Source organism: Shewanella sp. 0m-6, from assembly GCF_052977325.1.
Window position 1 is genome coordinate 1 of sequence record NZ_JBRIMD010000009.1, and the last position, 57,671, is coordinate 57,671.

General features: G+C 44.7%; 51 protein-coding genes and 1 riboswitch (1 of these 52 running past the window's edge). Of the genes, 26 read left to right on the plus strand and 25 right to left on the minus strand.

The window, feature by feature from the left end; translation table 11 throughout:
* Positions 1-151: 151 nt before the first annotated feature.
* The 5 genes from ACVBJC_RS08925 to ACVBJC_RS08945 form a co-directional block, all read right to left on the minus strand.
* Positions 152-874 (minus strand): hypothetical protein, encoded by a 723-nt coding sequence (locus ACVBJC_RS08925; protein ID WP_447160518.1) that lies wholly within the window; start codon positions 872-874, stop codon positions 152-154.
* 156 nt (positions 875-1,030) lie between these two features.
* On the minus strand, positions 1,031-1,660 hold the full coding sequence (locus ACVBJC_RS08930) for a nucleotidyltransferase family protein (protein ID WP_447160519.1): 630 nt from the start codon (positions 1,658-1,660) through the stop codon (positions 1,031-1,033).
* A gap of 137 nt (positions 1,661-1,797) precedes the next feature.
* A complete protein-coding gene (locus tag ACVBJC_RS08935; protein ID WP_447160520.1) occupies positions 1,798-2,196 on the minus strand; it encodes a YbaY family lipoprotein in 399 nt (132 codons plus the stop codon).
* A 30-nt stretch (positions 2,197-2,226) separates the two neighbouring features.
* A complete protein-coding gene (gene tesB / locus ACVBJC_RS08940) occupies positions 2,227-3,093 on the minus strand; it encodes an acyl-CoA thioesterase II (RefSeq protein WP_447160521.1) in 867 nt (288 codons plus the stop codon).
* A gap of 212 nt (positions 3,094-3,305) precedes the next feature.
* The gene (locus ACVBJC_RS08945; protein WP_447160522.1) at positions 3,306-4,241 is read right to left on the minus strand and encodes an SDR family NAD(P)-dependent oxidoreductase; all 936 of its coding nucleotides are present in this window, start codon (positions 4,239-4,241) and stop codon (positions 3,306-3,308) included.
* A gap of 337 nt (positions 4,242-4,578) precedes the next feature.
* On the opposite strand from ACVBJC_RS08945, the gene ACVBJC_RS08950 reads away from it, so the two are divergent.
* On the plus strand, positions 4,579-5,463 hold the full coding sequence (locus ACVBJC_RS08950; RefSeq protein ID WP_447160523.1) for a 1,4-dihydroxy-2-naphthoate polyprenyltransferase: 885 nt from the start codon (positions 4,579-4,581) through the stop codon (positions 5,461-5,463).
* Between the two features lie 80 nt (positions 5,464-5,543).
* Here ACVBJC_RS08950 and gndA read toward each other — a convergent pair whose 3' ends face one another.
* Entirely contained in the window at positions 5,544-7,091 is a 1,548-nt protein-coding gene (gndA, locus tag ACVBJC_RS08955; RefSeq protein WP_447160524.1) for an NADP-dependent phosphogluconate dehydrogenase, read from the minus strand.
* A gap of 388 nt (positions 7,092-7,479) precedes the next feature.
* On the minus strand, positions 7,480-9,384 hold the full coding sequence (locus ACVBJC_RS08960) for a propionyl-CoA synthetase (protein WP_447160525.1): 1,905 nt from the start codon (positions 9,382-9,384) through the stop codon (positions 7,480-7,482).
* Between the two features lie 362 nt (positions 9,385-9,746).
* Between ACVBJC_RS08960 and ACVBJC_RS08965 the strand changes: the two genes are divergently transcribed.
* The 10 genes from ACVBJC_RS08965 to ACVBJC_RS09010 all read left to right on the plus strand — a co-directional run bounded on the left by ACVBJC_RS08965 (position 9,747) and on the right by ACVBJC_RS09010 (position 19,204).
* Positions 9,747-10,145, plus strand: a complete 399-nt coding sequence (locus ACVBJC_RS08965; protein WP_447160526.1) for a MerR family transcriptional regulator — start codon at positions 9,747-9,749, stop codon at positions 10,143-10,145.
* Between the two features lie 134 nt (positions 10,146-10,279).
* Positions 10,280-11,449, plus strand: a complete 1,170-nt coding sequence (locus ACVBJC_RS08970) for an isovaleryl-CoA dehydrogenase (protein WP_447160527.1) — start codon at positions 10,280-10,282, stop codon at positions 11,447-11,449.
* Between the two features lie 85 nt (positions 11,450-11,534).
* Positions 11,535-13,142, plus strand: coding sequence for a carboxyl transferase domain-containing protein (locus ACVBJC_RS08975; RefSeq protein ID WP_447160528.1), 1,608 nt, complete (start codon positions 11,535-11,537; stop codon positions 13,140-13,142).
* Positions 13,143-13,202: 60 nt separating this feature from the next.
* The gene (locus ACVBJC_RS08980) at positions 13,203-14,084 is read left to right on the plus strand and encodes an enoyl-CoA hydratase-related protein (protein WP_447160529.1); all 882 of its coding nucleotides are present in this window, start codon (positions 13,203-13,205) and stop codon (positions 14,082-14,084) included.
* Position 14,085: 1 nt separating this feature from the next.
* A complete protein-coding gene (locus ACVBJC_RS08985; RefSeq protein WP_447160530.1) occupies positions 14,086-16,191 on the plus strand; it encodes an ATP-binding protein in 2,106 nt (701 codons plus the stop codon).
* Positions 16,188-16,367, plus strand: coding sequence for a 3-methylcrotonyl-CoA carboxylase (locus tag ACVBJC_RS08990; RefSeq protein ID WP_447160531.1), 180 nt, complete (start codon positions 16,188-16,190; stop codon positions 16,365-16,367). Before ACVBJC_RS08985 ends, ACVBJC_RS08990 begins: the two co-directional genes overlap by 4 nt.
* Positions 16,368-17,267 (plus strand): hydroxymethylglutaryl-CoA lyase, encoded by a 900-nt coding sequence (locus ACVBJC_RS08995; protein WP_447160532.1) that lies wholly within the window; start codon positions 16,368-16,370, stop codon positions 17,265-17,267.
* A gap of 49 nt (positions 17,268-17,316) precedes the next feature.
* Entirely contained in the window at positions 17,317-18,087 is a 771-nt protein-coding gene (locus tag ACVBJC_RS09000; protein WP_447160533.1) for a CoA transferase subunit A, read from the plus strand.
* Between the two features lie 12 nt (positions 18,088-18,099).
* Entirely contained in the window at positions 18,100-18,756 is a 657-nt protein-coding gene (locus ACVBJC_RS09005) for a 3-oxoacid CoA-transferase subunit B (RefSeq protein ID WP_447160534.1), read from the plus strand.
* Positions 18,757-18,928: 172 nt separating this feature from the next.
* Positions 18,929-19,204, plus strand: a complete 276-nt coding sequence (locus ACVBJC_RS09010; protein ID WP_447160535.1) for a putative quinol monooxygenase — start codon at positions 18,929-18,931, stop codon at positions 19,202-19,204.
* A 131-nt stretch (positions 19,205-19,335) separates the two neighbouring features.
* Here ACVBJC_RS09010 and ACVBJC_RS09015 read toward each other — a convergent pair whose 3' ends face one another.
* Positions 19,336-19,767, minus strand: coding sequence for a DUF4156 domain-containing protein (locus tag ACVBJC_RS09015; RefSeq protein ID WP_447160536.1), 432 nt, complete (start codon positions 19,765-19,767; stop codon positions 19,336-19,338).
* Positions 19,768-19,888: 121 nt separating this feature from the next.
* Positions 19,889-20,923, minus strand: a complete 1,035-nt coding sequence (locus tag ACVBJC_RS09020; RefSeq protein ID WP_447160652.1) for an alpha/beta hydrolase — start codon at positions 20,921-20,923, stop codon at positions 19,889-19,891.
* Positions 20,924-21,135: 212 nt separating this feature from the next.
* Between ACVBJC_RS09020 and ACVBJC_RS09025 the strand changes: the two genes are divergently transcribed.
* Positions 21,136-21,633, plus strand: coding sequence for a prepilin-type N-terminal cleavage/methylation domain-containing protein (locus ACVBJC_RS09025; protein ID WP_447160537.1), 498 nt, complete (start codon positions 21,136-21,138; stop codon positions 21,631-21,633).
* Between the two features lie 230 nt (positions 21,634-21,863).
* Here ACVBJC_RS09025 and nrfA read toward each other — a convergent pair whose 3' ends face one another.
* Positions 21,864-23,249 carry an ammonia-forming cytochrome c nitrite reductase gene (gene nrfA, locus ACVBJC_RS09030; RefSeq protein WP_447160538.1) on the minus strand — a complete coding sequence of 462 codons (1,386 nt, stop codon included), beginning with the start codon at positions 23,247-23,249 and terminating at the stop codon, positions 21,864-21,866.
* A 367-nt stretch (positions 23,250-23,616) separates the two neighbouring features.
* On the opposite strand from nrfA, the gene ACVBJC_RS09035 reads away from it, so the two are divergent.
* The gene (locus ACVBJC_RS09035) at positions 23,617-24,054 is read left to right on the plus strand and encodes a hypothetical protein (protein ID WP_447160539.1); all 438 of its coding nucleotides are present in this window, start codon (positions 23,617-23,619) and stop codon (positions 24,052-24,054) included.
* A gap of 89 nt (positions 24,055-24,143) precedes the next feature.
* On the opposite strand, the gene ACVBJC_RS09040 is transcribed toward ACVBJC_RS09035, so the two are convergent.
* A complete protein-coding gene (locus tag ACVBJC_RS09040; RefSeq protein WP_447160540.1) occupies positions 24,144-24,491 on the minus strand; it encodes a RidA family protein in 348 nt (115 codons plus the stop codon).
* A 192-nt stretch (positions 24,492-24,683) separates the two neighbouring features.
* Here ACVBJC_RS09040 and ACVBJC_RS09045 point away from each other — a divergent pair, with 192 nt between their 5' ends.
* Entirely contained in the window at positions 24,684-25,181 is a 498-nt protein-coding gene (locus tag ACVBJC_RS09045) for a hypothetical protein (protein WP_447160541.1), read from the plus strand.
* Between the two features lie 100 nt (positions 25,182-25,281).
* Here ACVBJC_RS09045 and ACVBJC_RS09050 read toward each other — a convergent pair whose 3' ends face one another.
* The 5 genes from ACVBJC_RS09050 to ACVBJC_RS09070 form a co-directional block, all read right to left on the minus strand.
* Complete coding sequence (locus ACVBJC_RS09050) at positions 25,282-26,022, minus strand: TorD/DmsD family molecular chaperone (protein WP_447160542.1); 741 nt, start codon at positions 26,020-26,022, stop codon at positions 25,282-25,284.
* Between the two features lie 87 nt (positions 26,023-26,109).
* Entirely contained in the window at positions 26,110-26,775 is a 666-nt protein-coding gene (locus tag ACVBJC_RS09055) for a DMSO/selenate family reductase complex B subunit (protein ID WP_447160543.1), read from the minus strand.
* 14 nt (positions 26,776-26,789) lie between these two features.
* Positions 26,790-29,321 carry a DMSO/selenate family reductase complex A subunit gene (locus ACVBJC_RS09060; RefSeq protein WP_447160544.1) on the minus strand — a complete coding sequence of 844 codons (2,532 nt, stop codon included), beginning with the start codon at positions 29,319-29,321 and terminating at the stop codon, positions 26,790-26,792.
* A gap of 39 nt (positions 29,322-29,360) precedes the next feature.
* Positions 29,361-31,385 carry an MtrB/PioB family decaheme-associated outer membrane protein gene (locus ACVBJC_RS09065; protein ID WP_447160545.1) on the minus strand — a complete coding sequence of 675 codons (2,025 nt, stop codon included), beginning with the start codon at positions 31,383-31,385 and terminating at the stop codon, positions 29,361-29,363.
* 17 nt (positions 31,386-31,402) lie between these two features.
* Positions 31,403-32,329 carry a DmsE family decaheme c-type cytochrome gene (locus ACVBJC_RS09070; protein ID WP_447160546.1) on the minus strand — a complete coding sequence of 309 codons (927 nt, stop codon included), beginning with the start codon at positions 32,327-32,329 and terminating at the stop codon, positions 31,403-31,405.
* A 739-nt stretch (positions 32,330-33,068) separates the two neighbouring features.
* Here ACVBJC_RS09070 and ACVBJC_RS09075 point away from each other — a divergent pair.
* Positions 33,069-33,482, plus strand: a complete 414-nt coding sequence (locus ACVBJC_RS09075; RefSeq protein WP_447160653.1) for a methyltransferase family protein — start codon at positions 33,069-33,071, stop codon at positions 33,480-33,482.
* Positions 33,483-33,712: 230 nt separating this feature from the next.
* Here the strand turns inward: ACVBJC_RS09075 and ACVBJC_RS09080 are convergent, their stop codons facing one another.
* Positions 33,713-35,131, minus strand: coding sequence for a DUF1176 domain-containing protein (locus ACVBJC_RS09080; protein WP_447160547.1), 1,419 nt, complete (start codon positions 35,129-35,131; stop codon positions 33,713-33,715).
* A gap of 255 nt (positions 35,132-35,386) precedes the next feature.
* Between ACVBJC_RS09080 and ACVBJC_RS09085 the strand changes: the two genes are divergently transcribed.
* The 9 genes from ACVBJC_RS09085 (at position 35,387) to ACVBJC_RS09125 (ending at position 45,152) form a co-directional block, all read left to right on the plus strand.
* Positions 35,387-35,782, plus strand: a complete 396-nt coding sequence (locus ACVBJC_RS09085; RefSeq protein WP_447160548.1) for a ribosomal maturation YjgA family protein — start codon at positions 35,387-35,389, stop codon at positions 35,780-35,782.
* Positions 35,783-36,343: 561 nt separating this feature from the next.
* Positions 36,344-37,027: a hypothetical protein gene (locus ACVBJC_RS09090; RefSeq protein WP_447160549.1), complete on the plus strand. Its 684-nt coding sequence runs from the start codon at positions 36,344-36,346 to the stop codon at positions 37,025-37,027.
* Positions 37,028-37,082: 55 nt separating this feature from the next.
* On the plus strand, positions 37,083-39,185 hold the full coding sequence (locus ACVBJC_RS09095) for a BRCT domain-containing protein (protein ID WP_447160550.1): 2,103 nt from the start codon (positions 37,083-37,085) through the stop codon (positions 39,183-39,185).
* 114 nt (positions 39,186-39,299) lie between these two features.
* Positions 39,300-39,623 carry a YceK/YidQ family lipoprotein gene (locus ACVBJC_RS09100; RefSeq protein WP_447160551.1) on the plus strand — a complete coding sequence of 108 codons (324 nt, stop codon included), beginning with the start codon at positions 39,300-39,302 and terminating at the stop codon, positions 39,621-39,623.
* Between the two features lie 45 nt (positions 39,624-39,668).
* On the plus strand, positions 39,669-40,547 hold the full coding sequence (locus tag ACVBJC_RS09105; RefSeq protein ID WP_447160552.1) for a hypothetical protein: 879 nt from the start codon (positions 39,669-39,671) through the stop codon (positions 40,545-40,547).
* A 30-nt stretch (positions 40,548-40,577) separates the two neighbouring features.
* Positions 40,578-41,615 carry a PA3715 family protein gene (locus tag ACVBJC_RS09110; RefSeq protein WP_447160553.1) on the plus strand — a complete coding sequence of 346 codons (1,038 nt, stop codon included), beginning with the start codon at positions 40,578-40,580 and terminating at the stop codon, positions 41,613-41,615.
* A 73-nt stretch (positions 41,616-41,688) separates the two neighbouring features.
* On the plus strand, positions 41,689-42,534 hold the full coding sequence (locus tag ACVBJC_RS09115) for a PA3715 family protein (protein WP_447160554.1): 846 nt from the start codon (positions 41,689-41,691) through the stop codon (positions 42,532-42,534).
* A 418-nt stretch (positions 42,535-42,952) separates the two neighbouring features.
* Positions 42,953-43,987, plus strand: coding sequence for a tetratricopeptide repeat protein (locus ACVBJC_RS09120; RefSeq protein ID WP_447160555.1), 1,035 nt, complete (start codon positions 42,953-42,955; stop codon positions 43,985-43,987).
* Positions 43,988-44,753: 766 nt separating this feature from the next.
* A complete protein-coding gene (locus ACVBJC_RS09125) occupies positions 44,754-45,152 on the plus strand; it encodes a hypothetical protein (RefSeq protein WP_447160556.1) in 399 nt (132 codons plus the stop codon).
* A 346-nt stretch (positions 45,153-45,498) separates the two neighbouring features.
* On the opposite strand, the gene ACVBJC_RS09130 is transcribed toward ACVBJC_RS09125, so the two are convergent.
* The 5 genes from ACVBJC_RS09130 to ACVBJC_RS09150 all read right to left on the minus strand — a co-directional run bounded on the left by ACVBJC_RS09130 (position 45,499) and on the right by ACVBJC_RS09150 (position 50,825).
* Entirely contained in the window at positions 45,499-46,476 is a 978-nt protein-coding gene (locus ACVBJC_RS09130; protein ID WP_447160557.1) for a transposase, read from the minus strand.
* A gap of 179 nt (positions 46,477-46,655) precedes the next feature.
* Positions 46,656-47,222, minus strand: coding sequence for a LemA family protein (locus ACVBJC_RS09135; RefSeq protein WP_447160558.1), 567 nt, complete (start codon positions 47,220-47,222; stop codon positions 46,656-46,658).
* 147 nt (positions 47,223-47,369) lie between these two features.
* The gene (locus tag ACVBJC_RS09140) at positions 47,370-48,632 is read right to left on the minus strand and encodes a DUF3137 domain-containing protein (RefSeq protein ID WP_447160559.1); all 1,263 of its coding nucleotides are present in this window, start codon (positions 48,630-48,632) and stop codon (positions 47,370-47,372) included.
* Positions 48,619-49,998 carry a DUF3137 domain-containing protein gene (locus ACVBJC_RS09145; RefSeq protein WP_447160560.1) on the minus strand — a complete coding sequence of 460 codons (1,380 nt, stop codon included), beginning with the start codon at positions 49,996-49,998 and terminating at the stop codon, positions 48,619-48,621. Before ACVBJC_RS09145 ends, ACVBJC_RS09140 begins: the two co-directional genes overlap by 14 nt.
* A 248-nt stretch (positions 49,999-50,246) precedes the next feature.
* Positions 50,247-50,825 carry a thymidine kinase gene (locus tag ACVBJC_RS09150; protein WP_447160561.1) on the minus strand — a complete coding sequence of 193 codons (579 nt, stop codon included), beginning with the start codon at positions 50,823-50,825 and terminating at the stop codon, positions 50,247-50,249.
* Positions 50,826-51,204: 379 nt separating this feature from the next.
* Here ACVBJC_RS09150 and ACVBJC_RS09155 point away from each other — a divergent pair, with 379 nt between their 5' ends.
* Complete coding sequence (locus ACVBJC_RS09155; protein ID WP_447160562.1) at positions 51,205-53,337, plus strand: M3 family metallopeptidase; 2,133 nt, start codon at positions 51,205-51,207, stop codon at positions 53,335-53,337.
* Positions 53,338-53,481: 144 nt separating this feature from the next.
* On the opposite strand, the gene ACVBJC_RS09160 is transcribed toward ACVBJC_RS09155, so the two are convergent.
* The 3 genes from ACVBJC_RS09160 to ACVBJC_RS09170 all read right to left on the minus strand — a co-directional run bounded on the left by ACVBJC_RS09160 (position 53,482) and on the right by ACVBJC_RS09170 (position 57,231).
* Entirely contained in the window at positions 53,482-55,062 is a 1,581-nt protein-coding gene (locus ACVBJC_RS09160; RefSeq protein WP_447160563.1) for a Na+/H+ antiporter NhaC family protein, read from the minus strand.
* Between the two features lie 78 nt (positions 55,063-55,140).
* A riboswitch (Lysine riboswitch) is annotated at positions 55,141-55,362 on the minus strand.
* Positions 55,363-55,558: 196 nt separating this feature from the next.
* Positions 55,559-56,482: an electron transfer flavoprotein subunit alpha/FixB family protein gene (locus ACVBJC_RS09165; RefSeq protein WP_447160564.1), complete on the minus strand. Its 924-nt coding sequence runs from the start codon at positions 56,480-56,482 to the stop codon at positions 55,559-55,561.
* Positions 56,482-57,231: an electron transfer flavoprotein subunit beta/FixA family protein gene (locus ACVBJC_RS09170; RefSeq protein ID WP_447160565.1), complete on the minus strand. Its 750-nt coding sequence runs from the start codon at positions 57,229-57,231 to the stop codon at positions 56,482-56,484. The genes ACVBJC_RS09165 and ACVBJC_RS09170 overlap by 1 nt, the downstream gene beginning before the upstream one ends.
* A 343-nt stretch (positions 57,232-57,574) precedes the next feature.
* On the opposite strand from ACVBJC_RS09170, the gene ACVBJC_RS09175 reads away from it, so the two are divergent.
* Positions 57,575-57,671 carry the 5' end (the start) of an H-NS histone family protein gene (locus ACVBJC_RS09175; RefSeq protein WP_447160566.1) on the plus strand. 296 nt of this gene lie beyond the right edge of the window, so the window shows 97 of its 393 coding nt (coding positions 1-97); its start codon is at positions 57,575-57,577; the stop codon falls past the right edge of the window.

Below are 57,671 nucleotides of genomic sequence, written 5' to 3' on the forward strand. Positions count from 1 at the left end.
AGAGGGGCGCAGAGAAAGAACTTTCCCCAGAACAGTAAAACCAAGGCCTCAACGGTATGCCAAAAATAAAAATGCCGTTCACCTTAAGTGAACGGCATTACTTTATAATCAGCCCTTTTTTGTTATTAATTCAATCACTCATTAATCTCTATCAACTCGCATATTTGTGAGAAATGGGATCGGTAATCACAATGGTGTCACCTCGTAGCATGTAGTTGCCTCCATGCAAGTCCATTACCCCATGGTCATCAATAAAGCTTAGCACCTCAAACAAGGTTTTCAGTAGCTCTTCATATTCGTCAATGATGTTATCTTCAATCACCACAGGCTTGCGCTCTGCGGAATTCATATAGAAATGCGAACGTGGCTCTTGGATCTGCTCAACAAACTCATCGACGCTTTGGACCTCATCGGTAAAAGGCTTCTGTGGATCGGCAAATGGCAATGTCATTGTGCGCAAGGTGCCCCAAAGCTTGCCAAAGTCATCATCGTGAAAATGGCTGGGACGGGTAGGCTCTGTACCATCATCGGTGATGTCTTCTAGTCGCTCAAGCACATAAAAGCGCACTACGCAGCCACTGCTTAATTCAACGGTATCTTCACGATGGATGGTGGGAACATGGGGATTATCTTGATTTTCTGGGCGCATACACCAGCGAGCAAACAGGTAGTAGCCATCAATCTTACTGTTGCACAGTTTGACGACTTTGTCTGGCTCTCCAGGCACTTCGTACACCTCGGCGTAGATACCGGAGGCAATTAAATCAAGGTCAGTAAACCGCTCAAGATATATCGATATATCATCAACCCGATGGATCTCCTCTGCGGTCGCTAACGCTTTAATCTCTTTAATCGCATCAAGGTAAGGTTCCATCGGTTAAGCCACCATTTACAGCAAGAAAAATTTAGAACAACGGCAATGACTAACACGCAAACACCAGCAAGCGATACCAACATCGCCCCTAGCTATGCCCTAATGTGTCAGACAATATATCAACAAAACAAATATTGAATGCTCATAAGTTCACCACTAACCATTATCTCGCAGCTTTGGGTAGGTTTGCAACCACCGCTTATTTTTCACTCGTTGTTCAAACAAAGCACGCTTTGCTTTAGGGTTGTGTTGCAACGACAGATCAAACAGGTACTCAGGTTCAAACGGGCTATGTAAACTTATTTCTGCTTGCCCTAATGAATGTGTTGATGCTGTTGATTTTGCTGCGGATATTGATGTTGATACTAATAATGATAACGGATTTGATGTTAATTGGCAGCTCACCCCAACAGCCGTTTGCTTTTCAGGCCAATAGCTCATGGCATCAAGGCTTGATGTATATCCTTTATGCTGGTTACGCAGGTGCATTCTCGCTTGGTTTTTAACTGACCATGGGTACATAGGCGCGATTCGGCTTAGCTCAGCTTCAATTGCAGTATCCTTATCAACGGATAAGTCACTGGGATCAAAATAAATCAGGTCGATATCATTGAGCGGGCTGTGTAAGCTATGTAATTTGTCCCACACCAAATTTCGGACAAAACCTGCCGCTAGCATCCAATCGTTTAGCTTAAGCTGCTCGGCAATTAGCAAAGCATTGAGCCGGTATTCATCTTCAAGTAACCAGAGCTTTATTTGCGTTTCAACGTCTATTTTAATGGTCAAAAGTTTTTCTCAATAAAAGCTTAATAACTGTCATTTCAGTGCTTCCCCCCCATTTGGGTCAATTGGTATTATTAACCGCATCAGCCTATTTTAGGCAATAAAAAAGGAGCCTTAGCTCCTTTTTCTGTGAGGTTGATTTATGGGGCTGGCACCGCTTTCATCAACACCTCGGTGGTGTACTTATTATTGTTAATCACGGGGTAACGATCGTAAGTTTGGAAAATTACCTTCCCCTGATATTGGATCATCGCAACTACGCCATAATGAATACTGTCGTCGATGGTATCTGCTGGCAGTAAAAACTTAAATGGTACAGGTGCTCTGACAATATCAAAGCTCTTTTGCGCCACAATAACACCAGGTGTATCTAGGTCTATAATCGCAATCGTAATCGAACTACCTTGCGGTAAGGCTAACTTTTCAAGATAACCTGCAGCGCCATTGACGACCACTGGCGGCTTTTCTTGAACGGTCACGCACGCGGTTAATACCAACATACACAGCAGTACGAGACTCTTCTTCATTAATGACATCATGTTACTCATCCTATGTTACTCAAATTATGCTTAGGCTTTCTTTGTCATACGGATAAGGCCTTCTTGTGTGGCTGACGCCACCAACTCACCTTGCTGATTAAAAAATTGGCCTCTTACAAAGCCTCTACCACCACTGGCATTAGGGCTGTCAATGCTATAGAGCAACCACTGACTTAAATCAAATGGGCGGTGGAACCACATAGCGTGATCTATGGTCGCCATGCGCATACCAGGCGTCAAAAATGAGACCCCATGTGGCTGGGCTGCGGTCACTAAGAAATTAAAGTCTGATGCATAAGCGAGCAGATAATCGTGGACACAGAAATTATCAGGTACGGTGCCGTTTGCACGGATCCACACATGACGAATAGGTTCAGATGCTTTAGGCGCAATCGGGTCACTTGGGTTAACTAAGCGCATCTCAATCGGAGTGTCCGCCATAAACTTTTCAAGCACTCTCGAGGGCACTTTATCGCGCAGCGTCATCGCTAATTCTTGTTGGTTAAGCAAGCCTTCAGGGCCTGCAACATCTGGCATTATCGCTTGATGTTCATAGCCCTCTTCATGAGTTTGAAACGAACATGTCATGTAAAAGATTGGCCGACCTTTTTGAATAGCTTTGACTCTGCGTGCGCTAAAACTGCCACCATCACGCATAATTTCGACATCATAAACGATGGGGAGCTTTTCATCACCGGCACGCAAAAAATAAGAATGTAAAGAATGCACCTTACGATCTGAACACACAGTCTGTTTCGCGGCGCTTAAGGCTTGTCCCATAACTTGCCCACCAAAGACATGTCCAAAACCTAAATCTTGGCTTTGTCCACGAAACAACCCTTCTTCAATCTTCTCTAAAGAAAGTAATGCTAATAGATCATCTAATACTTGGCTCATTTCAACCTAAACACTCAGCTAATTATGGCCATAAGCTTAACTCAAGATCCCCTAACCTAGCCAGCTTTATGCAGTCGCTCAGCTAAACGTCGGCTAATTGGCAACCAGATGAATAACACAAGATGCATTCGTAAAATACCGCACCATTCATGCCATTAACCAAAGAGGGTTCAAGTCTTAGTATGCCCATACGATAGCTTGAGCTTTTTAGATTACTTTAATTGAATATGACGCTGATTAGCCGCAGCCTTTGCCCAAGCAAGCACTTGGGCTTCTCCACTTCGATGGGCTGCTACCGGTTGTGCCATATAAATATCAGACCAGCGCTCAGTGATCACCTCAGGGGTGCATTCTTCGGCATTAAAACGGCTCGGAGAAAACTCAACCAGTGCTGCATGGCTAATGCCGCCCGCAGCAGCCAACAAGTGCTGACCAGATGGACACTTAGAGCTACACAAGTACAACATGGTTGCTGTAACTGTAGTTTTTGAAAATAGGGGCCTTACTGTGGGCGCTAGGTGAGCCGCTGTCATTGATGTGACCGCATGGGGAATAATACTATTGACTGCGATACCGTGCTCTGCGCCCTCTAGGTGAAGGCTATTAACCAAACCCATCACCGCCATTTTGCTCGCGCTGAAACTGGTTTCATACATATCACCATATACAGCACTGGCACTACTCATGACCACACGGCCATAACTTTGGCGCTTCATCAGAGGCCAAACGGCTTTAGTCATGTAGAAGGTACCGTTAAGATCGACATCGAGCTGGTGCTTCCAGTTAGACTGACTCATCTGCTCAAAAGCACAAGGTTGATGTATACCGGCATTATTAATTAAAATATCGACTCGACCCCAGCTTTGCACCACATCATTAAGCATTGTGTCTATGTCGTCGGTACGAGTCACATCCAATATAAACGATTTAAACTCTCCACCTAGGGCTGTAATGGCTTCGCCACAGATTTTAAGCCCCGAATCAGGCTCCAAGTTTAACATCTCGCTGGAGCTAACATCCCTTGTTTGACTCGTTTCGTTATCAACCAAAACGACTCGTGCTCCTCGCTCAGCTAGGGCTATCGCATAGGCTCTTCCTAAGCCTGATGCCGCGCCAGTCACTATCGCGACTTGTCCCTCAAAACGCATAGTTTTCGACCTCTAAACAAATTTGTTCATTACAAATGTAGTCGTTGACTGCTAAGACAGCAGTATCATCTCTACAGCGAGGATTAAAGCGATAATTCTTGAGTTCACTCTAGGGATATAATATTGCATACACTCCTGCCTAACAGATGTGCGCTAGTTCAAAATTATTCAATCCTCCAAACTGAAAAAGGATAATGCTGAGCAATTTGTTAAGCTGACCACTTTTAGGCTCATAAAATCCACTTTTTACAACTTGTTAAATTTGCTATGCTATGCCAACTTTTTTTACCTTTATGTCAACTTTCTTTGACGTAAACCTCTGTAAGTAAATATAACCATGAATCCTTGGATACTTGCCATCCGCCCTCGCACCTTGCCTGCGGCGATTGGACCACTGCTGGTTGGTAACGTACTCGCATTGCAACTTGAGCAATTCAGCTTTTTCATTGCTGTTATTTCAATGCTCTGTGCTCTGCTATTACAAATTGCTGTCAACTTGGCTAATGACTATTTTGACTTTAAAAGTGGCGTCGATACTGAAGAACGTGTGGGCCCAGTTCGTGTCACCCAAAGTGGCATGTTAAGCCCAAAGGCTGTGCGCAATGCGATGACCTTATGTTTGGTACTGGCGTTACTTGTTGGCTCTGTGCTTATCTACCATGGCGGTCTACCGATTGCTTTCTTAGCGGCAGCTGCGATACTTGGCGCCCTTGGCTATAGCGGCGGCCCCTACCCACTGGCTTCCCATGGTTTAGGTGAAGTTGCCGCATTTGTATTTTTCGGCCTTGTTGCAGTTGTCGGCAGTTACTTTCTGCAAGCCGGTGAAACGGCAACCAGCGCATGGCTACTTGGCAGTGCCATCGGCTTTCTAAATGCAGCGATTATGCTAGTGAATAATACTCGCGATATGGAAACTGATCTCAAAGCAGGTAAAAAGACCCTCGCGGTTCGTATGGGTCTAGAACAATCTCGCATCTTCTACCAAAGCTTCTTGTATCTGCCATTTGCGATCATTATTGCAGGCTTCTTTATGGGAGCGCTGCCAGGTTTACCCGTACTGTTAGCTGGACTGGCATTTATTATGGCAAGAACCTTAACGCGTGACTTTAATGACGTCACTGGCGCTGCGTTAAATCCATTACTTGGGCGCACTGCTAAGCTCACTATGATTTTCAGCGCATTATTCAGTCTCGGTCTTCTGGCCGATATTTGGATGGCTTAGCTTAAAGCGTTATCGCCACAGCTAGAAACTAAAAAGCCTATCGATTGATAGGCTTTTTAGTTTCAGCGACACAGAAGCGGTTACACCTTATGCAAGCTGCGATCGCCGCTCCAGTTTAAGTGGTATTTCTCACCCGCTGGCTTGTCTGTTCGTTCAAAAGTGTGAGCACCAAAATAATCTCGCTGCCCTTGCAGTAAACTCGCCGGTAAAGTTTCACTACGGTAGCTGTCGTAATAAGCAAGCGCCGAGCTGATACATGGCGCAGGAATACCACTCATCACTGCCGTCGATACAGCCAAGCGCCAATCATTTTGTTTTTCTGACAGCGCGGTTGCAAACGTCTCGGCCATTAACAGGTTCTCAAGCTCACTATCATGCTGATAGGCCTGAGTGATCGACTGCAAGAAGGTGGCACGGATAATACAGCCCGCTCGCCAAATTTTTGCAATTTCAGCAAAATCTAACTGCCAAGCTTGCTCTTTAGCCTGCATCGCCATCAACTGAAAACCTTGGGCGTAACAAGACACTTTTGCACAATAGAGCGCATTTTCAAGCTGGTCGATAAATGTCTGCTTTTCACCGCGGTTAATCGTGGCTAAAAGCACTTCGCTTGGCCCTGATAATACTTGGCTAAGTTGCTGCCTTTGCGCTTTTTGAGTACTGACTGCACGGGCATAAACCGCTTCAGCAATAGTGGGGGCTGGGCAGCCAATTTGTAAACTGCTGACCGCAGTCCAAAGACCCGTGCCTTTTTGGCCAGCCTTATCTAAAATCAAATCAACCAGTGGCGCGCCGGTTAATGGGTCTGCTTGTTTGAGCACATCGGCGCTGATCTGCATTAAGTAGCTATTTAAACTGCCTTGATCCCAGCGCTCAAACACATCCGCTACTTCACTTGGGCTTAATCCTAAACCTTGATTCAGTAATTGATATGCTTCGCAAATGAGCTGCATATCAGCATATTCAATGCCGTTATGCACCATTTTGACGTAATGACCAGAACCCGCAGGCCCAATATAAGTAGTACAAGGTTCGCCTTCTTTGACCGGGTTGCCCGGCTCAAAGCGTTCGATAGGTAAACCTGTTTTAGCATCGACTTTGGCGGCGATGGCTTGCCAAATTGGCTCTATTCTCTTCCAGGCAGTTAAACTGCCGCTTGGCATCAATGATGGACCAAAACGTGCACCGACTTCACCGCCAGAAACCGCGCAGCTAAAAAATTGAAAATCATTAGCGTAACGCTGCTCGCGCTCAACCGTATCGGTCCAAAGGCTATTGCCCGTATCGATAACGATATCATCGGCCTCAATACCAGCTTCAATTAATGACTGGCACACACCATCGACCGGAGCACCCGCAGGAACAGACAAAACGAGTACACGCGGCTTATCTAATTTAGATAACATTTCAGAAAGATTATTACAGGCTTCGATACGGGGTTCAGTTATCTGCTTGAGGTATTGTTTACGTTCGAGTTCTTCTTGCTTAACAGTGTCTTGCACCTTGATATTATCAAGGTCAAATACTGCGACGCGATATTGATTATCCGCTATATTGAGCGCAAGGTTCTTACCCATTACCCCTAAGCCAATCACACCGATATCATAGAGCTGATTTTGGTTATTCATGTCGATTAATTCCGTAGGTCACAGAGGATTGCCCATCTATTATTTTGTATAAGCAACAATCGCACCCATTGCTTATTGAGATGACAGGTTTAATTTTGTTGGCGATTATACAGACTTTGGTAACTTAATTACCAGATAAAGCCAAATGCGTTAACATTTATACATTAATCGTGAACAATGAATTTAGTTCAAAAACGAAAAAAACTGAAACCTAAGTTTCAGCTTTTTTCTGCATTTGCAGGTTAATGCCTATCAGTATAAGACCCATCAGCAAGCATCATTCCCCTGACGGCATAAATGCCGACCTACACAAGATCCAGCGATAGCGGCTCAATAGCTTTGTCTTCGCTTTCCTCGCTGCTAGGACTTGCTTTTCCTAGAACCTTCTTTATACATGCGCATCGGCATAGCCCATACGTGTCAGGGTGTTACGAACGATATCTAAGGTTGCAGGATCTTCTATGGTCGCCGGTACATTGTAACTTTGATTATCGGCAATATTACGCATGGTGCCACGCAAAATTTTACCGCTACGGGTTTTAGGCAGTTTTTGCACCGCACTCACTAGCCTAAACGAGGCCACAGGCCCTATCTCTTGACGCACTAAACTCATGAGCTGGTGATTTAAGTCATCATCATTAAGCGTTACACCTTTTTTAAGTACCACTAGTCCTAATGGCACTTGGCCTTTTAAGGGATCTTTAACCCCGATCACCGCCGCTTCAGCAACAGCATCATGCTGGCACAGAACCTCTTCAAAGCGCCCCGTTGACAGTCGATGCCCAGCCACATTAATAATGTCGTCGATGCGGCTCATTATATATAAGTAGCCCTCTTTATCTTTATAGCCCGCATCTCCCGTTAAGTAATAACCGGGGTACATTGACAGATAACTGTCTTTATAACGCTGCTCGTTTTGCCACAAGGTCGTTAACGTTCCCGGTGGCAGCGGCAGTTTAATCACCACATTACCGGATTCATTCGCCTCGACCTCATCGCCCATCACATCAACCACATCAATTTGATAACCGGGCACCGCTAATGCAGGAGAGCCCGCCTTGACCTCGACAGGCGCATATCCCATCAAGTTTGCCGCTACAGGCCAGCCAGTTTCCGTTTGCCACCAATGGTCAATCACAGGCTTTTTAAGCTTGTCTTCAGTCCAGTGCAAGGTATCTGGGTCGCAGCGCTCGCCCGCTAAGAACACATTTCTCAAGCAACTTAAGTCTATGCCCTGTAAATAGTCACCATTGGGGTCATCACGTTTAATCGCCCTAATCGCTGTCGGAGCTGTAAAGAAGCTTTTCACCTTGTATTTAGCAATCGTTCGCCAAAATGCACCAGGGTCCGGCGTACCAATGGGTTTACCTTCATACAAGATACTTGTCGCCCCGACTAATAATGGACCATAGACAATATAGGAGTGACCAACAACCCAGCCGACATCCGATGCGGCCCAAAAAGCATCACCTGCATTAATGTCATAGATGTGCTTCATCGACCAAGCAAGTGCCACCGCATGGCCGCCGTTGTCGCGTACCACGCCTTTTGGTTGGCCTGTGGTGCCTGATGTATACAAAATATAAAGCGGGTCGGTAGCGTCTAAGGGTTGGCAATCGATATTAGGCGCTGCAGCCACCGCTGCCTGCCAATCAATATCTCGATCAGGTTTCAACTCGGCTTCAAGCTGACCTCGGTTTAATATCAAGCAATGGTCGACTTTATGGCTGGCTTGATCTAACGCTGCATCGAGTAGCGGTTTATATGGGATAACCCCTGATGGCTCAATACCGCAAGATGCTGAAAGAATTAGTTTTGGTTTAGCATCATTAATACGGGTCGCAAGTTCATTAGCCGCAAAGCCACCAAACACTACTGAATGAATTGCGCCAATACGTGCGCAGGCTAGCATAGCAAATGCCGTTTCTGGCACCATTGGCATATAAATCACCACTCGGTCGCCCTTTTTCACACCAATAGAGTCCATGTAACCTGCGAGTCGACTCACTTGCGCCTGTAACTCTCTATAAGAGATCCCATATTCAGTGTCAGTTACAGGGCTCACATATTGCAGCGCAATTTGTGAACCTCGACCCGCTGCAACATGTCTATCTACTGCGTTATAACAAGTGTTGAGTTTGCCGCCTTTAAACCAGTGGTAAAATGGCGCCTCACTGTCATCTAGTACGCTATCCCAAGGGGAAAACCAATCGATTTGGCTGGCAGCTTCTGCCCAAAATATCTCTGGTTGGTTAATTGATTTAGCATGTAATTGCTTATTCTTATCTTTCACAATACTGACTCCAGTTTGCTAGATCTCGGTAACATATTGCGTCGCTAGCGAGCGTTTTTCGTCCATTTATTACTTAACCGCATTATGCTCTGACGATTAAAAAATCCCCATTAGACCTTAGAATGAGTAGGTGAAATACGCAAAAACACTGCTAACAAAAACCACGAGAATGGCACAACTCACTGTTTAAAAGGAATAAATATACAACTCCACGCGTAAAGCAATAAGCCCTATAGCGGTAAATTTAACCTAGTGGCAACCCCGATTGACATTAAAACAAGGGTATCTGACAGGTGTAAACTTTACCTTTACGTAAACTTCATATATCGTGCAATTAATGTAAACAATTATGGTGTTATTTGATGGTAGAGAAGCAGCTCCCACAAACGACATACTCAATCAGTGATCTCTCTAAAGAGTTTGATATCACGACTCGTAGTATTCGTTTTTATGAAGACCAAGGTCTTTTAAAACCAAAGCGCCGTGGTCAAACACGGATCTACAGCCTTAAAGATAGAGTGAGATTGAAGCTTATCTTACGCGGTAAACGGTTAGGCTTTTCATTGGCTGAAACCAGACGTTTATTTGAACTGTACGATGCCGACAAGAATAGCAGTAGTCAGCTACATACCATGCTAGAGCTCGTTGAAGATAAAAAGGTTTCACTTCAACAACAGATGGACGACATCAAAGTCGTACTGATGGAGCTTAATTCGGCTGAACAACAATGCCGCGATGCACTCGAACACAACGCCCAGTAATGGGCTTTTATTTTGCAATGACATTATCTGCAATTGCCATTAATAGAGTAACCCAATAATTATATTAAAATTTCCAAGTATCACGGCATAGATCAGTGAACTTGACTAAACAACATTTGACAGGACACAAGCACATGACTCAACTCTACTCATCTCTAAATTTTGGCCTAGGTGAAGAAGTCGATATGCTGCGCGACGCAGTGCAAAGCTTCGCAGCCAACGAAATCGCACCAATCGCCGCCAAAACAGATCTCGATAACGCTTTTCCTAATGAGCTTTGGCCTGTACTTGGCGATATGGGGCTGCTCGGCGTGACGGTATCTGAAGAGTATGGGGGAGCTGAAATGGGCTACTTGGCCCACGTGGTCGCTATGGAGGAGATCTCGCGCGCTTCAGCATCTATTGGTCTTAGCTACGGCGCGCACTCCAACCTATGTGTTAACCAAATTAACCGCAACGGTAATAGCGAACAAAAAGCCAAGTACTTACCCAAGCTCATCACAGGCGAACACATTGGCGCCCTTGCGATGAGTGAGCCCAATGCGGGATCTGATGTTGTATCAATGAAACTACACGCCCGCAAAGAGGGTGACAGATACATACTCAACGGCAACAAAATGTGGATCACCAACGGTCCTGATGCTCATACCTATGTTATCTATGCCAAAACCGATCTCGATAAAGGTGCCCACGGCATTACGGCATTTATTGTTGAGCGCGGCTCTAAAGGCTTTAGCACGGCGCAGAAGCTAGACAAACTCGGTATGCGCGGCTCAAACACCTGTGAGTTGGTATTTGAAGATTGTGAAGTACCAGAAGAGAACATTCTTGGTGGCCTCAACAACGGCGTTAAAGTCTTGATGAGCGGACTTGATTACGAACGCGTGGTGCTGTCTGGTGGCCCGCTTGGGATCATGACAGCCTGTATGGATATCGTCGTGCCTTATATTCACGAGCGTGAGCAATTTGGTAAATCGATTGGTCAATTCCAGCTAGTACAGGGCAAGCTTGCCGATATGTACACCGGCATGAACGCTGCCAAATCTTATATCTACAACGTCGCTAAATCTTGTGATCGCGGCGAAACCACCCGTAAAGATGCAGCAGGTGCAATCCTTTATTCTGCAGAACTTGCCACCAAGATGGCCCTAGATGCCATTCAACTGCTTGGCGGTAACGGTTATGTCAATGAATACGCCACTGGTCGCTTATTGCGTGATGCCAAGCTTTATGAAATTGGGGCTGGCACCTCAGAAATTCGCCGCATGCTGATAGGCCGCGAGCTATTTAACGAATCAAAGTAATGCTTATGCTCGATATCACGGGTTTATAGCAAAGCATAAGGGCGGTTAGCCGCCTCACTCTTCCAGCTTCAAAAGGATTGAAATTGTGACGCAACTTAGCAGTCGTATTAATACACGTAGCGATGAGTTTAAAGCTAAATTTGATGACATGGCTACAGTGGTTCAAGACTTAAAACTAAAACTACATCAGATTGAGCAAGGCGGCGGAGAAGTCGCCCGTAGCCGTCACCTTTCTCGTGGCAAACTGCTTCCGCGTCAGCGGGTAGAAAAACTGCTGGATCCGGGCTCTCCTTTTCTAGAAATTTCTCAATTTGCCGCCTTTGAGCTTTATGAAGATGTAGTGCCTGCAGCGGGTGTCATCGCAGGTATTGGCCGCGTAAGTGGCGTTGAATGCATGATTATCGCCAACGATGCCACAGTAAAGGGTGGCACCTATTACCCCGTTACCGTTAAAAAGCATCTACGCGCCCAAGATATTGCCAGTCGTTGCCACCTACCTTGTATTTATCTCGTGGACTCTGGCGGCGCGAACCTGCCCCGCCAAGATGAAGTCTTTCCAGATAGAGACCATTTCGGGCGAATTTTCTATAACCAAGCGCAGATGTCAGCCAAAGGCATTCCACAAATCGCTGTAGTAATGGGGCTGTGTACCGCAGGCGGCGCTTATGTACCTGCGATGGCTGATGAGTCGATTATCGTTAAAGAGCAAGGCACTATCTTTTTAGCGGGCCCGCCGTTAGTTAAAGCCGCGACCGGTGAAGAAGTGACTGCTGAAGAGCTAGGCGGCGCTGAAGTGCACACCAAAATTTCGGGCGTGGCGGATCATATGGCGCAAAACGATGAACACGCGCTAGAGCTTGCCCGTAAAGCGGTGACTCGCCTTAATCATCAAAAACAAATTACTGCTCAGCTTAGCCCAGTAAAACCACCTAAATTTGATATCAATGAGCTTTACGGCATCGTAGGCACTGATCTTAAAAAGCCGTTCGATGTAAAAGAGGTAATTGCTCGCCTTGTCGATGACTCAGACTTTGATGAGTTTAAAGCCAATTACGGCAATACCTTAGTGTGTGGCTTTGCCCGCATTCATGGCTATCCGGTAGGGATTGTGGCCAATAACGGCATCTTATTCTCGGAGTCTGCGCAAAAAGGCGCGCACTTTATTGAACTGTGTTGCCAACGCAAAATACCGCTTTTGTTCCTACAAAATATCACCGGTTTTATGGTGGGTAAAAAATACGAACATGAAGGCATAGCCAAACACGGCGCAAAAATGGTGACTGCGGTGTCTTGCGCTAACGTACCTAAATTTACCGTCATTATTGGCGGTAGCTACGGCGCGGGTAATTACGGCATGTGTGGCCGTGCATTTGAGCCCACTATGATGTGGATGTGGCCCAATGCCCGCATATCCGTAATGGGTGGAGAACAAGCCGCGGGCGTATTAGCAACGGTTAAACGTGACGGGCTGGCACGTAAGGGCCTTGAGTGGTCTGATGATGAAGAACAAGCATTCCGTAAACCCATTGTTGAGCAATACGATAAAGAAGGTCATCCTTATCATGCCAGCGCCCGCTTATGGGACGATGGGATTATCGATCCGGTTCAAACCCGTGATGTAGTTGGTTTAGCGCTTTCAGCCGCGCTAAATGCTCCAATTGAAGACACTAAGTTTGGTGTATTTCGCATGTAATGGCAGTTTGCCATTTAAGCCAAAAACCATCGACTCAGACAATAAAATGGACCAACAATAATGAATACATCAGTCACCACAGACACCGAACAACTGACCGAGCAATTAGCATATGTAAATTGCTCAGTCGATGGCGGCGTGGCGCAAATGGTGCTCGACCGCAGCGATAAGCATAACGCCTTTGATGAAGTGATGATTAAGGAAATGATCACAGTACTTGAACACTTCGCCGTCAATCCAAAGTGCCAAGTATTAGTGCTTAAAGCCAACGGTAAAAACTTCAGCGCTGGCGCCGATCTTAACTGGATGCGCAAGCAAGCCAAGATGGATTTTGAGCAGAACTTAGCTGACGCCAACGAGCTGGCAAAACTGATGTCAGTACTCGATAAATTTCCTAAACCCACGATTGCACTCGTACAAGGGGCAGCCTTTGGCGGTGCACTCGGGCTTATTTGCTGCAGCGATATCGCCATTGCCAATGAGCGCGCCAGCTTTTGCTTGAGTGAAGTCAAACTGGGTTTAATTCCTGCAGTGATTAGCCCTTATGTCACTCGCGCGATGGGCCAACGCGCTGCGCGCCGTTACATGCTCACCGCTGAGCGGTTCAATGCGCAAAAAGCACTTGAGCTACAGATCATCCATGAGATTAATGACGAACTCGATGCGGCCGCCACCCCCATCATTGAATCACTACTGAGTAACAGTCCACAGGGTATGGCCTGGGCTAAGGCGCTACTTTCCACCCTAGAAAATGGCGTTATCGATCAAACAACGTTAGATCGCACTAGCGAGCGGATCGCCCGTATTCGTGTTTCAGATGAAGGGCAAGAAGGCCTTAATGCCTTCTTTGAAAAGCGCCCGCCAAAATGGCCAACAACGACCGACTTTAACGCGGCAACAAAAAATAATAACCAAACCGCCAGCGGGCAAGGAGCCAAATAATATGTTTACTAAACTGCTAATTGCCAATCGCGGCGAAATTGCCTGCCGGATCATACAAACCGCAAAATCCATGGGTTTACGCACTGTTGCTTTGTATTCAGATGCCGATATCGACGCCCGCCACGTTGCTATGGCAGATGAGGCGTTTTATTTAGGTGGCAGCGCGCCTGCGGAGTCTTATCTTAAAGGTGAGTTGATTATTGAAATCGCCAAACGCTCTGGTGCACAAGCGATTCACCCAGGTTATGGTTTTCTATCTGAAAACGCTGAATTTGCCCTAAAATGCGAGCAAGCCAATATCGCCTTTGTTGGCCCCAGTGCAGCGGCAATTGACTCCATGGGCAGTAAAAGCGCCGCCAAAGAGATCATGGGCGCAGCCAATGTACCGCTGGTCCCTGGTTATCACGGTGATGCTCAAGACGATGATTTGCTCGTCATACAAGCCAATAAGATGGGCTTTCCTCTGCTGATCAAAGCCGCCTTTGGAGGCGGTGGTAAAGGCATGCGCATTGTTGAAAACAGTAGTGAAACCCTTGAGGCTATTCACTCAGCAAGACGTGAAGCCATTAGCTCTTTTGGTAACGACAAGCTCCTGATGGAGCGCTACCTGCGTCAGCCGCGCCATGTTGAAGTACAAGTCTTTGCCGACAGCCATGGTAACTGTATCTACCTGTCTGATCGTGACTGCTCAATTCAACGTCGTCATCAAAAAGTCGTCGAAGAAGCCCCCGCTCCAGGTTTAAGTGATGCGCTCAGAATCAAAATGGGCGAAGCGGCGGTTGCCGCAGCCAAAGCAATTGATTATGAAGGCGCCGGCACCGTCGAATTCCTGCTTGATACCGACGACAGTTTCTACTTTATGGAGATGAATACTCGCCTTCAAGTAGAGCATCCGGTCACAGAGTTAGTCACAGGCCAAGACTTAGTTAAATGGCAATTAATGGTTGCCAGTGGCAGTGAGTTGCCACTTAAACAAGATGAAGTGCGAATTGAAGGCCATGCCTTTGAGGTGCGCATTTACGCCGAAGATCCGCACAATGACTTTCTACCCGCTAGCGGAAAACTCAATTTTTTACGCGAACCTAAGCAAAGCCAATTTGTGCGTATCGACTCCGGCGTGCGTGAAAACGATGTGATCAGTAACTTTTACGACCCGATGATCTCCAAGCTAATCACTTGGGATGAATCACGCCCTCGCGCGCTGCAACGTTTAGTACACGCCTTAGATGACTATCAAATCAGTGGCCTTAAACACAATATTGAATTTTTAGCCAATATTGCCAAGCACACGGCATTTAAGGATGCCAACTTTAGCACCGACTTTATCGAGCGCTATGGCGATTCACTGTTAACACCAGCAGCGGACTCTAATAACAGCAATGTAGCATTAAGTTTAGCGGCGCTTTATCAGTTATGTGCCCGTAAACAGCAAGCACAATTAGCAGCTAACGCTAGCCATGATCCCTACTCACCTTGGCATCAAAATAATGGCTTTAGGTTAAATAGTGCCAGTCAGCATCAAGTGGCGTTGTTAGATGATAACCATGAGATTAACCACCTTGATTTAATCGAGACCCAAATCGCAGGTCAGTCGCAATATCAGCTACAGCTTGATGACTGCCTAATCACCCTTACTGGCGCATTAGTCGCTGAGACGCTGCATGCTGAGATCAGCCTGCAAAAACTCGATAATGAAAACACAGAGCAAACGTTTAGTAAGAGTCGTTGCGATAAAGCTAACGGACATAAAATCAGCCTTCCAGTGAGCCAAGTAGGCGATGACTTTACCCTGTTTATCGACTCAAAAAGCTATCATTACCGCGCACTACAATCTGAAGTCATTGAAGAGCAAGACAACTTAGAAGATAAGCTTAAAGCACCAATGAACGGCACCATAGTGACTCAACTAGTGGCTGTGGGTGATAGCGTCAAAGCCGGCCAAGGCATTATGGTGATGGAAGCCATGAAGATGGAGTACACAATAGAAAGCCCATTTGACGGCATCGTCAGTGCATTTTTCTTCGAAGCAGGTGAACTGGTCAGCGATGGCATGTTACTCGCCGAAGTTGAAGCAGAAGTAAACCCTGAAAAGGAAGAAGTCGGATGAAGATGACTAATGTAATAAACGCCATTGAATCCCCGTTTGACGTTATCGTCAGTGCGTTTTTCTTTGAGGCCGGAGAGTTAGTTAGTGACGGTATGTTATTAGCGGAAGTTGAGGCGAAAGCAGAGAAGGAAGAAGCTGCCGAAGTTGAATCAGCTAAAACTGAGGAAAGTGCATAAATGGCGATTTCTTACCCTCAACAAGTCAGCATCTTCGAAGTCGGTGCCCGTGACGGGCTGCAAAACGAAAAGCCAGTCACCACTCAAGACAAGATTATCTTAATTGAAGACTTGGTCGCTGCGGGCGTAAAGCGTATCGAAGCGGCAAGTTTTGTGTCACCGAAATGGGTGCCTCAGATGGCCGACTCAGGTGATGTGCTTAAAGGCATAGCACGAAAGACAGGCGTTACCTACAGCGCTCTGACACCCAATTTAAAAGGCTTGGAACTTGCGCTTGACGCTGACGCCGATGAAGTTGCCATTTTTGGCGCAGCTTCAGAAAGCTTTAGCCAAAAGAACATCAACTGTTCAATTGCTGAGTCTATCGAGCGCTTCAGGCCAGTTATGGAGCTGGCTAAAGCGAGAAACGTGCCTGTTCGCGGTTACGTATCTTGCACCTTAGGCTGCCCATATGAAGGTGATATTGCGGTTAGCGAAGTCGCACGTGTGTCTGAATTACTTTACAAAATGGGCTGCTATGAGATTTCTCTTGGCGACACCATTGGTGTTGGCACACCGCTTAATGCCCGTAGAATGGTTGCAGCGGTGGCGAAAGCCGTACCTGTAGACAAACTGGCATTACATTTCCATGATACCTACGGCCAAGCGCTAGCCAACATTCTGGCCTGCTTAGAAACCGGCGTCAGTGTGATTGATTCATCGGTCGCGGGCCTTGGCGGATGCCCTTACGCTAAGGGTGCTTCAGGTAACTTAGCCACTGAAGACTTAGTATATATGCTGCATGGGCTTGGCATAGAAACCGGAATAGACCTAACTAAACTGGTTGATGCTGGTAACAAGATAAGCCTCGCCCTTGGCCGCCAGTCTGGATCGAAAGTGGCTAGAGCGATTAGCGAATAAAAAGAAGGTTCTAGGTTCTAGCATCGGACAGAATAAGGAGATAACAGTAATGGCAGGACTAAATAGAGAGCTAAATCAACAGCCAAATAAAGGGCTAAATAAAGTCGTCAGCAGTTACGAAGAAGCGCTCGCTGGCCTAAGCAATGATATGACCGTAATGGTCGGCGGCTTTGGCTTATGTGGTATTCCTGAAGGCTTAATCGCACAAATGGTGAAAATGGGTGTCACTGGACTTACCGCAATCTCAAATAATGCTGGCGTAGACGACTTTGGTTTAGGCCTACTATTAAAAAGCCGTCAAATCGATACCATGATCGCCTCATATGTGGGTGAAAACGCCACCTTCGAGCAGCAGATGTTATCCGGCGAGCTTAACGTTATCTTGACGCCACAAGGCACCTTGGCTGAAAAAATTCGCGCCGGTGGGGCTGGTATTCCAGCATTCTTTACCGCCACAGGCTACGGTACGCCCGTGGCAGAAGGTAAAGAAACCCGTGAAATAGATGGTCGTCACTATGTATTAGAGCCTGCACTAAAAGCGGATTTCGCGCTTGTTCGCGCTTGGAAAGCCGACACCATGGGTAACTTAGTTTTCCGCAAAACCGCCGCCAACTTTAACCCTATGATGGCAACTGCTGGCAAGATAACAGTGGTAGAAGCTGAGCATATTGTTGAGCCTGGTGAACTTGACCCTGACCATATCCATACCCCGGGTATTTACGTCAACCGCGTTATTCAAGGTAAGTTTGAAAAACGCATTGAGCAACGCACGGTCAAACCTGACTCGGGTTCAAAAACTGAATCAGACACCAAAGCATAAGGAGGCAACACCATGGCATTATCAAGAGAACAACTGGCGCAACGTGTTGCTAAAGAGCTGCAAGATGGCTTTTACGTCAACTTAGGTATTGGGATCCCCACCTTAGTGGCCAACTATATTCCTGAGGGCATAGACGTGATGCTGCAATCAGAAAATGGTTTATTAGGTATGGGAGAGTTCCCTACCGAAGAAACCATTGATGCTGACCTTATCAACGCTGGTAAGCAAACGGTTACCGCTGTGGATGGCGCGTCATTCTTTTCATCAAGCGAAAGCTTTGCCATGATCCGCGGAGGCCATGTGGATCTCACTGTACTGGGCGCATTTGAAGTGGACGAGCAAGGCTCTATCGCCTCTTGGATGATCCCAGGAAAACTGATTAAAGGCATGGGCGGCGCGATGGATTTGGTCGCTGGCGCTGACAATATTATCGTCACCATGATGCACGCCGATAAAAAAGGTAACTCTAAGCTACTGACTAAATGCGAGCTACCACTTACCGGCTATGGCTGCATCAAGCGGGTATTAACCGATTTAGCTTTTTTAGAAATCAAAGACGGCGCCTTTCATCTGCTAGAGCGTGCACCGGGCGTATCGGTAGAGGAAATCGTTTCTAAAACAGCAGGTAAGCTTGTGGTTCCAGAGCATGTACCAGAGATGATTTTTTAACGGCTCATTTTCTAAAAAAATGTGCTTTAAGGGCTTTTAGTCAAAAATAAGTTCGTTAAAACGGCAGCTATAACACCCATCATCAAAAAACGCAGCTCACTATAAGCTGCGTTTTTTGATGTAATGTTCAATTTAACAGTAATGGGTAAACGACAATAGATAGGGACTTGTCATGTCAAAGGTGATCTTAAAAGGGTTTATTTTAGTTCCACAGCCCGAGCTTGCAGCAATTAAAAATGAGCTCGTTAATCATAAGCGGTTGACCCTAAAGGAGGAAGGCTGCCTTCTATTTGAAGTGACACAAAGCAGGGACAACCGCTGCCGATTTGATGTCCATGAAGAGTTTGTCGATAAGTGCTCATTCGAACATCATCAAGCAAGAGTCAGGTCATCATATTGGGGTAAGCTTACGGTCAATGTAGAGCGTCATTACCAAATTTTTGAGTAAGCTATTATTAAGTAGGCTATTGTTAACCCCCCCCCTCACAGTGCCACTACGATCGTGGAAATGTTGAACAGCACGATAAATGGCTGAGAGATGAACTTGCAACGTTTACAAGTTCATATAAAGATACGTGCTTATTTGGCTTTGCCCTTCTCCGTAATAGGTTGATCAGCTTGCTTATCAGTTTGTGTATCTGTGATTGGTAACTGACTCAGGGCATTTGTCTCAGCCAGCTTTGACTCACACTGATAGGCATTAGCCATCATGGTTACAGAGCCCATAAAGCCTAACGGTTCGTAGAGATAAATAGTGTCAGCACCAAGCTTGGCAGCCTTAATACGCATTTCATTGAGTGTGCCCCACACCATATCTTTATCGGCATGTAGCCAATAATCATAAAAATGACCTTGAGAACCAATTACAGTGCCTTTATGAGCGCAGCCAAGTAACGCATCAGTGTCATCCCACAATACTTTTACAGTGTTAGATTCATCCGTTGGAAAGGTAATACAAGCGGTAAGGCTTGAGCACATCAGTGCGATGGCGGCCAGTTTTACAAGTTTCATGGTTTACAGTCAAAATTAAAAGGGAGGCGATAATATAGACTTTACTTCCTTAAGGGAATCCCCCTTCGATGACATTTTTATACAAGGTGATCTTGCTAACAAGAGCGCTTTACTCTCCGGCTTAGCGCAAGTTATCTAACCACTGCTTGATAACGGGTCTAACGGCAGGGTTAACAACGACGCCCATATGAGTCACATCATTTAGCAAGATGACTTCAGCGCGAGTGTACTTTGAGATCTCCGGCTCAAACTGCTCGGCAAAAAATGCTTCATCCGCCGTGCCAACCACTACTAATAATGGCTGCGTTATCGAACTGAGCTCTTTCTTATAGTTACCCGGTGCATAAGCGGTATTAAGGCGATGGGTGTATGACAAGGTTTCAGTTCCGTTACGGACCTCTTGTGGCATATTGAAATCAATCGCTGTTAAGTAATCCAATCCATGAATGCCGACATTATTTAACATGCTTAGCCCAGCAATTCGTAAGGTATAAGGGAGTGCCCAACCACCAGAGTTAGGCCGCATACTTGGCGCGTTATACTTAAGATAAGGAGACAGTAAAATATAGCCATCGGCTTGCTTACCATAGCGACTTCCACCAAAGCGAATCGCGAGCCCACCTCCGGATGAATGTCCTGCCACAATGAGTGTACAGTCAGGATTATCCCTCTTAATGACCTCAATCAGATCGGCTAAGTCATCTTCAAATTGACCAATGTAATCAACATCTCCCCGCCTTCTTGGGGCTTGCCCATGGCCTCGAAGATCTGGCGTGTATACCAGGGCAATGCCTTCACCACTTATAAAGTTAGCTAAGGGAAACAGATACTGACTATGCCAGCCAGAACCATGCAAAAGAATAATGATCTTGTCAGATTGAGCTCGGTAATGACGATACGGTAATCGCTCACCATCTCTTGCTTGATAGGTTTTTAGCTTTGGCGGTTCAGCCTTGGTGGTAGCCGACTTATCAAAGGATAATTGCTCGAAAGCGGGCTCATCGGAAGCTAACCCATCAAACGCTAGCTCATCGAAAGACAAGGTGCTTTTAGGCACGGCTTGCTTGATCCACTTGCCCAAAATAATGCAGAGTAAGGCGATGGCAAAATACATCACAACGGAAATGAATATGAAGTTTACAATATTTAACAACACCGCCTCCATCTATCCTCCAAGCTTCTCAGCTAATTCATCGAAATAACAATAAAACCAACTATTAGAATGTAGTACACAAAGGTAATTTTCTCCCATGGACGCTAATCTCAAAAACCAAGTTCACTTTTACGTCATATACTTAATCAAATATGGGTTTGAAACATTAAGAGCGCCTAAAAATCGAGTTTAGCACTTACAAAAGTGAGACATAGATGAAGCACAGTACCGTTAACGGATTTACCCTCATTGAATTAATTGTCGTAATCATCATTCTTGGCATACTCAGTGTCATTGCCCTTCCAAAATTTATCTCTTTTGAAGATGAATCTCGTGATACGGTGATGCAACAAGCTCTGGCCTCAGTTAAAAGCGCCATCAGTCTTGTTCGAGCCAAAGGCAGCGTAGCTTCAGCCAAGGACTGCAAATCTAGCAATAGCCAAGTGCGATCTTTTAAGTCAGTAGAAATCAATAATGTGCAAATCTGCGTCGACCCAAAACAAGGGTATCCCTATTTCGATCTATTTCGCTACGGAACAGATTCAGACCAAATCAATGCCATATTGGATTTAGATAATAACTTTGATCAGGTTTGGTGGTCTGGCGGGTTTTACTTATACCCTAAAGGGATCACTGACGATCAATCTATCAATTGCTATATTTTTTACGACTTTGAAACTAAGACAACTGAAATGGTAAACACTGATTGCTAGATATTCGAAGAAGACAATGGCCTCTCCACTCCCCTCTAAAGCTCACGTTGATTGTGTATAAGGCTTGCACAACCAAAGAGTCATACACACGCTGCAGATAAACCTGTTGACGCGATAAGTATGCCACTGTGACTTATATTAATATGGTTAATCACAACACAAAAAAATCCGGGAAGTTGGCTCCCGGATTTTTGAGACTGTAACTCATTTTGTGTAACGGCAGTTAAAGACTATTCACCGCCATTGGTTGCCTTGTATTCGGCTTCCCACTTAGGCACGACTTTCTCGATAAAGATGGCTTTGTCAGCATTCATCTTATCCATATCCATACCCAAGAAAGCCTGCGCTTTCGCTTCGGTCGAAATATCTGGAATAACAACAGCGGTCTTAACACCTTGAGCGGCTAATACTTTTGCAAGCTTACCGCGGGCTTCAGAGGTTTTAACTAATGAGGTCTCTAAGATTCGAAGACCCTCTTCAGGCGCATGAGCGGCAATACCATGAGAGGCAATAGCAAAATCCCAGCGCCACTGAGCATGACGGATATCGGTTAACGCCGCGGCCATTTGCTGCTCTGTCGCCCCCGCTTTCCAGGCTGCTTCAGCCTCAAAATGCGCTTTTACTAACTCCCCTTCAGCCTTAAGCTTAAGGGTATTAACCTTGTCTTTATTGGCCTGTACTAGCCCTTGTAATTGATCTTTGGTTTGTTCGTGACAATTTGCACAGGTAAATTCAAATTTATCAAACGGATTACCAACATTATGGTCGGTGTATTCCTTACCCTCTGCATCGGTTATCCGTGGCATATGACAATCAGTACAAGAGACGCCCATCTCACCATGAATTCCCTTTGCAGTGGTCTCATAGCCTGGATGTTGAGCTTTTAACATGGGTGCTTTAGATAGTTGATGGGTCCAGTCTTTAAATTTCAGCTTGTCATAGTAAGCTTCCATCTCTTCAACAGAGGTACCATCATCCCAAGGAAATTTTACCCAATTTGGTTGTTCGGCTGTTTTTTCAAAGTAGTACTCCACATGGCACTGGCCGCAGACCATATTTTGTTTTTCACTCTTCTCTGCCTTATCAAATGGTGTGCCTATTGCAGCGAATGCGCGTTCGGCAAAGGGTCGTGCGATTCTCAACTTAGAAGTTCCCGGCTTATGACAGTCGGCGCAACCTAATACATTAACAATTTCAGGGCCACCTTTAGCCCATTTACCCTTAAAGTACTCAGCCTCCCCCTCACCTTCAATCAATCGGGGGACATCAGGGCTTTTACAGCTCCAGCATGCCATCGGCATAGGGCCTTCATCCGCTTTCATCGGAGCTCCTGTTCTTAATGTGCTCCTGATATCTGTAATCACATACTGGTGCCCTCTAGGTGCGTTGTAATCCTTGGAGAAACCATAACCCGCCCAAAGGATAACCAAGTTAGGATCGGCAGCTAATGCATTGGTAACCTCTTTACTCTCAGCCGTTTTTTGCCAGCTTTGATATTGCTTAGGAAAGCGCTTCTCGTACTGGGCATTATCTGCAGGATTCGTTTTTGCCACCACAGCGCTGCTTAACATTCCAATGCAAACTCCTGCGATCAAGGAAACTTTGTATGCTTTCATAGGGTATCCATCCATTATGTAAGGCTATTTAGATATATAAAATGTAGTCGCTGGAACCACGTTGTCAAAAGCTACAGCAAATTAATTTCCTTTTTATTATCAACGAAGATGTTGAAAGAAGTGCGATGAACGACACTCTTAAAAATAGCGTGAATTACCACTGTTATTTTGTATTTAAATTAGCAATGTCTGTTTAGCAAAAAGTGAAGCTCAAGTTAGGCTTTATTAAAGCTGAAATTAAACCTGCTCTTTCAATGTCTTTATATAGAATTAACACAGAGTCGTTACTGAGAGTGAAGTGAGTAAAGCGGGTTAAAGTTGAGCTAAAGTTGAGTTAAGTCGATTAAATCTGCTTAAGGAGCTAGCGTTGAAAATTGATATTTCTGGCAAACAAACCATCTCCATTTTTCAGCTGACAGCGGTTTTTAGCATGTTGTTTGCTTTGGTTGGGTTTAGTTATAACGTCTGGCGCATGGAGATCACTGAGTACAATAGTAATGTGCGTTCAGCCAGTTTTGAACTGCTGCTACAGCTTTCAGAGTTGGAATCTATCGTGTATGCGGCTCATTACGATAAAGATATAACTTTAGGTAATCCGCGAAAAGGCTGGGTAAAAGTCAATTTGATTGCCGATTTAAGCATGATAACGGAGCCAGAGCTCAGTGTTGCAGCCGAGGAGCTCAAATTCAGTTGGCAAGCAAATTGGCAGCAGTTAGCCGATGATGAAGCGAGTGCCCAAGCGGTAATAACCCAAATAGACGATACGCGCGCGCGAGTACGACAACTGCTCAAACAGTTAGAATAACGGCTAGAAATAGCAACTAACCGCTTGTCTTCACAGGTTAGCCGAACAAGTTGTATCGAAAACACCCATGTAAGGCTAACGCCTGTTAACTACTTAACTGCCGCAACAAAGGCAATTTCAAGCAAGTAACTTGGATCGGCCAGTTCTACTTTTAAACATGCGCGACTCGGGGCGCAGCCTTCTGGTAACCATGCTTGCCATGCTTGATTAAAGACAGCGACATTAGCAAAATCTGTCACATAAATCGTCACTGATAACAGACGAGACTTGTCACTGCCAATACTGGCTAATGTTGCTTCAGCTTGAGCAAAGACCTGCTGAGTTTGACTCAACATATCGCCTTCGACATCGGCTGCTATCTCAACAAAATGTGCCATGTTATTGAACACGGTAGCATCAGACCAATTTGCACATGGGTTAACTCGTTGAATATCCATTTTGAACCTATAAAAACTTCAGCGTAATAGTCGGCAGATTTTAGCAGAAATAAGCCTCAAACCTAGTAAATTTACCTCCTAAAGCCGATTCTGCTGCACCAAGCACATCTGGCTATTAAGCAAAATGCTAAACTAACCACTTAGCTTGATTTCGCCTCGACTTTGAGGCTGTTGATACGAGATTTTGATTAAATGACGTTAAGACGCTCTTTGGGTCAACAATGGAGCAAATCCATTCTTGCCCACCGCTTAGCACTCACACTGCAAAAATCAGATAAAGTTGTGCAGCTATTTGGCGGCGCCACCTCTCTTAGCACTGTGACCAACACTATTTCAGCATTGGTTTTTATCGAAGGCGAACCAGTATGGTTGCCTCCAATGGAGAGCAATGAACAAAGCCCACTCGCTAATGAGCTTGCTCTGCACTGTTTGTTTACAGCCAGCCGCTTGTTATTTGTCAAAGAGATTGAGCAAAGTGAATTAAGCCAATCGGAACATTTAGTGTTAACTATCGGCTACCAATGGAGTCAGTCATTATTTAACAGTGAACCTGCTAGCCAAGATCTCGATGCACCACTGAATGATGACGCTAAGCAGCTTTGCCAGCTACTACAGACGATTAATTCTCAGCTGGAAAAAGTGCGTAATGAAAAGCGTCAGTCGAGTCGCAATATGGGCGGTTACCGCTAAGGCTTTATGCCCAGTCGCGCCCACAATAAAGCGTTATAAAGAAAAAGCCCGTAAATCAAATTTACGGGCTTTTATTATTTAAAGTGTCACACTCAATGCATTAATGAAATAGTCGCTTATCCAGTGCTAATACTTGAAAATCTTGTTGTAGTTGCAGCAAGAAGTCCGTGGTTAACAATGCAAGCCCGCGATAGAAATCGGTTTTCGCATGAGTATTCGCAAGCTCACAGCAACGAAACGCCCAAGGCAATAAGTGCTGTTGTAATAGCACCTGAGTAAAACGAATTAGTGCTTGGTTATCGGCTTCAACCTGTAAACGGCCAAAGGTTTGATCAAGTACAGCGAAGAACAAACCAATGTGATCAATTGGCTGCTTAACATCTAATTGCAGCTCAACACCATTAACACGATAAAAATCCATCAGCTCAACCGTGGTTCTATCGTTAATCAATTGCTCTTCACTCAGGTAAACTGAGCCTTGCGGCACAGCTGTCGGCTCGCCTGGTCCGAAGAATAACTGACCATAATCAAGTTGTAAGGTAATTAATGCCTTGTCTAATTCAGCCGCTTCAGCATCAGTTGACCAAGCTTGTAAAAAACCATCGACCAGTTCACGACCTGCGCGATTCTCTGTTCGATGACTAAACTCAGGCCAGCTGCCAGCCACATCGCACTCTTTTAGGCCATTGATAAAATCGGCTTCTGGGTAGCGAATAAGGCTGTGATGCAATATTCGCGCTAAACCTTGATACTCAACAAAATCAATGTTGCTTAAACATGATTGAGTAAGCGGTGATTGAGTTAGCGCTGATGGTGTTAACGGCTGCGTTTTTGAAGACATAATTTACCTTACAAGTTAAGCGGGCCTTGCAGCCCGCTCTGCTTGTGATCATTAAATACTAATGCGTGATAGCTTAAATAACTGAAATTATACTTCAGTTGGGTTAAGGATATCGCCGCTTTGTCCGCCATTCACGTTAGCCTTAATAATCAGGTTTGGTGAAGTAATAGACTCTGGTGGTAATGGAGCAATGTGGCCATCGCCGTTACCATACTTAGCGCGTAAGTTATCCATAGTGTCAAAGTCTAGTGCACGTAGCGGGCAAGACTCAACACATACAGGCTTACGGCCTTCAGCGATACGCTCGAAACAGCCATCACACTTGGTCATGACTTTACGTTCACGGTCGATTTGTGGCGCATCGTATGGACATGCACGAGCACAGCTCTCACAACCGATACATAAGTCTTGTGCAACATGTACTAGACCATCTTCACGGCGTTTATGCATCGCGCCTGTTGGGCACGCCTTAACACACACAGGTTCAGAGCAGTGGTTACAGCCAATCGACATGTAGTAAGCAAATACACTTTGCTCGAAACAGCCATTTTGGCCTTCAGTCCATTGTCCACCACCGTATTCGTACACGCGGCGCCACGTTACGCCATTTAATGCCGGTACGCCATTTTGTTCAGGGTTAGTATTGTTACGGATCTCGTTACCTTGACGGTCTTTACAAGATACATGGCACGCTTTACAGCCAGTACACTTAGTGCTGTCGACGTAAAAACCGTATTGAGTTGCTTCAGTCATAATTAACTACTCTCTTAAATCTTTTTAATGGCAACACGAATAGTGTGCTGTGGGTTACCTTTAGCGACAGGGCTAGGCTGGTAGCGAGTTAACGAGTTAATTGCGCCGCCTTCGTCAACGATATGGCCAGTGCTGCCTCTCTTGTTGCCTGGGTTGTACCAAGCACCTTGTCCTAGGGCAAATACACCTGGAGCAACACGTGGTGTGATACGTACAGTCACTTCAATTGAACCACGCTCGTTGTACATCTCAATCTTGTCGCCAGAGCTTAAACCGTGCTTAGCGCCATCCATTGGGTTAACCCAAACAGCGTCTTCTACCGCTTCACGTAACCAAGGCACGTTATGGTAGCTAGAATGTGTACGGCCCTTAGTGTGGTAACCCGCTAGCTGAATTGGGTAATCTTCTTTAGTGCCTTCATCTTCATAACCGTCCCACGTTACTGTGTACTGTGGAATAGCAGTGATGGTGTCGCCTCTTACGAAATCCTGCTGGCCTTGCTGTTCAGCTGTGCCGTTTTGATCCCAGTTAGCTGCGCGCCATGCAAGTTCGGCAGAGTAGATTTCAATCTTGCCACTTGGCGTTGAAAGCGCTTTGCCGTCTTTAATAAAGTCTTGCAGTGCAACGTGGTTGTCGTTCATGTTCTTACGGAAGAAGCCAATTTTTTGTGCTTCTTTGTAAGTTGCTGGGAACGCAGGAGAAACACCGATGTTGGTGCTGCTTGCTTTAGTCGTTTGATAAAGCTCTTCTAACCACTCATCTTCGTTTTTGCCGGCTCTAAAGCCTGCTCCAACGCCCATTTTGTCTGCGATCATCGCTGCAGCTTCGTACATAGACTTACAATCCCACATTGTCTCAACAGAAGAAGACATTGCAGTTAGGTAACCTAATGAGCCAGAAGCGTATGAATCGTTAACTAAGTCGTTTGATTCTAACCAGCTTGTATCAGGTAGGATGATGTCAGCAAACTTGGCGCCTGGCGTCATCCAGCAATCACAAGACACGATAAATAGATCTTCTGCATTACGGAAGATTTCAGCGGTATTGTTGATTTCAGCGTGCTGGTTTAATAACGAGCTATCTGATGCAGACAGGATGAACTTAATGTTCGCGCCGAGTGGCGTATCTAAACCGTCAGTACCACGGATACCATGGCTACGAGCTGTCATGGTCTCGCCGTTGTTAATCGCTTCAGACCAAGTGAAGAAAGAGATGCTTTCTTTAACTGGGTTGCTACCCGTTGGAATACCTGCACGAGACATGCTGCTCATGTATGGTAGTTCACCGTTTGATGCACCACGTGTACCTAGCTTACCGGTTAGCACAGATAGCATGTATAGAGAACGCATGCTTTGCTCGCCGTTTGCTTGGCGGTTAACGCCTGCGCCCACAACAATGTAAGGTGCTTTAGCTGTCATTAGCTTGCCAGCGATGTAGCGGATTTTCTCTGCAGAAATACCACAGATTTTTTCAGCCCATTCAGGTGTTTTAGCATCAGTATAAATACCTTGACCTAGAATGTAGTCTTGGTAGTTTTCATCTGAGTTCATCACCTTAGCGTATTCTTGGTCAGTGGCATCGCTGCTCGCTGCAAAAATCGCTTTTTGATCTTCAATTGACTGCTTGTTGAAACCAACAGAGTGCTCAAGTACAAACGGTAGAGATTGTCCCGCAAAGTTAGCGTGGTTGATCATCACATAAGCAACCGCTTCAGCGAATGCAGCGTCAGTACCTGGACGAATTGGTAACCAGCTTGACTCTTTACCTAGCATAGAGTCGGTGTAGCGAGGATCGATCATCACGACTTCTAGGCCGTTGTTCTTTTGTAGTGCTTGTAGGTAATCGTAACCTTCACCCGAACCCGACTGACGGATTTCGCTTGGGTTGTAAGCAACGCCTAGGAAAAAGTCACTGTCTTCGATAGTGATGGTTGAAGAACCGCTAGTACTACCGGTACCGAAGGTGTGCTTCGCCGCTTCCATCTGCTGCGCCCACGAATAGTTACCGTAAGCATTTAGGCAGCCACCGTTTAAGTTAAATAAACGGTTGAAACAGGCATTTGATGCAAAACCATAGTAAGCACCAGAACCGTAGCTACGAAATACTGACTTAGCGCCGTTTTCTTGTGCGTAAACTGCTGACAGTTTTTCAGCGATAATGCTAGTGGCTTCGTCCCAGCTAATAGGTACGAATTCAGCCTTACCACGCTCGCCAACACGCTTCATCGGTGTTTTTAGGCGGTCAACAGCGTAGTTTCTTTGACGTAGTGAACGACCACGAGCACAAGCGCGAACTTGATGAAGACCATATTTATCTTCAACTTCGTGGTCAGTTTCAACGCGCGTCACGATACCGTCTTTAGTAAAGACCTTAATTGGACAGTTAGAACCACAGTTAACTAGGCATGATGACCAGTTAACCACTTCATCAGTCACAGGTGGTTGTGGCGGGATCACGTTGGCATCATCAGAGCTAGAATTACAGCCGGTAACTGTTGCAGCGCAGCCCAGCGCAGCACTCATTTTTAAGAAACTTCTACGTTCCATAATCTTGTTTTCCTCAAACTTATTAATGACTGACTCGACTTATTTCAGCTTGTAGCTGAAGGTCAACATCAGTTGATGGGCGTTGTAATTGTGGTTCAGGTCACCCAAGGTCACTAAACCTGGGATGCTGCCTTGGGTAACATTGGCACTGTCGGTATCAAAATAGCGTTCAAACTGGTAAGCCAGCTTGACTGCCATCTGCTCTGAAATCAGGTATTGACCATATAAGCTCACACTGTGGTTATATGAGTAATAACTGCCATAGCTATTGATGTTAGTGCTATCTGTGTTGTAGCCATTAACACCGGTATTGCTCGATGAATTAGCAAATAGGTAGTCTGTACCTAAAATTAATCTGCCATCCATTAACCCGGTATAAGTGGCACCTAGTCCTAAGTTAATGAATTCATCATTTATCTCAGTGTGCCAAATTGATGCTTGGTCGCCGCTTTGATCTGAGTCAATCCACTGCTGTCCTGCAAATGCATACACAGATAGAGGTTGAGAGATCTGCGCATGAACGTTCATGTCATAACCGTAATCTTTAGCCTGAGTCAGGCCGATTACTGTTGCGTCATAGTCATCGTTGGCGTAGTAAGTGCTAACATCAAAAGTTAACCACTCAAGCGGCGCATAGCTTGCTCTGGCATTAACTTCGCTGCGCTTGCGATCGGCAAGGTTGTACTTGCGCATTAACGATTCAGTCTCGTCACTCGTTAACTCGTTCGCTTGGTAGTCACTACCGCCGCGTTGGCCATAGCTCACACCAAAATCAAGCGTAAGCTTGTCAATCGCACGGATGTTTAGCTTGCTCCAAAACTCGTTATCACGGGTTTCTTCACGTTCGCCATAGCTACGTTCAACCTGCTTGTAGTCATAACCGGCTTGTAATCGATAACCACTGGCAATACGGTAACTCGCATTGGTTTTGAAGGTTTGACGCTCAATATCCATTGGCACGTTTTGTTTAAACGCACCAGACATTGAATTGAACTCGTACTGAGCAAAGTCAAACACTGATGAACCGTTATCACGCTTGCTGTAGTCATAACTCGCACCAAGGCGTAAACGACTATTGATGCGCGTACTTGCCGCTAAATTACTACTCAAAGTATCGACTTGACCGTCCCAGTTTTGGATTGGGTTGCCACTCATCTGTATTAAGTCTTGGTCTTGGATCATACGACCGGTTACCACACGACCAGTGAACACGCTAGACGCTAAACGGTACTGACCTGAAAGTGATACCTGATGTGCTTGGTTGTCTGGTGTGGCGCTGTAGACGTCATAGGCATACGGTAGGCTTAAGTCACCCATATGATTGTTATAACGTGAGCCGCTGTAGCTCAGCTCTGACAACCAGTTAGCGCCATCAAGTACAACACCAGCACTGAAGTTATCTGTCGTTTCATCGACAGCTTCAGCAAAGTTTGTTGGACGTGGACTCGTTAGGCTAGCACTGCGATGACCAGTTTTATCTTCACGTTCGAAGCGTGCGTAACTGTTTAGACCTAGCCCCATGACTTCTGAGAAGTCATATTCGAAACCAATGCCGCTACGCTGTCTTTGTAACTCTAAATCCAAAACACGGGTCTGCTCACTCGGAGTCAGCATGCCGTCATTTTGCCAAAGATTAGTAGCCGCGTTGCTCGCTTGGTTAGTAGTAATGGTCTGAAAATCCACATCTAGCTTGTAATGACCGCTCTTAGCCGCCTCCATGCTAACAAAGCCGTTATCCATGCCAAGTTGATGAGCTTGAACCTTGGCCTTATAACCACCTTGCTGATAGGCAAGATCGCCGTTTACACCAGCGATAGCACCATCAGTGCCGGTACCAAACTGATTCAAAACATGGTTATCATCAGCATCGATAACACCGACGCTAACACCCACGCTACCCGTGTAACCTTGTGGTTCAACACAGCGTTTGCACTGATAGCTATTGGTTTTGATGTTTGCCGTATTCGCATTTTGAATGCCAAAGTCAGCAGCCATTGCACCACTACATGTGCCTAACAACGCCAGAGTGATCAGGTTTAATGAAAAAGGGTTAATTGAACGCATAATAGTCACTCCTAGACTTAACGGGCAAAGTTGCTGCCAGCAGGATGGTTAGAACCATGGATCTTGCTGTGGCAATTAAGACAACTCTTACCAGCACTGAATGCATCTAGACCCGCCTGACTTGTCATACGGCTCGCATGGCCATCATCGGCGTGACATTGCTGACACAGCTGAGGAGTACGAGACTTAAGTAAGTTGTCATTCACACTGCCGTGCGGTGAGTGACAGCTTGAGCAGTCTTCCATTACAGGCGCGTGCTCCCACAAGAATGGACCACGCTTATCGGCATGACATTCTGCACATGTTTCATTTAAGCTTGGTTTTATCAGGGCGCTTTCTGTCATCGAACCATGAGGGTTGTGACAATCAGTACAGGTCATCTGATCCCACTTCATTGGGTGAGATGAGCGCTTGTTCATATCAGCTTTAGCGCGGGTATGGCATGAGGTACAAGTGTCATTTACCGTTAGGCGGTCAAGTGCAGGATCTTTAGCAGCATGAATATCATGACAGTCACTACAAGCCACTTCTTCTAGGTTGTGAGTACTGTTATGCCATGACATCAACTTAGGGTCGTTATGACACCCTTCACACACACTATTTTGACTTGCTGCTGATAGTTTGCTGTCTGGGCTGAAACTAATCATTGGCTCTTTACCGCCACGATTATGCTTACCAAGTGGGCCGTGACAGGCTTCACACTGGATACCGGCCATAGGCGATTTGCTATTGCTCATGTCACCATGAACGCCATCAAAAATCTCCATGACCTTAGTGTTCTTTTTGTGACACATCAGGCAAGAATCCGCCCCTTTGGGAGAATATTTACCTTCGCTGAATTTCTCTGCTAACTTTTGTTCCAATTGTGCTGAATCAAGCTTATCCCAAGGAGTCGCTTTGGCAGGAACAAGGCTGATAAAAAGAGTGAGTAAACTTGTAGCCATTAATTTGGCCACAAAATTCACTGACTTTATGGTTTTTCTGCTAGACATTAACTTACAGGCCGGTTGTATATCGAAGGGGGTATTTTATTAGTTACAGATATCTGAATTCAAGATTGTGCATATCTACTAATTACTTGAGGCGTAAGGCTTACTTTCTTAAAAATCGTCTACTAGCTCACAGTATAAAAGCGTAATCAAAATACACCTTCAAAAACCAATTAACCAACAAATAGATAATATTCAATTGGATATGCACAAAGTGAGAATGATTACCATCACTGACTGTTATTTATTTGGGTAAGCATTGTTAACCCCCATTGTTTAGGTTAGTGTAATTTTTAGAGCTAGATCACGAAGAGTTTTGTCACGATCCAGTATTCGAGCAGGAATACCCCATAATAAGTACCCGAGTCGTGCAAAAAAACAACAAACCCTCACATGAAAACAGCCTTACTCAGCAGTATTTCATCGGTTTAACACTCAAAAAACCAAAGGTAACAAACTAAACACCTACTCATTATCGGATATAAGGCATTTTAAACTGATGCCGAATGTAACTACGCGACACGTCATTAGCGTTATCAAGACCTATTTATTGATGAGCGTTATTAGCCTATTATTTTGTTAACGTTCAGATTGACTCACAGGACAAGCTTTGCACTTTTTAAACAATCAGTTAAAAAATAAGTTGGAAAACAAGATCCCACCGCCAATCGTCACACTCGTTTTTGCATTCATTATGTGGGCTATTGCACATGTAGGCGTTAGCAGCCCATCAACTGATCCTGCGCTGTTCAACATTAAGCTTATTGCCACCAGCTCCTTGTTACTGCTAGGCCTGTTATCGGCAATTGCAGGCGTGATTAGTTTTAAACGCGCCAAAACGACGGTTAATCCCTTAAAACCGGAAACTGCATCAGCATTAGTGACATCTGGTATGTACCGCCTAAGCCGCAATCCCATGTACCTTGGAATGGTATTCGCGCTGTGCGCCTGGGCTTGTTACTTAGAATCGATTTGGAGTGTGGTGGGTATTATTGGCTATATACTTTATATGCAGCGCTTTCAAATTCGCCCAGAAGAGAGAGCGCTTAAGAGTCTCTTTGGGCAAGTATTTATCGACTATAAAAGCAGAGTCAGACCCTGGTTGTAGTCGCTATAGAGCACTCTATGTAGAGGCTCGATGTAAACACGACGTTCATCGGTGTTCGCTGGCTCGAAAGTTAAAGCTTGTTTAAGCTGCAACGTCACTTTAAGCCAGAAGAATACTAATACATGAGCGAATACATGAGCCAATACCAGTACGAGTTATTCGGGCGCAAACGGCGGCTTTTATTGTAACGTTAGCCCGCTGGAATACCATTATGGATTTGCTGACAATGACTAAATCAGCGACGCTTTCAATAACTGAAGCTGTTTCAGTCGCTTCTCGGTGAGATCAAGCTTGCAGCCAACCATCAGTGGTAAACCCATTGAACCATCGGCTTGAGTCAGTCTAGTCACTTTACACACATCGTTACGATAGGTTAGCCAAGAGTGCTGCGCCTGACTTAATGCTGCCTTTAAGTCATTATCCTTCATTACATATTGAAGACTGCTAATTTCTTCGATGAGTTCAGTGAGCTGCAGTTCTACACTCGCCAGCATTCGCTGTGTGCATCTAACCATCCGTTCAGTGCTATAAGCATGCTTTGATTGACAATCTATTCCAGCAGCTGGGTCATCGCCCACAATAACAGTGCTCACAGTTGTCGGTAGATACCAAGCGCCACCAGGGGCAATCTCACGACAAGGCCCTGTAGAGTAGGAGTCAGCTAAAATAAAGTCACGACCATTCCACATATAGCGCCTTGCCGAAACGCAGTCGCCGACACCGCGCCCCAACATAAATTCGTTAATCGTGCCGTCAGCGTAACTTATCGCACTATCGGTAATCAACAGAGGTTCGATTTTAGGGTTGTCATCTACAAGCCACACACCTTCACCATAGTTATAGGCTGCAAACCAACAAGGCGTTGTTACCACGAGTTGAGTTTTTGTCAGCCTTGCCACATCAAGCTTTAAGTATCCATTTGCTGAAGGGGCAATATCACATGCTTCAACAGCACGCTTCATCCTTGCTATAAACTCAGGGGTCTTGGCTAAAGCGCGATCGTTATCCGTTGTCAGTGACCTTTGGTCGCCAGCGGGTATAGAGATAACTGGCGCTTGTTTAGGCTCTACAATATTGCTGGTGCGCTGACCTTTTTTGACTATGGCGTAAGGGGTATCGACTAGACCTTGGAAATCATCCATTTTAAGCAACACAGCAGTAGAGCCACTGGTTGATAAATGCCACTCTTTGCCACTGCTGCTAGTAAATGTTATTGAGACGCTACCCTTCATGGTGAGTGCGTTAAGTAATTGGCTAGTTTGCTCTTTTGTAAGTTCTCGCTCGCCGCTAAAACCGACTCCCATCACTTCATAGGCAGGCATTTCTGCCCCTAACTGGCTCTGGTAAACATCGTTAATGTTCAGTGTAATTGTTACATCATGGACTTGAGTCGCATCGATAGCAGTTAAGCTTTCAGCAAATTTTACTTTAGCTTTGATCTGAGTATTCGCGCCCGCTTCTCTTTCGAATATGACCGAAACTGGGGCATTGCCAGTATCTTGATTGTGATAGCCAACCGCACGACAAGTATGGGTATTGTCACAGACGACTTGCCAGTCACCATGCCCAAAACTTAAGCCGTCAACCGCCGACGCCGACGCCGACATTAACAATGATAAAATTCCGACAATTTGTATATAACGCTGCATTATAAAAATGATCCCAAAATAACGACTAAATAAAATGGTCTACGATGCAAAATGCATATTTAGCGACAATAAACCTGCTGGAATTGATTTACGCGATTGTTTATCATGCCGTACTCAAAATATACAGCGCCCTGCCTCAATATATGAGTCTCAATATATAAGCACCAAATACAAGTAAAAACCAGAGTTCAAACTTCATATCTACCTGTTTTAACAGGGCATAGTCACACAACCAACAACAAGGCATAAGACAACATGCTCACATTTAAGCCGCAATACTTTGTCTACAGCAACCTATTATTACTGCTATTAATCTTTATAGCCTTGTTTGTTAACGATGGATTCATTCGTCCTTTTATCGGTGATCTGCTGGTTGTTATATGGATGTTTTTGTTACTCGCTTCATTTATTAATCTGTCGCCAATTAAACTATCGGTAAGTGTTTTAATATTGGCTTATAGCATTGAAATAGCACAATACTTTAAACTAGTTAACCTACTTGGTCTCCAAAATAACTCATTTGCTCGAACCGTTATCGGCTCAACATTCGATTGGCTCGACTTTTTGGCCTACAGCTTAGGTTGGCTGGCTATTGTTACTGGACTCGCAATAAAAAATCACATCATACCCATCAAGTCTGAATATCAATAATAGTAACGCCTGAGAATGCGACATAAACAGACTTTGTGAGTCACATCACAAACATCTGACAACTTTAGCGGTTTCCACTCTATAGAGTTGCAATCATAAACGTTCTATCGATAAGCTGCTGTATTTATTATTTAAAACATACAAAGTAGCAATGTTTCATCTGTACAGTCTATTGACGCCGCCATTACTAGGTCAAATAACAACATGCCAAACGCTATCTCCACATTGATGCAAACTCAGCTCGGTAAGTATTTGTTTGTTATGGCTATTCCATTGCTGCAATTTATAGGTCCCAACTTTCTTATTGGTGCCGTTCGAGTCGACCATGAAGGCGTAGGAACGGGCCTATTATTTATCTTTAAATGTCTACTGTGGGTCTTTGGGTTGGTTATTTCCAGCCTGATTTTTTCCAAAATTTATTATAAAACTATCCGCTACGGTCTTGGGGCAAACTTACCTTTAGCAATCTATTTGGTTTACCAATTAAGCCAAATTTACCCCTACCTTTTATCCTAAAACTGCACTCAGCACATACCGCTATAACGAATGCCAAGGAACTGCATGAGTAATATATTCGCGCCAAAAACCACCAGAACGCAAAAAGTGCTGGGGTATTTTTTTATGCTGTTATTAGCCTTGATGATGGTTGCGGTGTTTAGCGATACCTTAGTTAATGATGTGCTGTACGAGCAACTCAACTTATTTGCTGCAGCGCTATCGCTGCTTTTGTTAATAGCCATGTTTTGGGGATTAAAGCAAAAAAACTCATGGCTAAGAGTCAATCTTGATAATCAGCCTCGCTGCCCGATAAAAGTTATCTTATCTGTCATTATCGGCATTCCCATTTTATTACACTTTGCACTCGCTAAAGGCTTGCCTGTAGTGCTACATAGTTTTATTGCCGATAAAGCCGTTGTTATTGCCACAATTGATGATAAACGTTTTAGCTATTACAGCCGCACCTGCGATGGGGGGTTATACCTTGGAGGTTATCGTTTTTGGGGCAACGATTATATTTGTGGCATTAACAAACAAGATTGGGATAGTTACCAAGCTGGCGACAAGCTCGCGCTATACGGCGATAACTCGCTATTTGGGTTTACCTACCAAAAATACACTCTGCTCACAGATGAGTTATTACAACAGATAATCGCAGAATCAGCCGCCTTAAGAGCACAAACCATAACGGGTAATAAAGGCATGAACCTTGAACAAGCGCGCAAGTTTATTTCTCAAGGTCAATAAAAATAATCAGCCCAACATGAGTGGTTGGGCTAACTCTAAACATAAGAGCAATAAGATGAGCTTCAACAGCACCTTGTACCTTAAAGATAACGACCTGCCGCTGGACAGCATTATTAAGCCAAAGGTAACCAAACTCCACTATCAGCTGACTCGTAACCATCCCGAGTGGTCTGCATTGGCACGTGCGTTTCCTAATCTAATTGACTTGGAGCTTTCTCATTCAGGCAATGTTCCCTGCCGAGTACCTGATGCTGCGTTATTTAGCTGCTTTGATAAACTGGAGTGCCTGCGTGGTTTGGGTCTGCACCTATTTCCTAAGAGCGGACACTTAGAAAAAGCTGCAACATTAAGCCACTTAATCCTAGTCAACTCAGAGGGTGAAACACTCCCACCTTGGTTAAAAACGATAAAAAACATCAGTGGATTAACGCTCGTTAGACCCAGCACGGCGTCCCTTGACGATCTTAATGAATTGCCTTTTCTGTCTACAGTCAAGCTAGAACTGCATCATTACGACCACCCCTATGACTTGCCTATTCCAAGCTTCGCGTGTTTGCTTAAGGCTCCCGCCCTAAGCAAACTTGAGGTCGAACTTAGCCCACAAGCTCAAGATACGGCCTATCTGGCCCCTCTAGCCTGCTTGGTCGATTTACCTCAGCACATAGATCTAAAACTTAATGTTTATAATCGTATCGCACGCAGTGATGAGCTGAACAAGCTACTGGGAATTTTGCAAAATGCAGAGCTGACTGGCGAACAACGACGTCGCTACTGGCTGCTATTGTTGGCAGCCCCTAAACCCAAAAACCTACAATCTGAAAAACTGGATGCTCGCTTCCATCTGACCTTTATGGAAGCCAAGTTCAATCCAGTAAAAGTATTAGCACAAGCTTGGCTACGTAACCGCGCACAAACCGATGCACAGCGCCGACCTTTAGGCTCTGATAGCGTGTTGTTTATCTGTGGAAAAAGCGGTTTTAAGGCGACAGAACTCAAAGAAAAAGCTGCTGAGCTGGGCTTTAGCCTCAGTAAGAAGCTCGATAGCAAGGTGACCCATATTCTATTAGGCAGTAACCCTAAGCAAACCGTTGCCATCGATGTTGACCAGCACTTGATTATTGACGATACGGCACTGAGCCAATGGTTCAGCACCGATGCGCCTAAGTTTTTGCAACAGACAAGCGCCGCGCCAATGCTGGGCAATGTGCTGAATTTGCTACATTCACCGGACGAAAACAGTCACCTAGTCGCAGTCACTATGCTAGAGCAAGGTGGGATTACATCTGAGATGCAGTTGCCGCTATTTTTAATACTTAAAACCACCGATAACAAAGCATTACGCAAGCAAATTCAGACGTTACTTGCAGGTCTCGGTGATAATGCATTCCAACTGGCGGTGCAAGATAAGGTGATGTTTGATGGCAAGATGCGCGAATTGGATAAGCATGGTGACCCAATCGGTGAAGGCGCGGTCTACAAAAAACTCAAAGGTCTAACCAAGCGCTGGGGCAAAGCCTTGTGTGACGAATTTTCATTACGGTATTTCAACCGCTTCGGCGAAGGGTTGTTGTGGCTATTGAGTCAAAAAGAAGAGTTAGCCCTCCGTCAACAAGCCATTGAAGCTCTGGTTGAGGCAGAGCGGCTGAACTGGCATAAAGGCTGTGGCTTTGAACGTATGTTGACACAAGGCGATGACGAGCATCGAGTTAACTGTCATCTCAAACCACACATCTTTCTATGTCGTGATGTGCTTTATAATGTCACAGTGCCATTGCCAACAAAACTGCCAAGTAAAACACGCATTACAGAGCTGGATCTGCATAACTGCTTACTCGGGGAGTTACCAGCCAATATCGTGCACTATGAAGATGTCATTAAGCTTAATTTACACTTCAATCATCTAAGTTCGCTGCCAGCAACATTAGCCACTCTGAGTAAAATAGAAGACTTGGATCTCTCCTATAACCATTTCGATGAATTTCCGGCTGTGCTGTTTAAGCTAATGAATCTGAAACGGCTCGATCTGCGCCGCGCTCGCCAACCCGCTGGACGTATATTTAGCTACCACTATGACACAAGCCAAGGTTATCAACCTATTCGCGCACCACAAGCTTTTCGCGAGGCCTTTCCTGAGTGTGAAATTTTAGAAGATGCATAACCGCAACGAATAGCAACTTAGATTACAACAGTAAACCGATATGGTGGTCCTTAAATGAGATCACCATACTGGCATTTTTAATTCGAGAATAATGAAGTATTTTATGGTTATTGTATGAAAGTAATGTTTGTAACTTTATTGGCGATATTTATCAGCGGTTGCTCAACGGTTGTTTCTAAGATTCCATCTAATAGCGCCATGGGGATACCATACTCCGGCACTAAATATGCGTTGGTTAATACGTTCAATTGTAATTTACTTGTTTTAAAAGAGTCTCCGCCATTACTCATACTTTCAATCCCTCTGTCTGTGGTAGACCTAGGCAGCTCTGTGGTGGCCGATACGGTATTATTACCGATAGATTTATTATCTCTCGATAATAATGAAAATCATAAACAGAAAAATAGTGTGTGTACCTTTCATCTTGATTGGCGTTAACGACCGTTACCCATAATAACCAAGCCTAACTAATAAGAATAAATCATGATCCTAAAAAGACTCACGCCAACCCCATTGCGATCGATAACATTAACGATTGCTGCGGGTGTACTGTCTGGTTGTAGCCTTATGCCAAACAGCAGTAGCAATGACATCGAGACCCTGATGCTCGACTTAGGCAGCTGTCAGTTCGATGACAATGATCGCAAAGCCATGTATCAAGCGGCAAGTGCAGGTAACCGACTGCCCTTCCCGCTTCTGCTTTGTGAAGGCAAACGCAGTGAGTCTTTTAAGCAGCGCTGGTTGCAAAGTCGTCGCAGCGTTGATTACAAGGTCCTTGGTAGTTATTTTGAAGGCAGTTCTGGTGCTCGTTATGCGGGTTTCGGCGCCGCGCTTATCGAGATCACCATGCCTGACTGGGGCGCCGTATGCATCGATTTGGGTTATGACGATACAACCTGTGATCATTTAGTTTATGGCATTAATGCGCCGCATATCGATAAAGTGTCCGAGCAGAAATCCCTGCAGCTACAGCTTTATCAAAATAAAATGGCGTTGGTAACAAGCATTCCACTTATCAAAGACACCATATTAATGCCGCTCAAACATAATGCAGCTGGTCAGTTAATCGCTAATTGGGTAGAAGACGGCGGCGCGCACAAGGCCAATAAAGCGCTAGCCGATAAACTTGGCGAAGTGGTTAGCAATAACGGTAGGCCATTACCTATCAGCAGTTATAACCTGCAATATGATTTGCTACAGCAGCAAGATTTACCCGCCGAGTATCAAGGCGTGTTCTATTACGCGACGCCGCAATATATCGATTACAGTCCACGCCCTTTACCTGAGTACTCAATTCCACTTAGAAATGGCGTACAGGTACGCGGCTATAAAACCACTATTTATCGCGCCTACCCATATTAATAAGATGGTTAACACAACTAAAGAGTACTTATGAAGCAACCCCCGAAACAACTGTTAATTGTTGCAGCATTTCTGCCGATGATGACCTTTAGTGCCAGTAGCTATGCTCAGGCCAGTCTTGAGCAAGAAAACGGTGAGCAAGAAAACTTTGAACCTGAAAAGAATCAACAGCAAGATTGCAGCTTAAATCAGTTAAGCAGCGTACTCGATTTTGATGCCGCCCTAGTAACCAGAAAGTACGGGCTAAGTTTAGCGATAGACAATACAGTCTGCAGGGTGTTGCCCCATAACAAAGAGCAAGCATTACTGTCTTACTTTCAATACTATCAATCAGATGAAGATGGCTATTTTAGTAATCTGTGGCGAGTACTATTGGTCAATCGCTACAGTAACAAAGTCGAAGCCAGCTATACGGGTGTGATCCAAGAAAGTAGCACTATAAAAAGTCACTCTGACAGTAATAGTATTGATAGCCGCCAATACGCTCTGAGCGACAATACTCAAGCATTTGGGCTGATCCTCGATCTTGCTAACTACGACACCTCACCACAGGAACAAGCGTACCGCGCATTCAAAACTAGTCGCTTTCTCACCCTGTTTGTACAAGAGGGCGACAAGCTGCGCCCGGTGCTCAAACATCTACCGTTAGATTACGAAATAGAAGCTGCTGATACAGGCGGTAGTAATGGCGGAGTTTACCTGCATTATGGCGTACAAGGCACTGTTGAGCTGTTACCAACCACCAGCCATGGCTACCATGATTTGAAATTAGTGACTCAGGGGCAGCAGTACCGCACAGACGGTGAATATGACCAAACCGAAGTCATCAGTTTTAGCACTGAGCTTAACTATAATGGCAGCCGCTATCCGGTGATCACCGAGCAGTTACCCGCCCCCGAGTTTTGGCAAATAAACCAAAACCAAGTAAACCAAAACCAAGTAAACCAAGTAAACCAACTTGGGGTGAACTTTTTAGGCGAGAGCAACGATGAGAGCGAGAGCAGCCATGAAAGTGCTTCGCAAACCAATCCAAACAGCAGTCAAGCGGAGAGCCAAAATGCTAACTAATAAGCCTTCTTTCACCCCATTCGGCTACAGATTATCCGCTCTATTTAGCACAGCAGTTTTGAGTTGCGCGCTTTTGACTTGCACGCTAGCGTTCTCGCCAGCAAGCTACGCCAAGCAAGCGTGCAGCACTGATGCCCTTGAAGCGATGGAAAATGACAGTGGTTATTTTCAAGGGCTCACAGCAGCAGTGTGTAAGCAGCTACCTCATCAAGAGCAATTTACCATGGGCGCCTATTTACAATGGACTGACGGTAGCTTTGTTGGCGAAAGGCGTTATACGCTGCGCACCGTGATTATGGACACGCAGACTCATGAGATTATCGCCCATCATACAGCAAGTTTAAGCGAGCGCCCAGGATTAACGATTGTTGCCAATCCCCAAACAGACAATGCTACAGAGAATGCTAATGGTACGCATAGTGCCGACAAGAAAGAGCAAAGCACGCCTGCACTGTGGATTGATACCGCCAACTATAAACTTAACAATGACACACGCGCATTAGGCGTGCGAATGATGGCGCAGCAGCGTCCAGAGGGTTCTGCGCAATATGAGGCCGACTACCTCAGTTTATTTGTTCACCAAGGGCATTTTTTAATTCCATTGGTCAACAACCTGCCTTTATATTATTGGAAAATGTGGCAAGGCGATCCTAAGGCCGAAGATATGACTAATTTCATCATTGAGTCAGGCAAAGGCGCACTGCATATTGAGCCTAAGCAAAACAAAGGCTTTGCCGATTTAAAGCTAATTGTAAAGACCAAGCTATCAGGCGCTTTACCTCAGGCCACAGATACAACACAGAGCCGCACCATTATGACCCGATTACGATTTGATGGTGAGCGCTACTACATTATCGACTCGGAGTTTGGCGACGCGCGCGATTGGCAAAGCACGGAGCAATGGTGGAAGCGTTGGTAGACCTCAGCGCGAGGCCTTGTCGCTTTTTTAACTAAAGCAATCAAGCTGCGCTTGATAAACGTCGTGGCGCTTCGCCCCTTTCTGTTGTTAAGAGCCGAGCCAAGTATATATTAAGAGAGTATATATTAAGAGAGTATATATTAAGCCACCCATTATAAATCAACAAGATAATGCTGGTTTTCACGTTTTGATTTCAAGAGGTGATAAATTAGCGGATCACACTTTTATGGGGCGCTAAAAGCGACAAAAAGTACGAATAAGTAGAGCATCTTAAGTGTGTGTCATGGTTTAAGCTCCTAAGGCACTGAAGTTCAATTGAACACACTAACGATAAGCTGCATGTTCAACGTATAAAAGACGACTGAAAATCGTCAAATAAGCCAATTTTGTCAGAGACTTGTGTTGTAAGAGAGTGGATATGAGAGTTTCAATTTTATTAATAGTTTTCTTGTTGGGCGGGTGTGTAAGCTCTGATAGGAGTACTGAGAGGAGCCCAGACTCTGCCATTGAGTGGCATCGAAAAGCGGCAGAGCAAGGCGTTGCAGAGGCACAATACACACTCGGGACTATGTATGATTATGGGATTGGCATATTGAAGAACAGACAAACTGCTATTAAATGGTATCGCAAAGCGGCTGAGCAAGGCGTTGCAGACGCGCAATATACACTCGGGACCATATATGATTATGGAATTGATGTACCGCAGAACAGACAAGAAGCACTGGATTGGTATTACCTGGCCGCAGAGCAAAATCATGTCGATGCACTTTATGCTATCGGCATGATCTTTCATTCAACAAAGGAAGATTATCCGGAAGCAATCTATTGGATTAGAAAAGCCGCAGATAAGGGCCTTGATGAAGCACAGTATGATTTGGCTAGAATGCTTTCTTTCGGGATCGGAATTGAGGAAAACAAACAGCAAGCGTTTATTTGGTATCTGAAAGCCGCAGAGCAAGGCCATGTTGCAGCCCAATTTTATGTTGGTTCTGCCTATGATTTTGCGCAAGGAGTTGCAGAAAACAAAGCAAACGCTTTTGTTTGGTATCAGAAGGCGGCCAATGAGGGGTATGCAAAAGCCCAGTTTTACTTAGGCTCAATGTACGAGCTCGGGGAAGGTACGACAGTTAACAAAGCCAAAGCCATAAGGTGGTATTTGAAAGCGGCTGAACAAGGGCTACCCGATGCGCAGCATAGCCTTGGGGTGATGTTTGAACTGGGCGATGGAGTGGTCAAAAACATGCCTGAGGCAATAACATGGTACACGGCCGCAGCCAAGCAAGGAAATGCTGAATCACAGTATGTATTGGGCACTATATATGAATCGGATAAGAGTGAACCACTGAATCTACATATTGCAGATATGTGGTATCAAAGTGCAGCGGCGCAGGGACATCAGAAAGCGCTAGAAGCGTTAAAGCAAAATTCCACGGAACCTCGCACAGTGCATTGATGCGCATTGATGTCTGATGTTTCGATTTGACTAACAAGCCACCCATTATAAATCCAAACTCATTTCTGGACAAAAGCTATTCACCACGGCGAATATGGCGAAGCCATGTGCTATTAAGCGAGAGCTAGGGATAGCAAACTGGCCGTTAAACACGGATGTTATTGGAACACGGAGCGCTACGCTACACGAAGAAAGGCTACAGTTCGCAGTAAGCTCATATGTCACTACTTCTGTGGGACGCTATAAAGCCATCCATGGCCGCTCTGCGGTTTCATCCCTGAAACCGAAGCCCACAGCCGTACCGACATCTGAATCATCATCCTTCCTAATTCGTTCTCTCAGATGTTACAAAGTCATTTCTGGACAAAAGCTATTCACCACGAAGGACACGGAGCGCTACGCTACACGAAGAAAAGCAACTGCTAGAACAATAACAACTGTAAAAGACTGGCATCCAACATTTAGATCTTTTTCTTTACGCTCTTCTCCGTGACCTCTGTGAAAGCGAAGCGCTTCGTGGTGAGATTAGTGCTTTTTAAAAGTTATGCTTATACGACATAATCGCTTGGTGATCACACATACTTTCAGCGTTCGCTAACTCGTTTCTGGACAAAAGCTTGCCAGTGCTTCTTCTTACTTAGCAACCCATGGATTACCTAGGGTATTGCAAAACTCTAATCTGGTGGCCAAATTTACTCATCCACTACAGGTTTTAAATTTTATGTATATAATTAAACCAGTATAAAATATAAAACAAGGATTCTCCATGCGTAAATTTAGTATTTCTACGTCAATAATTATTAGTACTTTAATGCTAGCAGGGTGTGCTACTACGTCTGAAACTATGAAAGCTGAGGGTTATCCTGCATCATATGCTGATGGCTTTGAAGATGGTTGTCATAGTGGAAGTAAAGCTGGTGGGAGTTATTTTGATCAGTTTAAGAAGGATGTTAAACGTTTTAATTCAGATAAAGAATATGCTCAAGGTTGGAGCGATTCATATAGACAGTGTGAAACACAACAAGAAGCTTTAGATCGTCAAACAAGAATGAACATTGAATGGCAAAAAATGGATAATGACCGTAAAAGTGATTTAAATCATACTGCTTTAGATGCTGTAAAGAATGTTGATACTTCGAATATGAAATATTTGAAAAAGAAATAAACGTTTCATTTATTACTATAATATTCCTTGAAATCATTTCGCTTCATAACAGATAAATTTACCTGTTAACTCAGTACAGACGTTGATGTATTAAAATCAATAGCCACCCATTGTAAATCAACAAGATAATGCTAACCCTTATTCAAAGTAGAAGTGCACCACTCATTTCAGACCGGTTTCAGCTTCCAAGCCATATTAAACTATCAAATCATATTTTTAGATTGGCGTTTTAAGAAGAGAAAATGCCGATTAGCAATGCATTTTGTTGGAAAGTGATAGATTTTAAACGAAGAGAATCAGCTCATAGAATAGTTCTATAAACTTAATAAGAAGATTGTTTGAAGGCTTAACCTGCCTGGAGGTACTCGCAGCTGTGCGCGAAATGCCGTCGTCGCTTTTCTAGATGTTCACAATAATGAGTTAGCTCTTGTAAACTACCTACTGGTCCATGGAACAACTTACCAAATTCTGAGGCGATTTTTATCCAGTTGTCACTCGGAATATTGAGCCTAATCAGTATCTGTTCTGCATTAGCAGAAATTGCCCCTCGCTTGTTATCCCGAATGATTCGACCCGTTTCATCAACAAGTGTTAGATAATCTTCAAGCGAGAAGTTGATGCCTTTTGGCTGGTCTTTTTTCTCATTACCAATAAAGGGCAATAACTTGGCAGGTTGCTTGCCCTTTAGGGCTGTCTTCACTCTCAGTTGCAGGCTGGTATAGTCTGATTTTTCAGGTGTCTTAGCCACCTTAGCTCTGATGGGATTAAGCTCCACATAGGCCATACAGGCAAGTACTGCGGCTTCATCAAGTAATGCTTGTGACTTAAAACGTCCTTCCCAAAAATGCCCTGTGCAGTTGTCTTCATAATTAGCTTGTCTTGCTATCGGTTCATTAAGGCACCGCATAAACCAACTGATATCACAGAGACGTGAACGGTAAGTCGCTATTAGATGTTTTAGTGCTGCTACCATACACTCCTCAATCACGTCACCTTTAACAAATTTCTGGGTTAAATCAGTACCGTTAAACAGCTTATGCCATTTTTCAACAACATCCCTATCAGTCCAGGTATTCACCGTTTCTAAGTCAATATAGAGTACGACATGTAGGTGGTTACTCATCACTGCATAGGCTGCGACATCAATCGCAAACACCTCTGTTAACTTCAGAATTTGCGACTCTACCCAACCACGGCGATGGTCATAGTTCTTGCCTGTGTATTTATCATCACCACACAAATAGGCGCGTCGAACTACACGGCTACAACAGTGATAATACGGCGTATCTTCAAGGCTAATTAAGGTACTTCTTGCCCGCGGCATAATAACCTCCAACTTCAGCATTTACTAAAGTTTAGTAGGAGGACCAAAAACATGCCATTTACAATGGGTGTCAGTGCTGGGCTGGATGGAATCCCACGACGTTTATCAAGCGCAGCTTGATTGCTTAAGTTCAGGCGCAGCCTGATACCCTACCTAGGGCTAAAACCCAGCCCAACGGGTTAAAGGTTAGGTTGATACTCAAACCCTGCTTGTGCTTCGCTATCACTAAAGCTAGCGATTTTTTGCTTACGCAACATGGTGCTGTTGATTAATGAGCCAGGGAACATCTCAATCGCATTGTTAAAGTCTTCTACGTTGGCATTGAAAATGCGAATTGCTGCGCCAATCTGCTCTTGTTGCTCACTTATTTCAGCCATCAGCTTCATGTACACATCAGAGGCTTTTAGCTCTGGATAAGCCTCTACCGTCACTTTAAGGCCTTGCATCAACTCATTAGTGCGCTGCTCCGCTGCGGCAAGTTTTGCGGTATCTACGCCGGCACTCATATCTGCAATCGCACTACGCAGCTGTGTCACCTGAGTTAACACCTCAGATTCATGCAGTTTATATTGCTCAACTAACTGCTCTACCATAGGAATGATTTTATTCTTCTGGCGCTCTTGAGTCAGTACCGACGCCCATGCGCGGTCTACCGCATTATGTTTACCAATAATGCCGTTATACACCATGATGATGGCAACAATGACCACAGCTACAATCACTAACCCGATAACTGAGATATCCATTTAGGTTTTCCTTTTCTATATTTTGATTAACTTGCTGATTCTTTATTTTAATTAGCTTTCAAAGCTTGCTTTTAAAAAATGAGATTTCAAATGCGTTTCCTGACTCACTTCTCTTTAGCCTTCAGTCTTTTATCATTTCAAAATGAATTACGCGCAGGCTTTGAAGTTATTGTCGCTAAAGCGCATCATTTCGTGGACTAATTCGAGCATTTGGTTCATTTGTTTTAACTCGGTATGGCCTGCTAATTCTTCAGCAAAGGCTTTGGGATTATCTAAACCGTTGACTCGTTTAACCGCTAATAGGTCATCACTCACCGCTAAACACAGTCTTCCTTGTTGGCCGAATTCTAATACTGGTTTTTTTAACTGTTTAGCAAATACAGTGAGCTTTTCCTCAACCGCAGGCGACAGCAATCGTGCTGCGCTCATCAGCTCTTTAGCATGGACTCGATATTGGTGATTAAACGCATTAGAAGCACTTTTATAGCGCTCGCCTCGGCCTTTAATGCCAAAGTCGTTGCTAATACTCATATCCTGAGCAAAAGGAAAATCTAATAACACACCATGGCGATAATAGCTGTCTCTCACCGTGCGAGTGGTGCTTTTACCATTAGCGTCGGTAGTTGTTTCAGTGCGTTTTATAATGTAGTGAAAACGATAAAGCTGATAATCGAATTGATGAATATCACCTTGATAAGTACTCTTGTAAAGACTTTGAATTTCTCGCAAATCATTACCGCGTTTAAACTCTTTAAAGCTGGCTTGCAACTCTTTAGCCAGCTTTTTGCCCTCAAATGGGACGGCTTGTAAGTTATTATTAAACAATGCATCTTTTAAAAAAATGGTATCTGACAGTTTATTGCGCCACTTCATGCGGCCTCTAAGCCACAGCAGCATAATTACGCCAACAACGCCATTATGTGCTGCAAAACCTGAGCTCGGATACCAGAAACCTAAAAACGAGGCTAAGGTTTCGAAATACATATTCCAATACCAATGCGGCCATTGCGGCAACAAATTCAGCGCCGCGCCCACAGCAGCCATCAATAGCATCCGTCCCCATTGTGGACCAGGGATAGGTAAGCACTTACCCTTGTCTTCAAAATAGCGGGTTAATGTTGCTAAGCCCAACATTGGATACCAGATCACACTGTAGCTCAATGCGCCTCTAAGAATGTGCATCACAAAATCAGGAACCACTAACCCCAACTCAAAAGCTATCGGCAATAAGGCGAAAAACAATGAAACTGCGCAGAAAAAACGATACCAGTTATCTTGGTAATCTAACGGGCCTTGGTGATGCTCGACTCCATGCACTAATGCAATCAAGTCCTCTTGGCTTTTTGCTGTTTCAACATCGGTGCGGATCGCAGCAATATTGCGAGTCACTTGAGCGTTATAAGCCAGCATGAACGTTGAACTCCGTATCTTTTACTGCTGTTGCATGTGCAGCTTGTGTGGCGTTTGCATTGCTATTGCTAGCAACACTAATATCACTTACAAAACTGGTATCACTTACAAAATTGTTATCAGACAGACGCATGAGTTCATGGATCGCTTCGAGTAGCTTTTGCACCCGCTTTAGCTCGGTATGGCCGGCAATCTCCTTATAAAACTCATCGGGCTTTGCCAGTGAATGTTTTCGCTTTTCGATAATCAGCTTACTGGTAGAGGCTATACACAAACGGCCATCAGGCGCTATCTCCACCATAGGCGAGATGAAATTACGATTTAAGTCCAACAGCTTTTCTATCATTGCAGGGGTTAAAAAGCGTGCCGCAGTGGGTTTCTCACAGGCCTGTACTCGATAAATATCATTAAATGCATTCGATTCCGTTTGATACTTGTCCTGATACACTGAGCCTTTAAGTTTTACCTCATCCTCAGCATCCATGCATAAGCCTTTAGCAAAGGGAAAGTCGAGTAACATACCGTAGCGGTCGCGATCTTCATGCACGGTTTTGGTTTTATAGCCACCATTGCCATCTGAGCAGGTTTTAGTGCGTTTAACGGTGTACTGAAAGTGATAAAGCTTATAGTTAAAGCTGTGCTGCTCGCCTTGATATTGCCCGGCAAACATCTGCTGAATGTCACGGGTGCCACTGCCGCGACGAAACTCTGCAAACTGCTTTTCAAGTGCGTCTAGTTTGTCTTCAGGTGCTGGCTTAGTTTGTGTTAAGCCATTATTAAATAACGCATCACACAGGAATATTTTATCTGAAAGGTGTTTACGCCAATTGGCGCGATAATCTAACCATACCCAAGTGAGTGAACTGGCGATTACCAGTATAAACCACAGCGAAAACTGATGGTCATCAATTTCCCCCACGCTAATCACATAGCCAAAACCATAGATCACAGCCCAATAGATTTTCGGCCATTCAGGTACATATATAGCGACGCCAACCATAGCGGCAATCAGTAATACAAAACTGATGGGCGTAGCCACCGGTAGCCAACCACGGTCATGGCAAAAACTCACTAACAAGGTGCTCAGTGCCACCGGGAGCCAGTAACAAGAGTCATCAATCACCAACTTGGCTACGGGCTCAACTTGTTCATACCAGAGCCGCATAAATATCAAGACGATACACAAGACGCTAGCGCTAACTAGTAGCCACTTAACAGAGTGCGTTATCTTATCGCGGTAATCCAACGGTCCAGGATGCTGTTTAACTTGAGTGATGACCTCGAGCAGATCATCTTGAGAGATAGCGGCATCAACATCACTGCGTAACTTGGCAATGTGCTTGGCAACTATTTGGTTATGCTGCATTAAAATCCTTGTACAACCACAGACTTGGCAATAAAAAAGAGACGCATTATGCAGAATAAAACCTAAAATTACAGCGGCTTAAATCACTATTTACAAAGTAGATACAGAATGAGTATTTTATAAAATATAAAACGCGTTACGGCGAGGTCCAGGGGTTGGTAAGGACTAACCTTGTGTAGGTTTTACTCATAAAAAAAGCCAACACTTTAACAGCGTCAGCCTTTGTTATTGTCTAAAAGCAGGACGAGTTAGTCCCAGAGAAACTCTCTAAAGTGCTTACGACAAACAGACTCATAACTCTCATTACCACCAATAGCAACCTGCTCACCTTCACGCATGGGTTTGCCATTGCCATCTAGGCGCACCACCATATTGGCTTTACGGCCGCAGTGACAAATGGTTTTAAGTTCTACAAGCTTGTCTGCCCAGGCGAGTAAATACTGACTGCCGCTAAACAACTCGCCTTGGAAATCTGTTTTAAGGCCATAACACAGCACGGGAATATCGAGTATGTCGACCACGTAGGTTAATTGCTTAACCTGCTCTTTGCTTAAGAATTGTGACTCATCAATCAAGATGCAGTGTAAAGTCTGCGCTTCATGACTAGTGCGTATCATGTCACTCAGGTTGTCATTACTACCAAAAACCTGAGCGTCCGTTTCAATACCAATTCGCGATGCAACTTTACCGACACCATATCGATCGTCAATTGACGCTGTCATCACTAAGGTATGCATTCCGCGTTCACGGTAATTGTAAGAAGACTGCAATAACGAAGTTGATTTACCCGCATTCATCGCTGAGTAATAGAAATAGAGCTGCGCCAAACTAAGATCCTTAAAGGTGAATTCGCCGCTAGTTTATCACTATTTTCGATAAAAAATCATCTTAACAATATTGATTCAGTGAGTCGTGTCGCGAATAAAATAAGCCTTAACGCTCCCCGATAAAGCGCTCTACTTTTAAGCAACTTTAGCGGCTAATACTTACATTTCGCTTTAAACAGCTTGTTTTCACTACTTATTACATTTAAACGATGTAAAAAGTCGCTGCAGGCAACGAATCACTCACTGTTCCAATATGTGACAAACACAACAAAACTCACACAAAACCCTGCACTGAAGCACAAAATCACTCAAATTAAGACACGTTTAATACGCAAATATTAGATTAGAAGCACAATTATAATAAAGGAAGTACAAATCTATGCATAAGACACTCATTGCAGCGGCTATTACCGCAACCTTAGCCTTGAGCGCTTGCTCGACCACATCAACTCAAAATAGCTCTGCGCCGATGGTGCAAACTCAAAATCCATTTCTACAAGCAAGTCAGCTTCAGTATGAAACCCCTGACTTTAGCAAGATCAATGATGAGCACTTTCAGCCAGCATTAGAACTTGGGATCAAAGACCATTATCAAGAAGTGTTAGCCATTGCTAACAACTCTGACGCTGCGACGTTTGAAAATACCATCATAGCGCTTGAAAAAAGTGGTGAGCTACTGACCCGTACATCAAAGGTGTTCTACAACTTAGCCGGTACAGACAGCAACCCAACACTACGTAAAGTGCAGGGTGAAATGGCGCCCAAGATGGCCGCTCACTCAGATAACATCAATTTGAATCCAGCATTATTCGCTCGCATCGAAACACTCTATAACCAGCGCGAAAGCTTAGGATTATCAGCCGAAGAAAATCGTTTAGTTGAGGTTTACTATAAGCGCTTTGTGCGCGCAGGCGCCAAGCTAACAGAAACCCAAAAACAGCAGATCAGAGTGCTGAACGAAGAGCAATCAACGCTAACCAATGAGTTTGCTCAACGTTTAATGCGTCTAACCAAAGAAATTGCAGTGGTTGTTGACTCAAAAGAGCAACTTGCAGGTTTATCTGATAGCGCCGTTAAAGCGGCTGCTAGCGATGCAGAAGCGAGCGGACATGCTGGAAAATATCAGTTAAATATCACCAATACCACGCGCCAGCCAGTACTGACTCAATTACAAGATAGAGAGCTACGCCAGCAAGTTTGGCAAGCATCTGCTAACCGTGGCCTTGAAGGGGAAAATGAAACGGCTTCATTAGTTGCCCGTCTCGCTCAACTTCGTGCCGAGCGCGCTGCGCTGTTAGGCTTTAATAGCTGGGCTGAATATCGCCTAGCACCACAGATGGCTAAAACGCCGGAAGCGGTTTACAAGATGTTCGGCTCTATGGTGCCTGCAGTGGTAAACAATACCGAAAAAGAAGCGGCAGACATCCAAGCGATGATCAATAAGACTGGCGGTAATTTTGAGTTGGCACCATGGGATTGGGCTTACTACGCAGAATTAGTACGCAAAGAAAAGTACGATTTAGATGAAAGTGCCATTCGCCCGTACTTTGAGTTTGACAGAGTACTAGAAGATGGCGTGTTCTTTACCTTAAAAGCGCTTTATGGCGTGAGCTTAACTCCGCGTCCCGATCTTCCTGTTTATCATGAGGATGTGAAAGCCTACGAAATGTTTGATGAAGATGGCACAAGTATCGCAATCTTCTACGCCGACTACTTCTCTCGTGAAGGTAAGCGCGGCGGAGCATGGATGAGCTCATTTGTTACCCAGTCAGAGCTACTTAACCAAAAGCCTGTTGTGGTTAACGTGATGAATATTAAAAAAGCGCCTAAAGGCGAGCCAACTTTTGTTAGCTACGATGAAGTCACCACCATGTTCCATGAAATGGGACACGGTACTCACGGCATGTTCTCTAAAGTGGTTTACCCTACACTTTCAGGCACGTCTGTATCACGAGATTTCGTTGAATTTCCATCCACATTTGAAGAAGATTGGGCAGCTCACCCTAAAGTGTTAGCCAACTATGCAAAACACTATGAAACTGGTGAGCCCATTCCTGAAGAGTTGCTAAGCAAACTTCTTAAGTCTCGTAGCTTTAACCAAGGCTTTGATACCTTAGAATATATGTCTGCTGCGCTGGTTGATTTAGAGTGGCACTCACTTAACGCGGATGCACCACTACAAGATGTGGCCAGCTTTGAAGCGGCAGCGCTTAAGAAGCACGGCGTAGATTTACCTGCTGTGCCGCCACGCTATAAGTCGACTTACTTTGCTCACGCCTTCCCGGGCGGATACTCTGCAAGTTATTACGCTTACATGTGGAGTGAGATTTTAGCTGCTGATGCGTTTGCCTACGTGCAAACACAAGGTGGCTTAAATCGTGAAATTGGCATGAAGTTTAGAAAGACTATCCGCGAAGTCGGTAATACCGTTGCGCCTATGGATGCCTACAAAGCCTTTAGAGGTCAAGAACCGACGACTGATGCATTGCTAGAGCGACGTGGCTTAAACTAAGCGCTATTGCGCTACAGAGGTCATACGCTGCCAGCTAAATTGGTTAGCCTAAAAACAAAAAATCCGCTCTAACTAGAGCGGATTTTTTATGGTTCTAATTTATCGAGGTGCAGCTTGCGCATATCTCAATAAGGGCTATTACCTTTATTGCTTACATTGAGAATCAGGTGAACATGCCTTGATCCGTAGCACAATAATACTGATCACAAACAATACGCTACAAGCGATTAAGCCCGCAGTAACCGATTCAGTAAAGCCGAGCACTAAGTAACCCACAATGCTGATCCCCGCAACAATTAATGCGTAAGGCAATTGCGTCATAACATGGTCAATATGGTGGCAGTTCGCTCCGGTTGACGACAAAATAGTGGTATCAGAAATAGGAGAGCAATGGTCTCCAAATACCGCACCCGCAAGCACTGAAGATAGCATTGGCAACATCATGCCAGTGTGACTTCCCATCGCCATATCGGCTGCAATTGGCAGCATAATACCAAAGGTACCCCAGCTGGTGCCGGTTGAAAATGCAGTCAAACCTGCAAGAATAAAGAGCACTGCAGGAAGCATCGCAAATGGAATGTTACCCGTTGCCAAGCTCGCCATGTACTTACCGGTTTCAATCTGTCCAATCACACCCGCAATGGTCCAAGCAAACAGTAAGATATAGATTGCAGGCAGCATAGACTTAGCGCCTTCAAACAGGCCTTTAGCAATCATAGACTTAGCCACGCCTTGATAGATGACTAATGCAAGCGTTACAACTAAGCCAAGCAAAGCACCAAAGAATAGCGATGAACCTACATCGGTATTTTCAAATGCGCCAATTAGACTAAATTCTATGCCTTTAGCCGCTAATGCATCCCCACCACTGCTTACCATGAAGTAGAAAGTGGCAAAAACTAACACTGTGATTGGCAGGAATAAGCCAATAATCTTACCCGTATCCGCTTCTGGTAAACCAGAGTTAGCCCCAGGCGGTAACCCTTTAGACTCGTCGTATAAGTGGCCTTTTTGTGCGTTCAGCTCTTGCTGACGCATTGGGCCAATATCTAATCCCATTAACGCAACACAAAGCAGCAGTAACAATGCAAAGATCGCGTAGAAGTTCATCGGGATCATCTGTACGAATATGCTCAAATGCCCTGTATCGGCAAATCCATGTGCGGTTAGAATGCCGCCAATCAAGGCGATGATATAAGCACCCCAACTTGATACAGGTGAAATAACGCAAATAGGCGCGGCTGTAGAATCAAGTAAGTAGGCTAACTTAGTACGTGAAATGTAATACCTGTCGGTGAGTGGTCGTGCGACACTACCAACAACTAAACTGTTGAAGTAATCGTCAATGAAAACCACACAACCTAAAAACATGGTGAGTAGCTTAGCATCGCGCTTATTACGAATATGAGTACGAGCCCAATCAGCAAAGGCTCTTGCTGAACCACTTACCGTGATCAACGCAGTGATCATACCCAGTACCACTAAGAAACCTAAAATATATAGGTTCCAACTATTTAAAGCACCATCGTCCCATACGAGAGACAGCACTTTAGTACTTAAATATTGACCCGTTTGCATTACAGAAAAATCGGTAAGCAGTAATGCTCCCAACAAAATCCCAAAACCCAAAGAGAGCAAAACACGACGCGTGAGCATCGCCAGTACGATGGCCACTACCGGAGGTAGCAGCGATAAAGCCGAATCGGCATAGCTTATAATTGTCATTTTTAATTTCTTCGCTAAATACGAATGGAGGCCGACTGAACTGGTGGGATATAGCAGTAGATATCTGATTACACCTGTCCTATCAGTAGCGCTCCATAGCCATATTAATGGTTCGTCATTAATATAAAAATTCTTATCTTCCAGATAAGAAATACTATGGCAGTGCTGTACCTATTTGGTTACAGCCCCAGCAACTAGCCCCGATATGCTATGTCACTTCGGCACTAAATCCTTTCTCGATAGATCAGCGGTATCACCCTACTTATCGATACTAATATTTAATGCACCTCTACTTCTCAGGACGCAATTTAAGGCTAGCTCAAAAAGCGTGACGGACATAAAAACATAAGCGGCTTTAGAGATGCTACTCTAAAGCCGCTTATCGTGACACAGATCACTAACAATACCCAGTACAACTCACAGCTATTAACAGTTTGCCAAACTATTAGATACAATTGACCTTGCTGTAGCAGTAATAGGTTATACCAAGTTCCATTTACAGCAGTGCGATTAATTTTGGCACAGCTTCAAAAAGATCGGCTTCAAGACCATAATCTGCCACTTGGAAAATCGGAGCTTCTGGATCTTTGTTGATAGCAACAATCACCTTTGAATCCTTCATGCCAGCCAAGTGCTGAATCGCGCCTGAAATACCCACAGCAATGTATAAATCTGGCGCAACAATTTTACCGGTTTGGCCTACTTGTAAGTCGTTTGGTACGTAGCCTGCATCAACTGCCGCACGAGATGCGCCAAGCGCGCCACCTAACTTATCAGCCAGTTGCTCTAAAATAGCGAAGTTTTCACTATTTCCTAGCGCGCGGCCACCCGACACCACTACCGATGCACTGCCAAGCTCTGGACGCTCAGATTCCGTTAGGCTTTGAGTCACAAACTCTACCTGCGAAGCAAACTCTGGTGATAGTGTCACCAATCCAGCACTGCCGTCTGCAGCAACCGCGTCAAACGCGCTTGAGCGAACCGTCATGACTTTCTTGTCATCTAAACTTTGTACCGTCGCAAGGGCGTTACCCGCATAAACTGGACGAACAAAGGTGTCAGAACTCACCACTTCTATCACTTCAGAAAGCTGAGATACATCGAGTAACGCAGCAACGCGCGGCAACACATCTTTACCAAAGCTTGAAGCTGCAGCGAGTACATGTTCATAATCAGATGCGATGCTTATCATCAAGTCTGACACATTGTCCGCGAGGTGATTGGCGTATGACCCTGAGTCTGCAACCAAGACATTTCGCACACCAGCTAACTTTTGTGCTTCGCTTGCCACAGCACCACAGTTATGGCCAACGACTAATACGTCGATGTCGCCACCAATTGCCTGAGCACAGGCAACGACTTTAGCGGTATCCAGCTTTAGACTGGAGTTATCGTGTTCTGCTAATACTAAAATTGCCATTAGATCACCTTCGCTTCATTCTTTAACTTTTCAACCAACTCCTCGACAGACGCAACCATGACTCCACCACTGCGCTGGGCAGGTGGTGTGACTTTAACAATTGTCTGATGAGATTTAAGCGTGACGTCAAGATCTGCCGGCGTCAGAGTTTCAAGCGGTTTGCGCTTGGCTTTCATAATATTGGGTAACTTGGCATAACGCGGCTCATTCAGACGAAGGTCAGCGGTAACCACTGCTGGCAATGAAACGTTAACGGTCTGTAGACCACCATCAATTTCACGCGTCACAACGAGCTTATCGCCATCAAGTTTCACTTCTGAGGCAAACGTTGCTTGCGGCATTTTAGCGATAGCGGCAAGCATCTGACCTGTTTGGTTGTTATCACCGTCAATCGATTGCTTACCAAGAATAACCAGCTGTGCTTGCTCTTTTTGCTGCACGGCATGAATAAGCTTAGCGATTGATAACGGAACCAAGTCTTCATCGGTTTCAATATGGATTGCACGATCGGCGCCCAATGCAAGTGCGGTTCTTAACTGCTCTTGCGATGCTTTAGGGCCAACACTTAATACGACAATTTCAGAGGCGCTTCCGGCTTCCTTTAAACGAACGGCTTCTTCAACGGCAATCTCACAAAAAGGGTTAATGGCCATTTTTAGGTTTGCGGTATCAACACCAGTATTGTCAGCGTTAACCCTGACTTTTACATTGGCATCGACGACACGTTTAACTGGCACCAATACTTTCATAGGGCTTCCTTCTTACGTCTCTTTTAATGATCGGAATTAAGTAACCTAGCAGCAATATATGCCCAGCAAAGATTACTGAAATTAGGCTCACTTTACGTGCTGTTAACGTTAACGTCAACCGAGTTTCAAACACCTGTTCACTCTAGTTGACACTAGATAACATTTGCTTGTATTAATCAGCATAAAAACATTTATTAACTCGCAATATTAGTCTCATTATTCATATTAACCATATTCGATATAAATAATTCAAAAATAATATTTGCTCCGAAGCTAAATAGTTTCTATTATTTAACTCAATAATCTAATTCCCCATTTCATTCTTAATTGGACCCGAATAATTATGAGCGATTTTCTTGAAATATTGACCCATGGTCGTCGTTTTAAAGCAGCAGTTAAAGAATTATCACTGAATGATTTAAAAGAGCTGTCAGTAAAGT

Excerpts from the sequence above, each read along its gene's own strand:
- ACVBJC_RS08925 (WP_447160518.1), bottom strand. The coding sequence starts at position 874 with ATGGAACCTTACCTTGATGCGATTAAAGAGATTAAAGCGTTAGCGACC.
- ACVBJC_RS08935 (WP_447160520.1), bottom strand. The coding sequence starts at position 2,196 with ATGATGTCATTAATGAAGAAGAGTCTCGTACTGCTGTGTATGTTGGTA.
- tesB (WP_447160521.1), bottom strand. The coding sequence starts at position 3,093 with ATGAGCCAAGTATTAGATGATCTATTAGCATTACTTTCTTTAGAGAAG.
- ACVBJC_RS08945 (WP_447160522.1), bottom strand. The coding sequence starts at position 4,241 with ATGCGTTTTGAGGGACAAGTCGCGATAGTGACTGGCGCGGCATCAGGC.
- ACVBJC_RS08950 (WP_447160523.1), top strand. The coding sequence starts at position 4,579 with ATGAATCCTTGGATACTTGCCATCCGCCCTCGCACCTTGCCTGCGGCG.
- gndA (WP_447160524.1), bottom strand. The coding sequence starts at position 7,091 with ATGAATAACCAAAATCAGCTCTATGATATCGGTGTGATTGGCTTAGGG.
- ACVBJC_RS08965 (WP_447160526.1), top strand. The coding sequence starts at position 9,747 with ATGGTAGAGAAGCAGCTCCCACAAACGACATACTCAATCAGTGATCTC.
- ACVBJC_RS08970 (WP_447160527.1), top strand. The coding sequence starts at position 10,280 with ATGACTCAACTCTACTCATCTCTAAATTTTGGCCTAGGTGAAGAAGTC.
- ACVBJC_RS08980 (WP_447160529.1), top strand. The coding sequence starts at position 13,203 with ATGAATACATCAGTCACCACAGACACCGAACAACTGACCGAGCAATTA.
- ACVBJC_RS08985 (WP_447160530.1), top strand. The coding sequence starts at position 14,086 with ATGTTTACTAAACTGCTAATTGCCAATCGCGGCGAAATTGCCTGCCGG.
- ACVBJC_RS08990 (WP_447160531.1), top strand. The coding sequence starts at position 16,188 with ATGAAGATGACTAATGTAATAAACGCCATTGAATCCCCGTTTGACGTT.
- ACVBJC_RS08995 (WP_447160532.1), top strand. The coding sequence starts at position 16,368 with ATGGCGATTTCTTACCCTCAACAAGTCAGCATCTTCGAAGTCGGTGCC.
- ACVBJC_RS09000 (WP_447160533.1), top strand. The coding sequence starts at position 17,317 with ATGGCAGGACTAAATAGAGAGCTAAATCAACAGCCAAATAAAGGGCTA.
- ACVBJC_RS09005 (WP_447160534.1), top strand. The coding sequence starts at position 18,100 with ATGGCATTATCAAGAGAACAACTGGCGCAACGTGTTGCTAAAGAGCTG.
- ACVBJC_RS09010 (WP_447160535.1), top strand. The coding sequence starts at position 18,929 with ATGTCAAAGGTGATCTTAAAAGGGTTTATTTTAGTTCCACAGCCCGAG.
- ACVBJC_RS09015 (WP_447160536.1), bottom strand. The coding sequence starts at position 19,767 with ATGAAACTTGTAAAACTGGCCGCCATCGCACTGATGTGCTCAAGCCTT.
- ACVBJC_RS09025 (WP_447160537.1), top strand. The coding sequence starts at position 21,136 with ATGAAGCACAGTACCGTTAACGGATTTACCCTCATTGAATTAATTGTC.
- nrfA (WP_447160538.1), bottom strand. The coding sequence starts at position 23,249 with ATGAAAGCATACAAAGTTTCCTTGATCGCAGGAGTTTGCATTGGAATG.
- ACVBJC_RS09040 (WP_447160540.1), bottom strand. The coding sequence starts at position 24,491 with ATGGATATTCAACGAGTTAACCCATGTGCAAATTGGTCTGATGCTACC.
- ACVBJC_RS09045 (WP_447160541.1), top strand. The coding sequence starts at position 24,684 with ATGACGTTAAGACGCTCTTTGGGTCAACAATGGAGCAAATCCATTCTT.
- ACVBJC_RS09050 (WP_447160542.1), bottom strand. The coding sequence starts at position 26,022 with ATGTCTTCAAAAACGCAGCCGTTAACACCATCAGCGCTAACTCAATCA.
- ACVBJC_RS09055 (WP_447160543.1), bottom strand. The coding sequence starts at position 26,775 with ATGACTGAAGCAACTCAATACGGTTTTTACGTCGACAGCACTAAGTGT.
- ACVBJC_RS09060 (WP_447160544.1), bottom strand. The coding sequence starts at position 29,321 with ATGGAACGTAGAAGTTTCTTAAAAATGAGTGCTGCGCTGGGCTGCGCT.
- ACVBJC_RS09065 (WP_447160545.1), bottom strand. The coding sequence starts at position 31,385 with ATGCGTTCAATTAACCCTTTTTCATTAAACCTGATCACTCTGGCGTTG.
- ACVBJC_RS09070 (WP_447160546.1), bottom strand. The coding sequence starts at position 32,329 with ATGGCTACAAGTTTACTCACTCTTTTTATCAGCCTTGTTCCTGCCAAA.
- ACVBJC_RS09075 (WP_447160653.1), top strand. The coding sequence starts at position 33,069 with ATGTGGGCTATTGCACATGTAGGCGTTAGCAGCCCATCAACTGATCCT.
- ACVBJC_RS09080 (WP_447160547.1), bottom strand. The coding sequence starts at position 35,131 with ATGCAGCGTTATATACAAATTGTCGGAATTTTATCATTGTTAATGTCG.
- ACVBJC_RS09085 (WP_447160548.1), top strand. The coding sequence starts at position 35,387 with ATGCTCACATTTAAGCCGCAATACTTTGTCTACAGCAACCTATTATTA.
- ACVBJC_RS09090 (WP_447160549.1), top strand. The coding sequence starts at position 36,344 with ATGAGTAATATATTCGCGCCAAAAACCACCAGAACGCAAAAAGTGCTG.
- ACVBJC_RS09095 (WP_447160550.1), top strand. The coding sequence starts at position 37,083 with ATGAGCTTCAACAGCACCTTGTACCTTAAAGATAACGACCTGCCGCTG.
- ACVBJC_RS09100 (WP_447160551.1), top strand. The coding sequence starts at position 39,300 with ATGAAAGTAATGTTTGTAACTTTATTGGCGATATTTATCAGCGGTTGC.
- ACVBJC_RS09105 (WP_447160552.1), top strand. The coding sequence starts at position 39,669 with ATGATCCTAAAAAGACTCACGCCAACCCCATTGCGATCGATAACATTA.
- ACVBJC_RS09110 (WP_447160553.1), top strand. The coding sequence starts at position 40,578 with ATGAAGCAACCCCCGAAACAACTGTTAATTGTTGCAGCATTTCTGCCG.
- ACVBJC_RS09120 (WP_447160555.1), top strand. The coding sequence starts at position 42,953 with ATGAGAGTTTCAATTTTATTAATAGTTTTCTTGTTGGGCGGGTGTGTA.
- ACVBJC_RS09125 (WP_447160556.1), top strand. The coding sequence starts at position 44,754 with ATGCGTAAATTTAGTATTTCTACGTCAATAATTATTAGTACTTTAATG.
- ACVBJC_RS09130 (WP_447160557.1), bottom strand. The coding sequence starts at position 46,476 with ATGCCGCGGGCAAGAAGTACCTTAATTAGCCTTGAAGATACGCCGTAT.
- ACVBJC_RS09135 (WP_447160558.1), bottom strand. The coding sequence starts at position 47,222 with ATGGATATCTCAGTTATCGGGTTAGTGATTGTAGCTGTGGTCATTGTT.
- ACVBJC_RS09140 (WP_447160559.1), bottom strand. The coding sequence starts at position 48,632 with ATGCTGGCTTATAACGCTCAAGTGACTCGCAATATTGCTGCGATCCGC.
- ACVBJC_RS09145 (WP_447160560.1), bottom strand. The coding sequence starts at position 49,998 with ATGCAGCATAACCAAATAGTTGCCAAGCACATTGCCAAGTTACGCAGT.
- ACVBJC_RS09155 (WP_447160562.1), top strand. The coding sequence starts at position 51,205 with ATGCATAAGACACTCATTGCAGCGGCTATTACCGCAACCTTAGCCTTG.
- ACVBJC_RS09160 (WP_447160563.1), bottom strand. The coding sequence starts at position 55,062 with ATGACAATTATAAGCTATGCCGATTCGGCTTTATCGCTGCTACCTCCG.
- ACVBJC_RS09165 (WP_447160564.1), bottom strand. The coding sequence starts at position 56,482 with ATGGCAATTTTAGTATTAGCAGAACACGATAACTCCAGTCTAAAGCTG.
- ACVBJC_RS09170 (WP_447160565.1), bottom strand. The coding sequence starts at position 57,231 with ATGAAAGTATTGGTGCCAGTTAAACGTGTCGTCGATGCCAATGTAAAA.